This is a genomic window from Streptomyces jumonjinensis (assembly GCF_009600885.1).
Taxonomy (GTDB): Bacteria; Actinomycetota; Actinomycetes; order Streptomycetales; family Streptomycetaceae; genus Streptomyces; species Streptomyces jumonjinensis.
Map to the genome: position 1 here is coordinate 1 of NZ_VCLA01000167.1, position 42,811 is coordinate 42,811.

Sequence of the window (42,811 nt, forward strand, 5' to 3'; positions counted from 1 at the left end):
TCCCACCAGGCTCGGTCGACCGAATTCGGATCCTGGAGGTACTGCTGGTAGATCTCGTCGACGAGCCACTCATTGGGCCCGAAAGCGGCAGCAGGATCAATGCCCTGCCCGCCCTGGTCGGTCGTGGGGGCACCACCCGGCCGGAGGCTGGGCGAGCTGGAGTTACTGGGGGACTGAGACGACACGGCGGCAACCGCCCTCTTCCGCTTCACAAGGTGATGGACAGCGGGAATCAAGGCTACGCCTCCCTGGCCGAGAGGTGCAGGCCAGGCGGGGCCACAGTCGCGCAAGTCACACCGAAAGACGGGTTTCGGGGGCGGGAATGGCGGGAAATAAGCACGGTTTGCCCACGCCGCTGGTATGACACACCGCGCGGCGGCTCCCGACAGGCGTTCCAGCCCGTCGCATCGGGGCTGCCTCCGTCGGATTACGGATAGAAGGGTCGCTTCCGATTCGAACCCTACGTCAACCTCGCGGCGAGGGGAGTCCCGGCAGAGTCACCCGGATCCGGCAGCCCCGCGCCGATTCGGCCACCCCGATGCTCCCGCCGTGCAGATCGACGGCCCAGCGGGCGATGGCGAGGCCCAGCCCGGTGCCGCCGTCGCTGCCCTTGCCGTGCGGCGAGCTGACCGCACCCCGGTTGAACCGCTCGAAGACGCGGTGCCGCTCCTGCTCGGGGATGCCGGGCCCTTCGTCCACCACTTCCAGGTCGAGCGACTCGGGGTACGGGCCCCGCCGGGCCCGTACCGTCACCCGGCCGTGCGGCGGGGAGTGCTTCACCGCGTTGTCGATCAGATTGGCCATCACCTGGTGCAGCCGCTCCGCGTCCGCGTGAGCGGTCAGCTCCGGCGGCGACACATCCAGATGCAGATGCACGTCCTTACGGGTGTGATGGCCCGAGCCCGAGGCGAGCCCGCGCCGCGCGGCGGCCAGATTGGACTCCTTCAGCACCCCCGAGAGATAGGGCCACACCTCGAAGCGGCGGGCGCGCAGCGGCACCACCCCGTTGTCCAGCCGGGAGAGGTCGAGCAGGGTCTCCACCATCCGGCCCAGCCGCTCGGTCTGCCTGAGCGCGGTCCGCATGGTCTCCGGATCGGCGGCCGACACCCCGTCGACAACGTTCTCCAGGACCGCCCGGAGCGCGGCGATCGGGGTGCGCAGCTCATGCGAGACATTGGCGACCAGCTCCTTGCGGTGCCGGTCCTCGGCCTGCAGATCGTCCGCCATCCGGTTGATGGTGCTGGCGAGGGCGCCCAGCTCGTCGCGGCGGTCGGCGCCGCGCACCCGGCGGGTGAAGTCGCCGTGCGATATCCCCTTGGCCACCGTGTTCATCTCGTCCAGCGGAGCCGTCAGACCATGCGCCACGAACTGGGTGATCAGCAGCGTGGTGATCACCGAGAAGACGGTGATGAACCGCAGCTCGGTGGAGGTGTGCAGGGCGACGACCAGTAATCCGGTGGTGATGAAGACGGAGACGACGACCAGCGTGCCGAGCTTGGTCTTGATCGAGATCAGGACGGACCTCCTGCGCCCGTTCCCCGGGGACCGGGTCATGGCGCGGGGGTCTCCAGGGCGTAGCCGACGCCGTGGACCGTGCGGATCCGCTCCGCGCCGATCTTCCGGCGCAGGGCCTTGATGTGGCTGTCGACGGTCCGGGTGCCGGACGCGTCGGCCCAGTCCCACACCTCGGCGAGCAGCTGCTCCCGGGAGAGCACCGCGCGCGGGGTGTTCGCCAGACAGACCAGCAGATCGAACTCGGTGGGGGTCAGATGGACGTCGTCGCCCCGGACCCGCACCCGGCGCTGGGCGTGATCGATCTCCAGCTCGCCCAGGCGGAGGATTCCGCTGCGCGGGGTGACCGCGGCGAGCGCGGCCCGCTCGACCCGGCGCAGCAGCACATGCACCCGGGCCGCCAGCTCCCGCATGGAGAACGGTTTGGTCATGTAGTCGTCGGCGCCGACGCCGAGCCCCACGAGCATGTCGGTCTCGTCGTCCCGCGCGGTGAGCATCAGCACCGGGACGGGGCGCTGGGCCTGCACCCGGCGGCAGACCTCCAGGCCGTCGAAGCCGGGCAGCATCACGTCCAGGACCATCAGATCGGGCTGCCACGCCTCGGCCGCGTCGACGGCGGCGGGGCCGTCGGCCGCCGTCTGCACGAGGAAGCCCTCGGCCCGCAGCCGGGCGGCGATGGCGTCGACGATGGTCGTGTCGTCTTCGACGACCAGCACCCTGCGCTGGGCGCCGGCCGTGGCCGCGACGCCATTGTGGGTGGTGTGTACCTGTTCCATCGCCCGCCCCTGTAAGCGCTATCGCTCGTTGTGTGCTCGTTGTAGATCGGTGTGTAGCTCAGCAGCGTAAAGGCAGTTGGAGGGTCCGGGCTACGCGGGTTCGACGGCGAGATGGACCACGTCAGGTACGCCTCGGGCAACCTGGATCTCTTCGGTTCTTACCCCTTTGAACCCGGCATTCCGCAAGGTCTCTTCGAAAGCGGGGGACGGTTTCGCGGACCATACGGCGAGTACGCCGCCGGGCTCCAGGACCCTTCTGCACAGGGCGAGTCCCGTGGGGGAGTAGAGGTCTCCGTTGTCCTCGGTGACGGTCCAGTCGGGGCCGTTGTCGATATCCAGACAGAGGGCGTCATAGCGGTCGTCCGTGTCGCGGAGATGGGTGAGCAGATCCGTGCTCAGGATCACGCTCCTGGGGTCGGCGAGCGCGGCGGTGGAGATCGGGGCGAGCGGGCCGGAGAAATGCCAGTCGATGATGGCCTGTTCTCGCTCTACAACGGCGATATGTCGCCAGTGCGGGTTTGCGGCGGCGTGCGCGAGGGAGAAGCCGACGCCGAGGCCGCCGAGGAGGAGCGAGGGGGGTCGTCCGCCGTTGGCGGCGAGGGCCGCGTAGGCGGCGTCGACCAGATGCCGCTCGGAGCGTCCGTCGGAGGTGTCCATGAGGAAGCAGCCATTGGCGATGATCTCGTGGTGCTCGCCGCGGCGGCGGAGGACGACCTCGCCGTGGGGGCCGTGGCGGTGGTCGAGGATGACGGGTGCGTCGGATGACATATGACCTCCGGTTCGGGCAGCTCTGCCCGCTGGGCGTGGGGGTCATGGTGGTCGGCTGGGGGGCTCGGGGCGACTGGTTTTGGACTTTCGGGTGGGGGTGCTGTGGGCTGCGCGGTGGGCTGGGGTGCGAGGGCCGCTCCGGGTGCGGGGCTCCGGGGGCCTGGGCTGGGTGCGGTGTGCTGGGGTCCGTGGTCCGCTCCGGGGTGGTGCCGGGACTCATGATTTACGGCGCGTTTCCAGTCCCTGTTTGATGGCGGGCCTCCTTTGCGCCACAAAATCACGTTTTACGTCCCGGCACCACCCCTGCGCGGCCCCCTCCCATGAAGTCGAAACCGCCCCGCCCGGACCGTGTGCCGGGCCGTGCGGCCCCTCCCGCCGCGGTCACCACCGGTCCCGGTCGATGTGAAGCGGCCGGCCCAGTCGCTGGGGAGGGCAGCTCCCTCCCGCCGTCGGCGGGACTGGGCCGTGCGCGGTGCGGTGAGCTGTGCCCCGTCCGTCGTCAGGAGCGCCTTATGGGGTTCGGGGTTCTGTCAGAGGTGGTCGGGGCGGGGGCCGCGGTAGGCGTGGAGGGCTGCTCCGGCGGCGAAGAGGGCCGCCGCCGTCACCCACGCGGCCGTCGCCCGGTCCGGCTGCACCGGCCACGCCCACACCGTCGCCCCGGTGCCGCCCGCCGTCCGCGCGGCGATGAACGCCGTGCCCAGATAGGCGGTCACCGGAAGCCAGCTCAGCCGCGCCCCGACCAGTACCGCCGAGATCGCCGTCGCCCCCACCGTCCCCACGGTGTTGCGCGCCATCACCGAAGCGCCGGTGCCCGTCGTGCCCGACGCCGCCGCCAGGGCCAGGGCGGTGGCGGCGAGCGCGGTCAGGGCGAGCAGATGGGTCAGCCTCCGCGGCCACCAGGCGCGTACCGCCGTACGGTCCAGTTCATCGGCGTACGCGTACAGACTCGTCCCGATGACGGCCGCGGCCAGCATCGGGCAGATCGCCTCCATGGGCAGGCCGAAACCGGGGTCCCAGGAGCCGCCGTCCGGGCGGGAGGCGCTCCAGGCCAGGAGGAGCGCGATGGCGGGCGGTGCCGCGATCGCGCCGGGCAGTCCCCGGGAGCGGGCGTACAGCAGGGGTCCGTTCAGAGCGGTCACAGCGCGGGCACCTCGTCCATGTCGCACGTCCCGACGGTCGCGAAATAGTCGGAGAGCCACTGTCTGCGCTCCCCCTGGTCCATCGCCCGCAGCCGTCCGGAGACGGCGTCGAGCGCCTTCTGCTCGGCCTTGATCGAGGCGACCCTTTCCGTGTCGCCGACGGCTCGGGCGTGCGACAGCTCGTCGAACTCCCACGGGTCGGGGGCGAGCCACTCCTCCACCGCCGTGTCGATCCGGCTGACCCGGTTGTCCTCCAAGCGGGCGTCGCACCCGCCGTCCATCGAGGGCAACAGCGCCATGGCGGCCTCCCAGGCGTACCGCTCCGGGTCGGCCAGCCGGCCGCGGACGACGGACTGGCCGTACGGGGTCAGCGAGGGGAGATGGGCGTCGGCGGACTTCGGCCCCCAGTCCAGATCCGTGAAGCGGGCGGGCAGATTCTCCACCCCCTCCAGCCGTGCGTTGATGTCCGTGAGCGCGTTCTTGATCTGCGGCAGCAGCCCCGGGTAGTCGGCGCGCACACAGATGGCGGGCCGGACGGACTCATCGCAGATCTGCCGCTGCGTCAGCGGGTCGGGCCGGTACATCCGCTCACCGTTCTGCATCAGCAGCGCACCCGCCGTCAGCGCGACCGCCAGCGGCAGCAGCGCGGTCCACCGGCGGCGGGCCGTGTACGCGAGGACCGCGGCGGCGGCGAGACCGCCCGTCCATCCCGTCGTCGCCAGCGGCTGCCACCACACCGGGACCGACTCGGCCAGCAGATGCTCCGGCGCGACCGGGACCAGATGCCGGGCCGCCGGAGTCTCGCGGGCCGTATTGGGCAGCAGCCACAGCACGACATACGCACCGGCCGCGAACGCGGGGGCCAGCAGCCGCCAGCGCACCAAGGCCCCCGTGACATGGCCGATCAGGGTCATCGAGACGATGAACACGACGTCCGTGAGCGGGACGGTGAGCCGGGGCGTGCCCGCCGAGGTGTAGGGCCAGGTGGCGAGCAGCGCGGCGGCGGTGGCGGTCAGATAGCCGGCCGTCGCCCAGAGCGCTGTGGGCAGCGCCGCCGTCAGCAGCCGTGCGAGCGGCCCTCGGACCGCGCCCGCCAGCAGGTCGTGGGTGCGCCGCCGGTGCTCCCGCTGGCCCTGCCAGCAGCCCGCGGCGCCGGCCAGCGGACCGATGATCACGATGGCCGCCAGTTGCAGCATGGCCTGGGTCTCGCCCCAGCTGCCCTGCCAGCTGTCGGCCTCGGTCACCAGCAGGAAGGCGAGCCCTGTCAGGGCCGCGGCCCCTGCCCAGGGCGCGGATCCGCGCAGCAGCTCACCGCGGGCCGGGTGGGCGCGGCGCGGGGCGGGCGGTTCCACGGCGGGTGGGCGGGACTCGGTGCGTACGCCGCTCATCGCTGCGCCCCCGTACCCCAGCTGGAGCGGGTCCGCTGGTCCCGGCCGGTCGTGGTGCCCCGGTGGCTTCGGAGTGCGGCGGTGTACCCCCGTTCGATCGGGCTGGCGCCTTCGTCCGGGGACGCCTCGCCCAGCCGGGTCAGCTCCGCCGTCGTGCCCCGGTAGGCCACCCGGCCCGACTCGATCAGCGTCACTTGCTCGCACGCCGCGGCCACATCCTCGACCAGATGGGTGGAGACGATCACTGTGGAGGTGCGTCCCACGTCCCGGAGCAGTGCTCTGAATTCGACGCGCTGCTCCGGATCGAGACCGGCTGTCGGCTCGTCCAGCAGCAGCAGCTCCGGTTCGTTCACGATCGCCTGGGCGATGCCCACGCGGCGCACCATCCCGCCCGAGAGCGTCTTCACCTTCGCGTCGATCCGGTCCATGAGCCCCACCCGGTCCACCGCGCTCTCCACGGCGTCCGCCACCGAGGGCGCGGGCATCTCCTTCAGCCAGGCCATGTACGAGACGAACTCCCGCACCGTGAACCCGGGGTAGTAGCCGAACTCCTGCGGCAGATAGCCCAGCCGCCGGCGGATCAGGGGCCGGTCCCGGTGCGCGGAGGCGTCGTGGCCCAGCAGTTCCACCCGGCCCCCGGACGCCGGCGCCACGGTGGCCAGGACGCGGATCAGCGAGGTCTTGCCCGCGCCGTTGGGGCCGAGGAGACCGTGCACCCCGGTCCCGAAGTCCAGATCCACCGCGTCCAGCGCCACCGTCCGGCGGTGCCGGACGGTCAGCCCGGTCACCCGCACGGCCTCGGGGGCGTTCTCCGCTGTCGTCATCACACGCTCTCCAGATGGTCGAAAGATGATCGGCGTACGGCGAGCAGTCCCGCGCACACCACGGCCGCGGCGGCCCAGCCGGCCTGGGCGTCCGGCCCCGAGACCAGGCGTGCCGCCTCGGCGGCCAGCGCCGGCGGACCCGCCAGGGGCGCGAGCACGGCCATGACCCAGGCGCAGGCCAGCACGGTCGCGGCGATCCGGCAGCCGGTGTACGAGCCGAGGGCCAGCGCCGCGAGCGTCAGCGCCAGGCCCGGCAGCAGCCAGGCCGCCGCGCCCGGCGGCCCCGCCGGGTCCGGCAGCAGCGCGCTCGCCACCGCCAGCAGCGGCACGCTCACCGCCAGTACCGCCGCCGTCCGGATGAGCAGCAGCCGCAGCCCGCCGTACGGGGTCGCGGCGGTGATCTCGTGCATCGGATCGGAGTAGCGGCCGTACGACAGGGCCACCCCGGCCAGCGGCACCGCGGGCGAGAGCGCCAGCAGCAGCGGCCGGGCGCCCTCGAAGCCCACCCCGTACGCCAGGAACAGGGCGCCGCCGATCACCGCGGCGAGGGACAGCAGCCAGGCCCCGCGCACCGCGGGTCCGGCCGCCCACATCATCCGGGCGGTCCACCGCACCGGGGCCGCGGCGGGGGTTCTGCCCGCCAGGACCGTCGCGCGGATCTCGGCGATCACGAGCCCCGCGGGGGACCGCTGCACCGCCGTGGAGACCCGGACCGCGCAGGGGCCGCAGCTCTCGATGTGCTTCTCCAGCGACCATGCCTCCGGCTCGGCGGCCGAGCCGGAGGCGTACCGCTCGGCCATCGGCCCGCTCACATGCCAGGCGCTCATGCCATACCTCCCAGCGGGTGGGTGTCGGAAGCGAGCTGGGCCAGTGCGGCGCGCAGCTCGCGGCGGGCGCGCAGGGCCCGGGTCTTGACGGTGCCCTCGGGGATGCCGAGCAGCCGGGCGGCCTCGCGGGTGGTCAGCCCGTCGATGACGGTGGCGCGGAGCACCTCGCGCAGTTCGGGGGAGATACGGTCCAGGGCCGCGCCCACCTCGCCGTACTCCAGCCCGGCGAGCACCCGCTCCTCGGCGGAGGGCGCGGGATCCGGCGCGGGCTCCTCGCGCAGCGGCCGGTCCGCCCTGGCGCGGGCCCGCTGGGCGTCCACCAGCCGGCGGGCCGCGATCACCCAGAGCCAGCCGCCCGCCTCACCGCCGCGATGGGAGCGCGCGGACCGCCAGACCGTGACGAAGGTGTCCTGGAGGACCTCCCGTACGGTCTCCGGGTCCGCGCAGCGGCGGGTGAGCCGGGCGTGCAGCCAGCCCGCGTGCCGGTCGTAGAGCACGGCGAGCGCGTCGGCGTCCCCCCGGGCGACGGCCCGCAGCAGCGCGGCGTCGTCCCGTTCTCCTCTGTCCTCCCCCGTGGGAAGGTCCCCTCTCGCGGGGCGCATCCATTTCACATTCGATCTATCGAAGGGGGGCGCCTGTTCGGTTCTCGGGCCGTCCCGCACATGATCGCTGAGAGCGAACAGCGGTCGGGGAACATCTGTGGGCTCCCATGCATTGAGTCCACATAGCTCAACTTCACTGCCTAAGGGGAGATCATGGCTGCTGAGTCCCAGACGTTCACACCGCTCACCCTGCCCGTGCTGCCGCTCGACGACGAGGTCGTGCTGCCCGGAATGGTGGTGCCCCTGGACCTGACCGACACCGAGGTCCGGGCCGCGGTCGAGGCCGCCCAGGCAGACGCCCGTTCCACCGGGGCAAGCAAGCCACAGGTGCTCCTTGTTCCACGGGTGGACGGGAACTACGCGGCCATCGGCGTGCTCGGGACCATCGAACAGGTCGGCCGGCTCTCCGACGGCGACCCCGGCGCGCTGATCCGCGGCCGGGACCGGGTGCGGATCGGCGCGGGCACCACCGGCCCCGGAGCCGCCCTCTGGGTCGAGGGGACCCGCATCGAGGAGCAGATCCCCGACCCGCTGCCCGGACAGATCGCCGAGCTCGCCAAGGAGTACAAGGCGCTCGCCACCGACTGGCTCAAGAGGCGCGGAGCCTGGCAGGTCGTGGACCGCGTCCAGCAGATCGAGGACGTCTCCCAGCTCGCCGACAACGCGGGCTACTCGCCGTTCCTGACCACCGCCCAGAAGATCGAGCTCCTGGAGACCGCCGACCCCGTCGCCCGGCTGCGCCTCGCCACCGACCAGCTGCGCGAGCACCTCGCCGAGCAGGACGTCGTCGAGTCCATTGCCAAGGACGTCCAGGAGGGCGTCGACAAGCAGCAGCGCGAATTCCTGCTGCGCCGTCAGCTCGACGCCGTCCGCAAGGAGCTGCGCGAGCTCAACGGCGAGTCCGAGGGCGAGGAGTCCGACGACTACCGGGCCCGCGTCGAGGCCGCCGAGCTGCCGGAGAAGGTCCGCGAAGCCGCCCTCAAAGAGGTCGACAAGCTGGAGCGCGCCAGCGACCAGAGCCCCGAGGGCTCCTGGATCCGCACCTGGCTCGACACCGTCCTCGAACTGCCGTGGAACAAGCGATCCGCCGACGACGCGGCCGAATACGACATCCAGGGCGCGAAGACCGTCCTCGACGCCGAGCACGCGGGCCTGGAGGACGTGAAGGAACGGATCACCGAATACCTCGCGGTCCGCAAACGACGCGCCGACCGGGGACTCGGCGTGGTCGGCGGACGGCGCGGCGGCGCGGTGCTGGCGCTCGTCGGCCCGCCGGGCGTGGGAAAGACCTCGCTCGGCGAGTCCGTCGCGCACGCCATGGGCCGTGAGTTCGTCCGGGTCGCCCTCGGCGGCGTCCGCGACGAGGCCGAGATCCGCGGCCACCGGCGCACCTACGTCGGCGCGCTGCCGGGCCGGATCGTCCGGGCGATCAAGGAGGCCGGGTCCATGAACCCGGTGGTCCTGCTGGACGAGATCGACAAGGTCGGCTCCGACTTCCGGGGCGACCCGGCCGCCGCCCTGCTCGAAGTCCTCGACCCGGCGCAGAACCACACCTTCCGCGATCACTACCTGGAGGTCGAGCTCGATCTGAGCGACGTCGTCTTCCTGGCCACCGCCAATGTGCTGGAGGCCATCCCGGAGGCCCTGCTCGACCGGATGGAACTGGTCAGGCTGGACGGCTACACCGAGGACGAGAAGGTCGTCATCGCCCGGGACCATCTGCTGCCGCGCCAGCTGGAGCGGGCGGGCCTGGAGAAGTCCGAGGTCGTCCTGGAGGAGTCGGCGCTGCGCAAGCTCGCGGGCGAGTACACCCGTGAGGCGGGCGTACGGAACCTGGAGCGGTCCATCGCCAGGCTGCTGCGCAAGGTCGCGGCCCAGCACGAGCTCGGCGACCGGGAGCTGCCCTTCACCATCGGCGCGGAGCAGCTGCGCCCGCTGATCGGCCGGCCGCACCATGTGCCCGAGTCCGCCCAGGACCCGGCGGAGCGCCGGACCGCCGTGCCCGGCGTCGCCACCGGACTCGCGGTCACCGGAGCGGGCGGTGACGTCCTCTACGTGGAGGCGTCGCTCGCCGACCCGGAGACCGGCGCCTCGGGGCTGACCCTGACCGGCCAGCTCGGCGATGTGATGAAGGAGTCGGCGCAGATCGCGCTGAGCTTCCTGCGCTCGCACGGCGCGGAGACCGAGCTCCCCGTCGCCGACCTCAAGGACCGGGGTGTGCACATCCACTTCCCGGCGGGCGCGGTCCCCAAGGACGGGCCGAGCGCGGGCGTCACCATGACCACCGCGCTGGCGTCGCTGCTCTCCGGGCGGCTGGTCCGCACCGATGTGGCGATGACGGGCGAGGTGTCGCTGACCGGACGGGTGCTGCCCATCGGCGGGGTGAAGCAGAAGCTGCTCGCCGCGCACCGGGCGGGCATCACCACCGTGGTGATCCCCAAGCGGAACGAGCCCGATCTGGACGATGTCCCGGCGGAGATCCTCGACAAGCTGGAGGTCCACCCGGTGACGGATGTCCGCCAGGTGCTGGAGATCGCCCTCGCCCCGGCGGAGGTGGCGGTTCCGGCCGCCGCGTGAGCCTCGCATGACGGCCGTCGCGTGGGCCTCCCGTGACGGCCGTCGCGTGAGCCTCGCATGACGGCCGTCGCGTGAGCTGCTCCCTGTGAAGACGGACCCCCGGTGTTCCCCGCGCCGGGGGTCCGTCGCGTCCCGCCGTACGGAACCGCGGGCATGGGCTCCGTAACGGCCGTACGGAACCGCGGGCGTGGGCTCCGTAACCGCCGTACGGAACCGCGGGCGTGCGCTTCGTAACGGCCGTACGGAACCGCGCTGATCACCCGTCCGCCACAATGGGCCCATGGACACCAACGCCCGGTCGGCCGGGGGCCGGCCGCTGCGCGGCGACTGCGGGAACTGCTTCGGGCTGTGCTGCGCCGCTCTCCCCTTCACCGCGTCGGCGGACTTCGCCGTCACCAAGAAGGCGGGGGAGCCCTGCCGCAATCTGGACGACGGCTTCCGCTGCGGCATCCACACCCGGCTGCGGCAGAGCGGTTTCCCCGGCTGCACCGTCTACGACTGCTTCGGCGCGGGCCAGCAGGTCTCCCAGATCACCTTCGGCGGCACGGACTGGCGGCAGGCCCCCGAGAGCGCCGCGTCGATGTTCGCGGTCTTCCCCGTCGTACGCCAGCTCCATGAACTGCTCTGGTATCTCGACGAGGCGCTCACCCTGGCCCCCGCCCGCCCGCTGTACGGCGGGCTGAGGGAGCTGCTGACCCAGACCGAGGAACTGACCCTGCTCGGGCCCGAAGACCTGGCCGGTCTCGATATGGGCGCGCACCGGGAGCGGGTCAACGCGCTGCTGCTGCGGACCAGCGAGCTGGTGCGGTCCGGGCGCGGCAAGCGGGGGAGGAAGGACCGCAGGGGAGCCGATCTCATCGGGGCCCGGCTCAGGGGCGCGGATCTGCGGGGGGCGAGCCTGCGCGGCGCCTATCTGATCGCCGCCGATCTGACCGGCGCCGATCTCCGCGACGCCGACCTCATCGGGGCCGATCTGCGGGACGCCGATCTGTCGGGCGCCGATCTGACCGGCGCGTTCTTCCTCACCCAGCCGCAGCTGAACGCGGCCAGAGGCGATGCGGCGGCCAGACTGCCCACGGCGCTGGAACGCCCCGCGCACTGGTCCTGACCGGGGGGCCGGTCCTGATCCGAGGTCAGCGCGGGGCGGTCCTGGCGCGGGTCCGCCGGTGATCAGCCGTTCGCGAGGGCCACGACCCGGTCGTGCGCCCCGTTGAACTTGTCGTGATCGCCGACGATCGGCCCGGACGAGGTGTACTGCCACATGGTGTGGAAGTCCCAGCCCGCCGGGAGCGTCCCCGGCGTGGTGTTGTAGCGGGCGATCCACAGCGGGGTGTTCGCCGCGAAGCCCGAATAGTTGCCGGTGCACTGCGTCCACCAGCTGGTGGCGGTGTAGATCACCGCGTCCCGCCCGGTGCGGGCCTTGTACCGGTTCAGAAAGTCCCGGATCCAGGTCACCATGCCGGACTGCGACTTGCCGTAGCAGGCGTCGCCGTACGGATTCCACTCGATGTCCAGCGCCCCCGGCAGGGTCTTGCCGTCCTTCGACCAGCCGCCGCCGTTGTCGGCGAAGTAGTCCGCCTGAGCGGTGCCGCTCGCCGTGTCGGGGGTCGCGAAGTGGTAGGCGCCCCGGATCATGCCGATGGTGTAGGAGCCGGTGTACTGCTGGGAGAAGTAGGGATTCTTGTAGTAGGTGCCCTCGGTGGCCTTCACATAGGCCCACTTCACACCGCTGTTCCACAGGGCGGACCAGTCGACGCTGCCCTGATGGCTGGAGACGTCGACGCCTTCGGTCTGGGCCGCGCGGTCGGCGGGCGGCAGACCTCCCTGTCCGTCGTGTGCGATCACGCCCATGCCCAGATAGGCGGAACCGCGTGGGGGGATGTCGGATGCGCCGGCGGCGCCAGGGAGGGTGAAGAGGAGGGAGAGGACTGCGAGGAGAGTTCCGGCCGCTGCCATCAACGAGCGGCGGGGTCTCCCCGGCAAGGTGAAGGGAATGTTCGTTCCGGATCTGTGCACGGTCATAGCGTGCCTCCGAAGCCCCCCGGCGGGGGGATGCGACGAGGTGACGGCATGCCCTGATGGAGCAATATGGTGTGAACATGCCACACATGACGCTACGCGCGGAGAAACCGCACTGGAAGGGCAGCGGGATGCCGCCGTTGGTCTATGCCTGCGAAATACTGAGCGAGCTGCGGCAATGAGTGCCGGTGGCGAAAACTTTCACGGTTCCGGAAAGCGCACAAGGGGTGCTGACGTGCACAGAAGCAGTACGGGGAGTGAGGCCGCCCCCCGGCGTGAGAATGGTGTGGACCACGTATTCCTCGCGCTGGAAAGGGAGTTGGCGGTCTTCCACCGCCGGGCCAGGGCGTCGTCCGGTGAGATGGCCCGCCAGCTCCACCCCGATCTGGAGGCCGCCGCCTACGGATTGCTCGTACGGCTGGAGGAGTCCGGAGCGCTGCGCGCCACCGATCTCGCGGGGTATTTCGGCGTCGGCAAGGCGACGATGAGCCGTCAGCTGCGGGCGCTGGAAGAGCTGGGTCTGGTGGTGCGGGAACCCGATCCGGCGGACGGCAGAGCATCACTCGTACGGCTGACCGAAGAAGGTCTGACCCGATTCCGCCGAGTGAGGGACGCGCGCCGCGAACGCTATGTCGCCAAGCTCGCCGGGTGGGACCGCGGGGAGATCGCGGAGCTGGCCCGGCTGCTCCACCAGCTGAACCGCCGCGCCGAGGACTGATCCAACGGCACCCTGGCCCCGGCCCCGGCCCCGGCCCCGGGGCCAGGGGGCGTGATGGCCGTGGACGCGAAGCCCTGGGCGCCCCGGCGCTCGGGGCATCGCGCCCCCCTGAGTGCTACAGCTCCGCGAACACCGCCGTCGCGTCGTCGTGGAGCTTCCAGCGGATCGCCTCCGCACGCTCCCGCGCCGCCGCCGACTCCCTCTCCCGCACCCGGTCGATCAGCCCCTGCGCCCCCTCCTTGCGCAGCACCCCCACGGTCTCCGTCCAGTCGCCCGCCCCGAACATGTCCACCCAGCGCGAGGCGCCGTCCGTCAGCGCGGCCACCGCGCGGACCCCGGCGCGCGGGGTGCGCCCGGTCACCGCGCGGGCGGCGACCGACGGGTCCGCCGCCGCCGTGAAGAAGCCGCCCTCCGCGTTGCGCAGCGCGTCCGCCGAGGCATGGGTGCGCAGCGCCTCCCTCGGCAGCCGGTCGAGCCGGTCGTCGAGCACCGCCCGCACCCCGCCGTCCGGGGATTCGATCAGCAGCGCCGAGTCCGAGAGCACCAGATGCTCCACCTCGTCCGCGGGGCCGCCCCAGCGGACCACGACCACCGTTGCCTGCGGAGTTCGAACGTGAGAAAGGTCACAGCTTCCGCGATGCGCGTCGGCGGTGCGCCGGATTGCCGCGGAGAGAATCCCGGCCAGTGACATATCCGGCCGAGAAGCGGACAGTTCGACCAGTGCACCCCCAAGCCGGGCGGTGAACCAGGGGACCGGGTGCTCACAGCCGTAGTCCCCCTCCGGTGGAGTCACCCCGTCCAGCACCACCAGTGTTCCCCCCTGACCCGACGCGGGCAGGGCAACGGATGCCCAGTCCTCGTTGGGCCGTTCGGGTGAACCGGGAGAAGTGGCGAGATCCATGCGCATGGACTCCAGTCTGCATGACACGTTCACGCCGTCTGCACAGATTCGGAATCACTCCGTAGGGCCAGGTCAGGGGGTATTCATAAACCCTGACGGACCATCGGACGGAGCTGCGGGCGCGCATCCTGCCAAAGCCCGGCCGGAAGATCCAGTCAGCCTCCCCGGAAAGGCCCCGTTGGCAACCGAGAGGAGTTGTTTGCCAACTCCCCAGTGATGTTCACTCGTTCAGGTGGCGGAGCGGCCGATGCGCGCCCCCCTCCCAAAAGCACTGGAATGGTCTTATGTCGTGCCAGGGGTGGGATCACGTGTGTGACCGGTCGTCATCTCTGCTTCACGGTTCAAAGGGTGGACGAGTCAAGCAGGATTGCGAGCACCGGTGCAGAAGAAGCGGCCTCAGGCCCCTCAGGTCCCTGAGACGTATCCGGCACAGGGCCCCTCGCCGGTCCCTGTCCCTGTCGCGGGCGGCCGTGCCAAGCGCGTACGGAACCGGCTGGTCATAGGAGTCGCCGTCGTCAGCCTGGTCGTCATCGGCGCGGGCGCCCCCGGGATGCTGGCCCACTCCAGGGAGCTGAGCGAGTCCCAGCGCCTGGTCACCCTCGCCGAGCTCAACCGGCAGGCCGTCACCCTCGCCCACTCGCTCTCCGACGAGCGCGACGAGGTCACCGCGTACATAGCCGCCGGGCGGGACGGACAGAGCGGCGCGAAGAAGGACCGGCGCGAGCTCACCGAGGCCCGCAGCGCCCGGGTCGACCGGCAGATAGACGAGATACGCGGCTCCCTCCCCGGCGACCGGGCCGAGCTGCGCCGTGAACTCGCCGCCGTGCCCTCCCTCCGCCGTGCCGCGCTGACCGGCAAGGGCTCGGCGATGGACGCCCACCGGGCGTACAGCGACGTCGTCGCCTCGCTGCACGCGCTCGCCGACGAACTGGCCGACAAGACCCCGCCGCGCGCCCCGGGCGCCACCCGGGCCACCCGCGCCACCGCCGAGCTGAGCCTCGCCGTGGAGCAGGCGTCGGCCGCCCGGGGGCTGCTGCTCGCCGCGCTCGCCGTGCCCGTCCCGCCGGCCGAGCAGACCCATGACCAGGTCACCGGGCTCCCCGTCGAGGAGGAGAGCGAGGAGGGCAAGGCCGCGGCGGAGACGCGCGACACCCTCAGCGCCGCCGCCCAGCAGGCCCGGGTGCGCGAGCTCGCCGCCCTCGCCGACTTCGACCAGGCGGCCGGCAAAGAGGCCCGTGACTCCCTGGCCGCCACCGTCACCGGGGGCGAGGTCAAGTCCGCCGAGGGCTATCTCGCCAGGCTCACCGACCAGCCCGCTCTCTCCGAGGACGAGCTCGGCACCGGCCCGGAGAAGCTGGAGGCCGCGCTCACCGCCCGGATCGAGCAGATGCGCGGCGTCGAGTCCTCGCTCGCCTCCGAGCGGATCAACGCCCTCGAAGCACTCCGTGACGACGATGTCACCGCGCTGGAACTCCAGTTCGCGCTGGTCGGCGGATTGGTGCTGCTCTCCATCGGGATCTCCGCCGCCGTCGCCCGTACGCTCACCCGGCCGCTGGCCGTCCTCCGGATCGGCGCGGCCCGTCTCGCGGGTGCGCCCGAGTCCGGGGAGCCGGTGGGCTTCACCGGCCGCAACGATGAGTTCGCCCAGGTCGTACGGTCCCTCAACACCCTCCAGGGCAGGGTTCGCGAGCTCGCGCTGCGGGCCGAGACCCTGGAGAGCGAGCGGGCCGAGGCGACCGGCTCGCGCGACACCCTGGCCGCCAAGCTCTCCGCCGCCCGCGCCGAACTGCGCGAGAACACCGCCGGGCTGACCGCCGAGCTCGACCGGCTGCGGCACACCGTCGACCACACCTTCGTCAATCTCTCCCTCCGCACCCTCGGCCTGGTCGAGCGCCAGCTCGGGGTCATCGAGCGGCTGGAGGAGCGCGAGCAGGACCCGGAGCGGCTCGCCACCCTCTTCAAGCTCGACCACATGGCCACTGTCATGCGCCGCCACAGCGAGAATCTGCTGGTGCTCGCCGGAGCGGAGCATGGTCATGGACATGTGGGCCCGGTTCCGCTGGTGGACGTGTTGCGCGCGGCCGTCAGCGAGATCGAGCGGTACGAGCGGGTCGTCATCCAGTCGCTGCCGCCGCATGCCCAGGTCGCCGGGTTCGCCGCGGACGACCTCAGCCATCTGATCGCCGAGCTGCTGGAGAACGCGACGTCGTTCTCGCCGCCGGACGCCCAGGTGGAGCTGTCGGGCTGGCTGCTGGAGAACGGCGAGGTGATGCTCTCCGTCCAGGACGCCGGCATCGGGATGACCGCCGGGCGGCTCGAAGAGCTCAACGCCCGGCTGGAGGACCCCCAGGCATACGAGGCGGCTCCCGCCGCCCGGGACGCCGAGGGGCTCGGACTGCGGGTCGCCGGACTGCTGGCGGCGCGGCACGGGGTACGCGTACAGCTGCGCGAGCAGAAGCAGGGCGGGGTCGCGGCGGTCGTGGTGCTGCCGCAGGGGCTGCTGCCCAAGGAGCAGCCGGCCGACGGCGGGCACTCCATGTCGGACAGCTCCACCCAGGTCCAGCTGCCGGGGTCGGTCGCCGAGGTCAACTCCAACGCGCTGCCGAGCAGCCCCCGCCAGCCGCTGCCCGCCCGCGAGAACGCCGCACTCGTCCCGGACGGTGCGTCCGATGAGCCCGCCGGGTCCGCCGATCCGCTGGTGGCCGCGGCCGAGGCCGCCGTACACGCGGCGGAGGCGGAGGCCGAGGCGGCCGACGCTTCGCAGGCCGACGCTTCCGAGGCCGACGAGCAGGCGGCCGACGTTTCCGAGGCGCACGAGCAGACCGCCGACGCTCCGGCCGCCGGGACCGCCGCCGGGACCGACACTGGGACCGCCGCCGGGATCGACGCCGGGATCGACGCCGGGATCGACGAGCCCACCTTCGAGATGCGGCTGCCCGAGCCGCCCCTCCCCGAGCGGGCCCGGCGGGAGCCCGCCTCCTCTGACACACACGACGCACACGCCGCACATGACGCACACGCCGCACCCGGCGTACCGGACGCGCCGGATCCGTCCGGCGCGACCGAGCACCACACCACCGCGGGCCATCGGCCCGAGGAGGAGTCCGCCCGGGCCGGGGAACCCGAGCGGGCCGCGCGGTCCGAGCCGGCGGCGGGAGCCGCCCCCGTCTGGGACCGCGTGACCGACAAGGGCCTGCCCAAGCGCACGCCCAAGGTCGTCAAGCCCGCCGCCGCGCCTGGGGAGCGGTCCGGCAGCATCGACGCCGACGCCCTGCGCCGCAGGCTGGGCGGTTTCCAGCGGGCCGCCGAGAAAGGCCGCGCCGAAGCCGAGGCGGAGATCGCGCGCACGCCAACCGAAGAAGCGGGGGACACAGTCGAGGAGGCACGCAGTTGACCGCGACCGGCACGTTCGGCCTGAGCAGTGAGGCCCGCAATCTGCACTGGTTGCTGAGCAATCTGGTCGAGGAGGTGCCTGGCCTGCGCTCGGTCGCCGTCGTCTCGTCCGATGGACTGCTGCTGCTGTCCTCCGACCCGGCTCAGAACATCGCCCCGGCCAGCACCCCTCAGGAGGGGCCCAAGGGCTCCAGCGCCGATCTCGCCACCATCGTCTCGGGCATCGGCAGCCTCACCATAGGCGCCGCCCGGCTGATGGACGGCGGCGGCGTCAAACAGACGATGGTCGCGATGGAGGACGCCTGCGTGTTCATCATGTCGATCAGCGACGGCTCGCTCCTCGGAGTGCAGGCCCAGGCGGACTGCGACATGTCCGTCGTCGCGTACCACATGGGACTGTTCGTGGGCCGCGCCGGCCATGTGCTCACCCCCGAACTCCGCAGCGAGCTGCGCCAGTCGCTGGAGGGCGCGCAGTGACCCCCGAACCGATCCCCCCGAACTCCAACTCCACCACCCCCGCCGGGCTGCCGGTGCGCGGCGAGAACCGCCGCCCCGCCCGGGTGCGTCCGTACTCGCTCACCGGCGGGCGTACCCGCTTCGGGCATGTGCTGCTGGTGGAGACCTTCGTCGCGGCGCTGGAGGCCCCTGCCGAGCGCAGAGAGCTGCCCCAGGGTGATCTCTCCAGCCGGGTCATGCCCGAGTTGCGGGCGATCGTGGAGCTGTGCCGCAGAATGCGTACGGTCGCCGAGATCTCGGCGATCCTCAAGATGCCACTGGGCGTCGTCAGGGTGCTGCTCAGCGACCTCGCCGACCAGGGAAAGATCCGTGTATACGGCACCGGGCACGCCCCGGGACGCCCCGAACGCGCACTGCTGGAAAGGGTGCTGAGTGGACTCCGCCGCCTCTGACACGCTCGCCTCTGACATGTCCGCCTCCGATCAGTCGGCCGCCGACCGGTCGACCTCCGACCGGTCGACCTCCGATCGGTCGGCCGCCGACCGATCCCGGCGGGATCTGCCCGAACAGAGGCACAGCCCCGCCGATGAGGGACTGCGGGCCTGGCAGCTGGATCACACCCGGGCCCCCACCGCCGCCAAGGTCGTGGTCGCGGGCGGCTTCGGCGTGGGGAAGACGACCTTCGTCGGCTCGGTCTCGGAGATCACCCCGCTCCAGACCGAGGCGCTGATGACCCAGGCGAGCGAGGAGACCGACGATCTCTCCTCGACGCCCGAGAAGCTCACCACGACCGTGGCCATGGACTTCGGCCGGATCACGCTCGACGAGGATCTGGTGCTGTACGTCTTCGGCACGCCGGGACAGCAGCGCTTCTGGTTCATGTGGGACGACCTGGCGCGCGGCGCGATCGGGGCCGTCGTGCTCGCCGACACCCGGCGGCTGTCGGACTGCTTCCCCGCGCTCGACTACTTCGAGAGCAGCGGGCTGCCGTATGTCGTCGCCGTCAACCACTTCGACGGATCGGAGCTCTTCGAGACGGAGGACGTGCGGGAGGCCTTGACCATACCGGCGCATGTGCCCATCGTGATCATGGACGCGCGCAAGCGGATCACTGTGGTCGAGTCACTGCTCGAACTGGTGGCCCACGCGCTCGAAGCCACCCCCGAATAGCCGCCCCCCACGGTCCCCAACGCTTCGTCCAGACGAAAGAGACTCCCCGGATGCGGAAGATACTCATTGTCGGAGCCGGTCAATCCGGTCTTCAGCTCGCCCTCGGCCTCCAGTCGAAGGGCTACGAGGTCACCCTGATGTCCAACCGCACGGCTGACGAGATCCGCACCGGGCGGGTCATGTCGACGCAGTGCATGTTCCACACCGCCCTCCAGCACGAGCGCGACCTCGGCATCAACTTCTGGGAGTCCCAGGCGCCGAGGATCGAGGGCGTCGGGGTCTCCGTCGCCGCGCCCGACGCGAGCAGGGCGATCGACTGGGTCGGCAAGCTGGACGGCTACGCCCAGTCCGTCGACCAGCGGGTGAAGATGGCCGGCTGGATGGAGACCTTCGCCCAGCGCGGCGGACAGCTCGTCATCCACGGCGCGGCCGTCGGCGACCTGGACTACTTCTCGCGCACCTACGACCTGGTCATGGTCTCGGCGGGCAAGGGCGAACTGGTCTCCATGTTCGCCCGGGACGCCGCCCGCTCCCCGTACGACGCCCCGCAGCGCGCGCTCGCGGTCGCCTATGTGCACGGCCTCGGGCCGCGCCCGGAGCACCCCGAGTTCGACGCGGTCCGCTGCAATCTGGTCCCCGGCGTCGGCGAGCTCTTCGTCATGCCGACCTTCACCAACTCCGGCCGCGCGGACATCCTCTTCTGGGAGGGCGTCCCCGGCGGTCCCCTGGACGCCTTCCAGGGGATCAAGGACCCCCAGGAGCATCTCGCGCTCACTCTGGAGCTGCTGAAGCGTTTCCTCCCCTGGGAGTACGACCGGACCGCCAAGGTCGAGCTGACCGACGCGGGCGGCACCCTGGCCGGGCGGTACGCCCCGACCGTGCGCAAGCCCATCGGCCGGCTGCCCAGCGGCGGGCTGGTCCTCGGGGTCGCCGATGTGGTCGTCGCCAACGACCCGATCACCGGCCAGGGCTCGAACTCCGCCTCCAAGTGCGCGGCCTCGTATCTCGCCTCGATCGAGGCGCACGGGGACAAGCCGTTCGACGGGGAGTGGATGCAGTCGGCCTTCGACCGCTACTGGGAGACGGCCCAGCACGTCACCAAGTGGACCAACGCGATGCTCGCGCCGCCGCCGGGGCATGTGCTGAACGTGCTGGGCGCGGCGGGACAGCTCCAGCCGGTGGCGGATCGTTTCGCCAATGGTTTCAACGACCCCTCGGACTTCGAGAACTTCTTCTACGACCCTGAGCTCGCCGACGCCTATCTCGCCGAGGTGAGCGCCGCGTCCGGGCCCTCGGAGGACTCCCCGGCCTCCTGATCGCCCGGCTCCGCCGCTCGTGACCAGCCGGCGTCCGAACCCGCCGTGGCCCCTTCGGGGAGCTGCGGCGGGATATAGCCGTCCGCGCGCAGCGGGCTGCTCTCCGGGTCCGGGCGGACCGCGCCGAGCAGGGGATTGGCCGCGATGGGGGAGACCTTGACGGTGGTCCCCGGGCGCGGGGCCTGCACCACCATCCCGCCGCCCAGATAGATCGCCACATGGGTGGCCCCGGGGAAGTACACGACCAGATCGCCCGGCCGCAGTGAGCGCAGCGGCACCCTCGGCAGCTGCGCCCACTGCTCCTGGCTGGTGCGCGGGATCGCCCGGCCGGCCGCCGCCCACGCCTGGGAGGTCAGCCCCGAGCAGTCGTAGGAACCCGGCCCCTCCGCGCCCCAGAGATACGGCTTGCCGATCTGCTCCACCGCGTACCGCAGGGCCGTCGCGCCCTGCGCGGTCGGGGTCCGCTCGCCGGCGGGGGCTCCGTGCGCGATCACGCTGTCGCGTACTCCGGGCGAGGTCAGCGCCGCGATCTGGGCGGGGGTGAGCGACGCGAGCAGCTCCTCGACGGCCTTGAGCCGCTCGGTGGCGGCATCCCGCGCCCGCCGCTGTCCGGCGGCGAGCGACTGCTCCCGGTCGAGGGCTTTGCGGGAGGCGCGCGCCAGGTCTGTGGCGTGGTGGGTGTCCTTCTTCAGCCGGGCCGTGGTGGAGAGCCGGTGGGCCGCCGCGCGCTCCATGAGACGGCCTTCGTCCAGCGCCCGCCGGGGGTCGGGGGAGAGCAGCAGCCGCAGCAGGGAGGAGAGCTCGGAGTGGCCCCGGTACTGCTCGCGCGCGAGCTGCCCGGCCGCCGCCCGGCTCTCGTCGAGCGCGCCCCGCGCCCGGGTCAGCTCCCGGCCGAGCCGCGCGGTCTCGGCACGCTGGGCCGTGAGGCGGCGCTCGGCGGCGAGATGGGTCTCGCCCGCGTCCTCGGCCTGGCGGTAGAGGGTGCGCAGCCGGGTGAGAGCTTCGACGACGGTGGTGCCGGCACCGGCACCGGCACCGGTCCCGTACGGCCCGGTCCCGTACGGGACGGACGGCGCGGCACCGCTCTCCGCCGCCGTGTCCTCGCGGTCGAGGAGGGCCGCCATCCGCCCCACCGGCGCCAGCGCGAGCCCATGTGCCGCTGCTGGGGCCGTCCCCGCGCTGCCCGGCACGGCTGCCATCACCGTGACCGTCACCAGCGCCGCCGTACACACCGTACGCGGCAGTGCGCCTGACACCTCATCACCTCCGGCCGGACGGCGGCCCGTCCGGCCGGGCCGCCCCTCGCGCAGATCGTGAGGGTGCGCGACCCGGGCCGCCCCCTGGGTGGCCGAAACGGCGCAATAAAGTCACCCATGCCGGGAGAGCCCGGCGGGCTACGGCGTGTCGGCTCGCCCTCCCGGCTTCGACCACGGCCACTTCAGCTCGCGGCGCTCCCGGCCCTCGGAGACGTAGACGTACTTCCAGCCGCGCTGGAGATGGAGCCGCTTGGTGTGGCCGTGGGGCTCGCGCCGATAGGCATGGACGGTGGGCGGAGCGCCGTCGTCGCCCGGCACGGGGATCTCGTACCACTTCGGCGGATGCCCGGTGGGCCCGACGAGCACGGGCAGTACCTGTCCGTCCAGCGGGCCGCCGGTGAAGGGGGTGTTCTCGCTTCTCACACAGGCCAGTGTCACCCAGCCCGCACGGTGCGGCAGCCGCCTGACTGCGGGAGGGGGCCGGGTGGCCCGGCATCCGGGATGGGCGAGCGTTCGATTCTCATGGGAGTGGTCCGTGCTCCCCAGCGACTGGGCCCGCTTCGTACGGCCGGGATCGGCGGCGGGCGGTTTCGACCTGCATGGGAGGGGGCCGCGCAGGGGTGGTGCCGGGACGTAAAGCGTGATTGTGGCGCGAAGGAGGCCCGCCATCAGACAAGAGCTGGAAACGCGCCCGTAAATCATGAGTCCCGGCACCACCCCGGAGCGGACCCCGGTCCCAGCACACCGCGCCCAGCCCCACCCCGAAGCCCCCGGAGCGGACCCCGGACCCCAGCACACCGCACCCAGCCCACACCGCACCCAGCCTAAGGAACGTCGCTGCGCCTTCCGGTGAATCCGGCGCGGTGGACAGGCGGTGGGACTGTCGGGAGCGGGATCGAACCACCGACAAGGGTGCACGATCGGTTTCATCACGCCAGGGATGTCTTACGTGGTCAGACCCGTGCGTTTCGCCATGACCAAGAGGTCCGGCCTGGCACGCTGATGCAAAACGAAGAGGACCCTCAGGACTTCTCGGCTCATAGGATGAATCTCCGCCATCTGTGGAGAAATCGCGAATGCTTCCTTGAGTGCCGCCTCTGCACCGGTAAGGTCATTTATGGCTAGATGGGCCCGAGCCCTGTCGATATGAAAGCGGCCGACCCTGCCGCGCGCTAGACCGACAGGCATCTTCTTGACCATGGGTGTAGCCATCTCCACGGCCTTGCCGGGTTGTTTCATCTCTACATGGGCGGCCAGCTCATATAGTGCCGTGTTACCAGGGCCAAATGTCAGATTGTGCAGGAGCATGTCTTGGGGCATCTGCTCTGCCAGAACCTTAGCCCCACGCAAATGCGCTTGAGTGGCATTCTTGTCCTTGTGTCTGGATGCAAGAACGACGCCACGAAGATGGAGTGCGCCAAGTACCACCACAGCTTCGCACCCCATAGGCTGTGCGCGCTCGTACTGGCTGATGGCCCGGTCGACGATAGCCAGACCGTCAGCGTATGCCCCCGCGCTCTGATGTGTTCCCGCCTCATTCCATGAGGCGGCAGCCTCTGCTCCCGGATTCCATGTCCGTACTGCGGCCCACTGCTGGCGAGACACGATCATGTCCGCCAGGTCCGGTTCTGCGAAGCGGTGGGCCACCGTGTATGCGCACCCGTACAGGTCCGCGACTTGTCCCCACGCGACAGCGTCGCCTCCCGAATCCATAGCCGTTGCCGTCGCCTGCCCCAACAGCTTGGGAAGCTTGTTGAGAAGCTCTAGATATCGCGTGCCTGCGCGCAACTCAGCTGCTTCTCTGAGTCCCGCCGCGAGTTCATCAGGGGAGGGGGTGGCTTCTGAGGGAAGAGTGTGCCTTCGAACTGCCCCGCGCAAGTCGGTAATCAGATCGGATTGTTCAGATGGATCAGAGAAGGGTGCGCCGTGGACACGTGCCGTAGTAACGCGCAACGCTTTAGCCGCTGACGCAACTATCGGGGGTGTGGCAGGCCGGAGGCCGGTCTCAATCTTGCTCAGGTACGAGACGGTGATACCCATCTCCTGTGAGAGCCGGGCCTGACCGACCCCTCTTGCTTTCCGTAGAACCGCGATGTTCTCCCCTGCTGTGGGCTTCTTCTCCATAGCGTCACCCTTCCACGCTCAGGGCATGACCACACCGCAACTGGTCGGAGGCCAAGCAGCGTTGTGCAAGTTCTGTGTCCTGGGCCGCCGACCCGGGCGGTACCGGGTACCCGGTACCGCCCGGGGAGTGGTCCCGTCGTCGTCCCGGCATGATCGGCCGGGGGCGGGGGGAGGGCTGCGTACATGGTCACGCTGCCCGATGGACGCCTCGTCCCGCCCCCGCACTCCGATGAACGCACCCAGCTCGAATCCTGGCTGGACTTCCACCGCGAGACCCTGGCGCTCAAATGCTCCGGACTCGACGACCGGCAGCTCCGTGAGACCTCCGTGGAGCCGTCGCCCCTGACGCTGCTGGGGCTGCTCCAGCACATGACCCATGTCGAACGGAACTGGTTCCAGATCGTCCTCGCCGGCCGTGACATCCCGCCGGTGTACACACCTGAGCAGCGCGGCGGCTTTCTGCTCGACGCGGACCGGGACTCCGGCCAGGTCATCGCCGACTGGCGGGCGGAGGTGGCCCGCGCCCGCGAGGCGACCGCCGCCGCCTCGCTGGACGACTGCGGCAAGCTCACCGAGGCGCAGGCCCGGTTCGCCGGTGAGTCGACGGCGTCGCTCCGCTGGATCCTGGTGCACATGATCGAGGAGTACGCGCGCCACAACGGCCACGCGGATCTGATCAGGGAGCGGATCGACGGCGTCACCGGCATGTGACACCGGGCGCACCGCTCTCAGGGGCGGCCCACGCCGGGGCTACGCAGCCGGGACGCCTCTTCCGTCAGCGGGGCCAGCGCGCGGGCCAGCCGCCCCACCCGCCCGTCGCCGTGCTCCAGCGCCAGCAGTCCCCGTACCGCGCGGGCGGTCTCCGCGTCACCGGCGGCCGACGCGGCCAGCAGGGCGATCAGATGGTCCACCAGCCAGTCCCGCAGCTCCGGAACCGATGGCCGCTTCTCCTCGTCCAGCCAGATCAGGGACGCCGCCTCCACCGCCGCGATCCAGGTCCGCACCAGCATCCGCAGCCGTGCGCCGTGCGGCTCCGGGCCGAGATGGGCGAGGATCTCATCGGCCGCCGCCCGGCGCACCCCGTCGACGATCGTCGTCGTACGGGAGGTCACCGCCACGCTTCCGCCGCGCAGCAGCGCGCTGAACCCGGCGTCGTGCCCGTCCACGAAGGCGAGATAGCGGTCGAGCACCCGGGCCAGCCGTTCGGTCGGCGGTCCGCTGGGCGGTTCGTTGAAGCAGCGTTCCAGCTCGTCCGCCGCCGAGCGCAGCGCCGTCTCGTACAGCTGCTGTTTGCCGCCGGGGAAGTAGCGGTAGACCAGGGGCCGGGAGACCCCCGCGGCTTCCGCCACATCGTCGAGCGAGACGTCTTCCGGCGGCTGGTGCGCGAAGAGCCTCAGCGCCGCCGCCAGAAGTTGCGTACGCCGTTCCTCGACGCTCAGCCGTCGGTAGGCACGGGCCGCTGGAGCGGGAGTGGTCATGCCCGCAGCGTAACGGCACGGGCGCGGAACCGGCCCGGACGAGCGGGGTGTTCACCCCGCCCCGCGCCGCGCCTTCGGCCGGCGGTGGTCCGCGCTGGGCGGCGGCGCGGCACCGTCAGGCGATCAGGCGATCAGGCCGGAGCTCCGCCACAGTCTGCGGCCGGGCCCCCTCAGCACCCCGATGTCGTCCAGGAAGTCGGTCAGCCGCTTCGCCCCCGAACGCATCACCTCCCGGCGGTGTCCGCTGGCGCGCACCTGGGCCATGGCCTCGCGGCGGTCCAGGCCCACCCGGGTGTACACCTCCGGGCTGATGAAGCAGATCGAGAACACCCGGGCCGCCTGCCCGGAGCTGATCCGGGTGAGCTCCCGCTCCCAGCGCGGCGCGGTCACCATCTGGCGGCGCAGCTCCTCGCGGGCGTAGCGCACATGGCGGGCCTCCTCCACCACATGGATCCGGGTCGCTCCGCGGATCAGGGGCTGGACCCGCTCGTCGGGGAAGGTCAGCCGCTGCATCCAGTCGAGGATCTCCTCGCCGAGGAGGGTGGCGGCGAAGGAGCCCGGTGTGGTGGAGACGGTCTTCAGGATCCGGGCGAGATTGTGGTGGACCCGGGGCACGGGGTAGGCCGGGGTGCCGCCCTTCTCGATCAGCCGGGCGAACATCATCGAGTGGCGGCACTCATCGGCGATCTCCGTCAGTGCGTAACGGACGTGATGGCTGGTCACGGGCTTGTCATAGATGTGCCGGGCCAGCAGCTGCATCAGGATGATCTCGAACCAGATGCCGAGCGTGGCGAGCGAGGCGGCCTCATGGCGGGCCAGCTCCATCCGCCGCTCCTCGGACATCCGGTTCCAGAGCGGGGTGTCGTAGAGGGAGACCAGCTCCGGCGGCCAGAACCACTTCCCCTCCGCATAGGGGGCGTCCCAGTCCAGCTCCCGGTCGGGGTCGAAGGAGTGGCGGGCCGAGGACTCCAGCAGCCGCTGGGCGACCTGCTCACGGTCCCGGAGCGGGCCGAGGGCGTCCCGCAGAAGCCGTATGTCAGGGTCGGGCACTGTGGTCATGGCGGAGTACACCTCAGTCGCGGTCGTGTGGACACCCCTGATAAGACCCTCCTTATGAGACTCTCCGTCAGTAGACTCGTCAACACCTCGAACGCGACTTGTTGACTCCGCGTCTATCGAGTGTGAACCTGCCGTCGGTACGCTCAACATGCCCTGCGTTCACGGGATATGAGGCGAAGGAGTCGACCGTTGTCGACCTACGAGCGCTATACGAGAGCCCCCGAAACCCTCGACTGGCAGGTGCCCGCATCGGGCAGCGCCCGCTTCAGCTGGGAGTACGACGAAGGCCGTGACCAGCTCCTCGCCCTCTACCAGAAGGGCAAGGACAAGCAGTGGGACGGCGCCAAGCGCATCGACTGGGAGCTGGAGGTCGATCCGTACGACGCCCTCGGCACCCCTGACGAGGCCCTCAGCATCTACGGCTCCCGCTACTGGGCGAAGATGAACGCCCGGGACCGGGCGGAGTTCCGGCGGCACGCGTCGTCCTGGCAGTTCAGCCAGTTCCTCCACGGCGAGCAGGGCGCGATGGTGTGCGCGGCGCGGATCGTGGAGTCCGCGCCCGATCTGGACGCCAAGTTCTACTCCGCGACCCAGACCATGGACGAGGCGCGGCACGCCGAGATCTACGCCCGGTTCCTGCACGAGAAGATGGAGATGCTCTACCCCGTCAACGACAGCCTTCAGGAGCTGCTCGGCGACACCCTGCGAGACTCCCGCTGGGACATGCCCTATCTCGGGATGCAGGTCCTCATCGAAGGGCTCGCGCTCGCGGCGTTCGGAATCATCCGGGACCTCACCGACAAACCGCTGCCCAAGCAGATCCTCGCGTACGTCATGCAGGACGAGGCCCGCCATGTCGCCTTCGGGCGGATGGCGCTGCGCGACTACTACAAGGAGCTCACCGACGCGGAGCTGCGCGAACGCGAGGAGTTCGTCATCGAGGGCTGCCATCTGATGCGCCACCGGCTCAACGGGGTGGAGGTCCTGGAGAACTTCGGCGTCCCGCGCGCCGAGGGGCAGGAGATGTCCGAGCGCTCGGAGTATCTCCAGCTCTTCCGCAGAATGCTGTTCAGCCGGATAGTGCCCTGTGTGAAGGACATCGGGCTGTGGGGCGAGCGGCTCCAGAAGGCCTATGTCGACATGGGCGTCTTCGAGCTCGGCGACGCCAATCTCGATCTGCTGATGGCGCAGGACGAGGAGATCGCCGAGCAGCTCGACCGGGAGCGGTTCGCGGCCGAGGAGCGGGCCAGGGTCGCCGAGGTGACGCAGGCGATCGCGGAGGGGGCCGAGGCCGCCGGATCCCCCTGATCCGCCGGGCGGGCCCGCCCTCACGGGTTCGGCCGGGCCGGCCTCAGCCGAACCCGTGGGGGCGTCACATGTGCGAGCAGTGCTCACCCGAATAGGGGGCTTTGGTTTATTTCTCCTGGGTACGCTGGCCGTGTCGGACAGACTCCATCGCATGGGAGTGATCATGACCGCCGCCCGCGAACCAGCGCAGGACGAGTCCTTCTCGTTGCCCCGCCCGCCGGCCGGGGGCTGGACGGCGGACGACCTCGACGAGCTTCCGGACCTTCCGCCGCATACGGAGCTGATCGACGGGGGCCTCGTCTTCATGAGTCCGCAGACTCGCTTTCACACGCGCACCATCCACCATTTGGTGGGCGCGCTGACGGCTCAGGCTCCGGAGGAGTGGGAAGCGATCGGGGAGATGACCGTCAGGCTGGACAGGAGGAATCGTCCTGAGCCGGATGTGATGGTCGTTTCGGTGGAGGCGGATACCGGAGCCCGGCAGACCATGTTCGAACCCGAGGACGTCCTCCTCGCCGTCGAGGTGGTCTCCGCCGACTCCGAGGAGCGCGACCGTGAGGTCAAGCCGTACAAGTTCGCCAGGGCGGGCATTCCCCACTTCTGGCGCGTCGAGGAGAGCGAGGGGCTTCCGGTCGTCCACGTCTTCGAACTCGACCCCGCCACCCGGTCGTATGGTCTGACCGGTATCCACCGCAAGCAGCTCACGGTGGACCGTCCCTTCCCTCTGGACATCGATCTCACGGCCGTGTATCCGCGCGGCCGGCGCGGCAGCGGCTGATCCCGGCTCGCCGCCCGGGGCCGCCGCTCCGGGCCGTTGGCCGTTACGCCCCCGGCGGCGGGAAGCCCGTCCGCAGGGTGAACGCCTCCGGGGTCGGGCCCTTCTCGCGGACCAGTAGCAGCTTCTCCTCGGCCTCGCGGACGGTCGGCCGGTGCCCCAGCGGGACCCACCACATCGTGGACATGACCTCCTGGACCCGCTCGAAGAACTCATAGCGGCGGCTCAGCAGCTCCCGGTGGAGCCCCTGGTACATAAACGCGGTCAGCGCGTCGGCGTTCCGCCACACCGACAGATTGACGAGCAGCCACTCGTCGCCGAATATCCGCTGGTCCGTCGCGTCGCCCCGGTCGTCGTCCTGGAGCCGCCAGCGGAAGCCGTCGGCGGCCTCCGCCACCGCGTTCACCGGGTCGAGACCATCGGCGAAGTCCTTCATCTCCGGCGCGTCCAAGGGGTATTTCATCCGGGCGATGTTCACCTGTGCGAGTTCATAGGAGGTCATGTCCGCACGGTAATCGGACGGTGTCCGGAAGCTCCTCCTGTTTTCACCGAAGGGGCCGGGACGGGACGCGGGCGGCGCGGGACGCGGGCGGGACGTGGGCGGATCCGGACTCGGGCGGCGCGGCCTCACTTCCGCAGGGCCGCCGCCATCACGCTCCGGGCGATCGGGGCCGCGCTGCCGCCCCCGCTGACCCGGCTGTCCTCCGCTTCCGCGTCCTCCACCACCACCGCGACCGCGACCGCGGGCTGCGCCGCGCCGTCCGCCTGGGCCCAGGAGATGAACCAGGCGTACGGGGTCCCCGAGTTGTCCAGGCCGTGCTGGGCGGTCCCCGTCTTGCCGCCGACCGTCGCGCCCTTGATGGCCGCCTTGGCGCCGGTGCCGTCCTCGACCGCCCGCACCATCAGCCGCTGCAACTGCTGCGCCGTCGAGGGGCTCATCGCCTGCCGGTACGGACGGACATACGTCTGGGCGACCGTGCGGGCGCCGCCCCGCGCCGTCGTCCGCTCCACCAGATACGGCTGCTTCAGCTCCCCGCCGCCCGCCACCGCCGCCGACACCATCGCCATCTGGAGCGGGGTCGCCGCCGTGTCGAACTGGCCGATCGCGGAGAGCGCCAGCTGGTCCGGCGACATCCGGGTGTCGAAGTTCGACGGCGCGACCCAGGAGGGGATCCTCAGCCCATGGTCGTTGAAGCCGAACCGGCTCACCGCGTCCACCATCCTCCGCAGCCCGATCCGCACCCCCAGATCGGCCATCACCGTATTGCAGGACCACTGGACGGCGTACGCCAGCGAGGCGTTTCCGCAGCCCTTCGCCGTGTCGGGGAGCGAGGTGCGGGTGCCGGGCAGCACATAGGGATCCGGGGTCCCGGCCGGTGCGTCCACATCGGTGACCACCCCCGAGTCCAGCGCCGCCGCCGCTGTCACGATCTTGAAGGCGGAGCCCGGCGGATAGGTCTGCCGGATCGCCCGGTTCAGCATCGGCTGGGTGGGCGACGCATTGAGCCTCGCCCACGCCGACTTCACCTCGCGGCCGGTCCCCGACAGCACCCCCGGATCGTAGGAAGGGCTGCTGACCAGTGCCAGCACCCGGCCGGTCGAGGGTTCGAGCGCGGCCACCGCCCCCCGCCGCCCGCCGAGTCCCTTATACGCCGCACGCTGCATCGCGGGCTCGATGGTGGTGCTGACGTCGCCGCCCGCCGGTCTGCCGCGGCTCAGCTCATGCCAGAAGGGGAACGCCCGCAGCAGCGGATCACGGCCGGACAGCACCGGGTCCTCGGCGTCCTCCACCAGCGTGGTGCCGTACGTCTGCGAGGAGAACCCGGTCACCGGCGCGTACAGCGGGCCCTGGGCGTAGGTGCGTTCGTAGCGCAGCTGCTGGCCGCTGTCCCGGGAGCCGGTGACCGTGCGGCCCGCGACCAGGATGTCGCCGCGCGGCTCGCCGTAACGGGCGATCGCCGTACGCCGGTTGGCCGGATTGCCGTCCAGTGACCCCGCGTCCACGATCTGCACCCGTGCCGCGTTGACCAGCAGCGCGGCCAGCAGCAGCAGACAGAGCGCGGCGGCCCGCCGGATGCAGCGGATCACCGGCCCTCCCCGGCGGCGAGACCCTTCCCGGCGGCGAGGCCCTCCCCTGCGGCGAGGCCGTCTCCGGCGGCGAGCACCAGGGGCCCGGTGGGCTCGGGGTGTGGACGCCGGGCCGAGTCGCTGACCCGGATCAGCAGCGCCACGATGATCCAGTTGGTGACGACGGAGGAGCCGCCCTGCGCCAGGAACGGCATCGCCATGCCGGTCAGCGGGATCAGCCCCGTCACCCCGCCGGTGATGACGAACACCTGGAGCGCGATGATCGAGGCCAGTCCCACCGCGAGCAGCCGCCCGAAGGGGTCGCGCAGACAGAGCGCGGATCTGTAGCCCCGGGCCACCAGCAGCGCGTACAGCACCAGGATCGCGGTCAGGCCCGCCAGCCCCAGCTCCTCCCCGGCGGTGGCGAGGACGAAGTCGGACTTGGCGGCGAAGCCGATCAGGGCCGAGTGGCCGAGTCCCAGACCGGTCCCCAGGAGTCCCCCGGCGCCGAACGCGAACAGCGCCTGCGCCACCTGGTTCGGGCCCTGGCCCGCCGCGATGCTGCCGAAGGGGTCGAGCCAGTCGGTGACCCGCCCGTGCACATGGGGCTCCAGAGCGCCGACCGCGAACGCCCCCGCCGCCGCGAGCGTGAGCCCCACCGCGATCCAGCCGGTCCGGCCGGTGGCGACATAGAGCATGATTACGAAGAGGCCGAAGAAGAGCAGTGAGGTGCCGAGGTCCCGCTCCAGCACCAGCACCCCCACGCTGATCAGCCAGATCGCCACGACCGGTCCCAGTACCCGGCCGGTCGGCAGTTGCAGCCGCCAGATCCGGCGGCCGGTGACGGCGAGGGTGTGGTGATTGGCCGCCAGATACGCGGCGAAGAACACGGCCAGCAGGATCTTCGCGAACTCGCCCGGCTGGAAGGAGAGCCCTGCGGCCCTGATCCAGATCCGTGCGCCGTTCACGGCGGGGAAGAAGATGGGCACGGTCATCAGGACCAGGGCGGCGGCGACCGAGAGATACGCGTACCGCTGGAGCACCCGGTGGTCGCGGATGAGCAGGACGACGACGGTGAACAGCCCGACCCCCAGCGTGGACCAGACGAGCTGGGCGGGGGCGGCGGCCTCACCCGGGGTCGCCAGGTCGAGCCGGTGGATCAGCACCAGGCCCAGCCCGTTGAGCAGGACCGCGATCGGCAGCAGCAGCGGGTCGGCGCAGGGGGCGCGCAGCCGTACGGCGAGATGGGCGAGGAGGGCGAGCGCGCCCAGGCCCGCTCCGTAGCGGGGCATATCGCTCGGGACGGTGTGCTCCCCGGCGAGCCCGGCGACGGTGTAGCCGAGGACGGAGATGAGGACGGCGCCGGCGAGAAGACAGAGCTCGACCCCGCGCCGCCGGGCGGTGCGGGGGGCGGGCGGGGGAGCGTCCGCCGTCCTCGTCGTTGCGGTCATGCCACGCAACGTAGCAAGAGCTAAGTCTTATGTCCCTTATGCTCCTTGCGTTCCCGTGTCGGGGTGTGGGGTCCGGGGTGGCCTCGCCGGGGGTGCGCGGTCCGGGCGGGATCCCGCCGGGGCACCGGCCCTTTACTGGCCGGATCCCCCGCCGGGGCGTCGGGCTTTGCCGGGGCGGATTCCCGCCGGGGCCGGTAGGCGCCTGCGGCCCCGCCGGGGTGTGCGGTCCCGACCGGATCTCCGCTGGGGCGTCGGGCCTGCCGGGGCCGGATTCCCGCCGGTGACCTCGCTGGGGCGTCGAGCCCGTGCCGGGGTGTACCTGCCCGCGACCCCGCCGGGGCGTCGGCCCCGGCCCGAGCCGGATCCCCCCGGCGACCCCGCCCGGGTGGCAAGCCCCCGCCGGGGTCGCCTCCGCGCCGTCACGCCTGAGGGCATCCGGGCGGCGGCGGGGACGCCGGAAGCTCCAGCCGGGCCACCGCACCGCCGCCCGCCGGACCGTCCGCCGGATTGCTGAAGCGCAGCACCGCCCCGATCACCGCCGACTGCCCCGCCGCGATCGTCAGCCCCAGACCGTGCCCCTTGCTGCCGCCCTCGGTGCGGAACCGCGCCGGACCGTGCTCCAGCAGATACGCCGGATAGCCCGGCCCCGCGTCCGCGACCGTCACCACCCGCCCGTCCACCGTCAGTACCACCGGCGCCCGCCCGTGCTGGTGCGCGTTGGCGATCAGATTGCCGAGCACCCGCTCCAGCCGCCGCCGGTCCGTCTCGACGCAGGTGTCCCGGACGATCCGCACCTCCGTGTCCGTGCCCGACGCCCGCACCACCCGCCCGGCCAGCGGCCCCAGCTCGTGCACATCCAGATCGACCCGTTCGCTGCCCGCGTCCAGCCGGGAGATCTCCAGCAGATCCTCGGTCAGCGACCGCATCGTCCGCACCCGGTCCCGGACCAGCTCCGCCGGCCGGCCCTCCGGCAGCAGCTCGGCGGCGGCCGTCAGCCCGGTCAGCGGAGTGCGCAGCTCATGCGCCACATCGGCGGTGAAACGCTGCTCGCTCAGCAGTTTGCGCTGCAACGACGACGCCATGGTGTCCAGCGCGGCGGAGACCGTGGCTACCTCGTCCTGCGGGCGCGTGGGGTCCTCGGTGCGCGGATCGCGCACCCGGGCGTCGAGATCGCCCGCGCTGATCCGCCGCGCCACCTGCGCGGTCAGATGCAGCCGCCGGGTGACCCGGGTGACGGCGAACGCGCCCACCAGCAGCGTCGCGCCGATCGCCAGCACCGACGAGCCGACGATCGCCCGGTCGAGACCGGTGATGGTGCGGACGCTGAGGGAGTAGTCGATGTACACGGCCAGCGCCCGGCCGTCCGCCGGGCCCGCCGCCCACATGATGGGGCGGTCCTGGAAGGTGCTCACCATGGTGCCGCGCTCGCCGCCGACCGCGAGCTCCCGCAGCGAACCGGGCAGCCCCGGCGGATCCACCCCCGCGTACGGCGGCAGCGGCTCGCCCGCCTCATACGCCTCGGTGACCTCCGTCAGCTTGCCGAGCGCCTTCTCCCGCGACTGGCTCACCGTCTGCGCGGTCACCGCCGCGTGCACCAGCGCGCCCAGCAGCGCGGCCAGCGCGCAGCACATCACCGTGATGAAGAGGGCCGCCTTCCAGGTGAGGGTGGCGGTCCAGCGCGGCAGTCGCAGCCAGCCGGGTCTGCGGCGGCGGGGACGGGGGGCCCTCACCGGTCGTCCCCGGGCCGCGGGAGCTCGGCGGCCCGGGGCCGCACCCGTACGATCTCGTCGCTGGTCGGCAGCATCGCCCGGTGCCGGCCGTCCCACGACCAGGTCGTGCGGTACTCGTACCCGGGGATGCCCGCCGAGACCGAGCGCAGAATGATGTCCCGGCCCGCCAGGTCCACGCTCACCAGCTGGTCGGAGGTGGCCATGATCCGTGTCAGCCGGCCGTCCTTCTCCGGCATGTAGCAGCGCACCGCCGTCTGCTGCTCGGGCATGGTGACCCCGATGATCAGCTCCTCGCGGCCGTCGCCGGTCACATCGCGGTGGTACGGCGTCAGCACCGGGCAGGTCTTCGGCTTCTCCTCGCAGGTGCGGAGCTTGGCGGTGGTCTCCTGGTAGAGACCCTCGATCCCGGACCGGCCGTCGGGCCCCGCGCTCTTCTCCGCGTTCAGCACCGCGACCGGATCGAGCCCGCGCACCCCGGACGCGGGCACCTTCACCCCCGGGACCAGCGCGGTGTCCGCCTCGCCGTAGTCGTACGGGGGAGAGGTGACGGGCGGCAGATCGGGCCACAGCCGCACCGGGCCGGTGGCCGTGGCGGTGGGGCCCGCGCTCTGCACCATGCCCGCGTCGCCGCAGCCCGCCAGCAGCACGGAGGCGGCAGCCGCCAGCGGAAGGGCGTACAGCAGTCGGTGGGAACGCGAGTGCAAGGTTCTCCTCGCCGGGCGGGTGGGTCTTGCCCGCCACCCTATGCGCCGGGGCCGGGTGAGCGCCGCCGCCTCAGCGCTGGTACGGATTGCCCCCCGGCTGCTGCCCCTGCTGTCCGTACGGGCCTTGCTGTCCGTACGGGCCCTGCTGTCCCTGCTGTCCGTACGGCCCCGGCTGCCCGGAGCCGCCGAGCCCCGGCACGCCCGCCGCGCCCGCCGCGCCTGAGCTCTGCGCCAGCAGCTGATCGGACTGCTGCTGGGTCAGCTTCTGCTCCGCCCCGCAGAAGGTGCACTGGGTCCCGTACTTCGTCGAGACGGGGAAGAGCGGCACGAAGAACAGCGTGAACTTGGTGACCCGCTTCCGGAGCGCATGCGCCGAGGGGTTGCCGCAGCTTCCGCAGACGAGGGTCAGTATCGCCAGCTGATGGAGGTACCCCTTGGTACCGAAAATGATCATGTATTCGGTCTCTCCCTGGTCAGCGCCCGCCGGCACAGGGCCAGCAGCCTCTCGTCCCTCACGATGTCATGGCTGCCGTATCCGCCGTCGATGGCATTGTGCCGCCGCACCCGGGACAGCTCCGCGCAGAGCGTCCGCTCCGCGCCCTCGGCGTACGCGGCCACCGGCCGCCCGCCGTCGCCCGATGGCTCCGCCAGCCGCTCGGCGACCGGCGCCCGGGTGAACGGCAGCGTCTCCCAGGCCGCCATCAGCAGCGGCCACCCGGGATCCGCCGCGCCGGTCACCCGCCAGAGCGCGAGCGCCGCGTCCACCCGGGTCCACGGGTCGGAGGAGCGCAGCAGCAGCCGCAGCTCCGGCGCGGCCTCCACCGCGGCGGGCCCCATCGTGCCCAGCGCCGAGGCCGCCGAGCGCCGGGCCCCGGAGTCCAGCGCGGCGAGCGCGGTCCGCAGCGCCGGGAGCACGGCCCCCGCATCGCCCTCCACCGCCCACAGGGCCGCCGCCGTCCGCGCCCCGAACGCCCCCGACAGCGAGCCCGAGCGGGCCGCCCCCGCCAGCAGCCCCCGCAGATCGGGTATCGCCGCACGGGCGGCGGGACCGAACGCGGTGAGCGTCCGCAGCACCAGCTCCACCACCCACTCCCTGCGGTACTCGGGCGCGCCCCGCAGCACCCGCAGCACCTCCGGGAGCGCTTCCACCGCGCGCACCGCCGACAGCCCGGACAGCAGCGGCCCGGCGACGTCGTAGAGCCGGTCGTCCAGCTCGATGCGGGCCAGCCTCCCACGCAGCGCGGGAGCCAGCGGGGCCGCCGCCGTGCCCAGCCGGTCCAGCGCGTAGCCGAGATCCTGGGGGGCGTCGGGCAGCTCCAGCAGCCGGGCGAGCACGGGCACCGCCCGTACGTCCCCCGTACGCGCCAGGGCCGCCACCGGGTTGCCCAGCATCCGGGGGCCGCCGGCCCACTCCCGCACCCAGCAGCCGGGCTCCGCGGTCACCAGATCCGCCAGCGCGTCCGCGGCGGGCGCGGCCAGCCCGAACAGCTCGCCGAGCGCCACCGCCGCCGCGTCCGCCAGCCGGGGCTCGGGGTCGGCGAGCTGCTCCCCGATGAGGGCGACCAGCTCGCCGTACTCCCCGCGCCAGGTCCGCAGCAGCCCGCTGCTCATCCGCACGGCGTCGATCCGCTGCCCGCAGTCGGGGCTGCACAGCTGATCGGCGAGGAGCGCGGTCCGGTCCGCGACCCGGTCCCCGAGACCGGAGTGGAGCGTCCGCAGCAGATCGCCGGTCCAGGGGGTGGGCCGTGCGGCCCCGGGGCAGCCGGGCGGCGGTCCCGGCCGGGTGCTCACCGGCCCGGCCCGCAGCTCGCGCAGCAGCCCTATCACCTCCGGCACCACATCCACGGGCAGCGCCTGCGGCGAGCAGCGGGCGAGCTGGGCGAGCGCCGAGAGCCGCAGCCCCGCGTCGTACGAGCGGCTGCCGGGGCACTCCTGCGCGGTCGCCGCGGAGCCGCCCGGGCCGCCCGGGCCGCCCGGTCCGCCCGGTCCACCCGGTCCGTCCGGTCCACCCGGTCCGTCCGGGGGCGCGGGCCCCCGGTGGCCGCGCGGGGCGGGGTCCTGCGGCCGGGGGTCCACGCCGTGCGTGCCCGGGGGCCCGGAGGCCGCGCCCTCCGGCGGCGGGCCCGGCTCATAGGGCATCCGGGCCAGCTCGATCAGCCACTCCACCACCTCGGACGCCAGCGAGCGGTGCCGGAGCGCTATCCGGCCCGCGGCCTCCACACAGGCGAAGCGCACCTCCGGGTCCTGCTCTATCTTCAGCCGCTCGCGCAACAGCCCGAGGACCAGCTCCGGTTCGTTGTGCAGCGTGGCCAGGGCGAGCGGCACGGCGAGCCGCACCCCGCGATCGTCGCAGTCGATCAGCGCGAGGAAGACGTCCGCGCCCGCGGTGACCGCCGACGCCGCCATCGCGTAGTTCGCCGCGTACTCGAACTCCTCGTCGTCCGGGTCGAGCTCGTCGTCGCCGTCCAGATCGATGCCGCCGATGCTGGTGAGCAGCTCGACGATGCCGCCGCGATCCTGCACGGCGGGATCGGCCGCCAGCTCGACCAGAAACGGTATGCAGGCGAGCGTCGCGTCATAGACGTCCCCCTGGTGGTGCACCGTCCCGTACATCCCGTCGAGCGCGGCCTCACGCTCCGCCGCGTCCTCGGACGCCAGCCCGCGCAGCATCTGAGGCACATCGTCCGCCGGGCCGTAGGCATGCTCCAGCGCGGCCCAGTCGACCTCGTCCATTCCCCCGAACACGCCGCCCCCTCCCAGAACCGTGCGCATCCTCTCCGCGCCTGAACCATGCGTCGGAACCGTGCGCTTGGGATGAGTCTGCACCACACCCCGGACATCGCGGGGTTATTGCCCGCAAGGCCCCGCGCCTGTTCCCATGGGCGGTGGTTTCCGCGCGAGATCGGGGGGTGAGGGCATGACCCGTTTACGGGTCGCACCGGCCTATGGACAGGGCCGCTGCCGGCTGTACGTCAGCCTGCCGGACGGCCGGCATGTCGCCTGGTACGACCGGTCGGCCGCAGGGGACTTCGGCCCGCCGGGCGGCGGCGGTGGCGGCGACGACGGAGCGGATCACGGCCCGCCCGCCGGGGACGCCCTCCCCGACGGCGGGCGCGTCTGTCTGGTGTACGAGCGGCACCGGGAGGCCGTGCTCGCCGCTCTCGCGCCCTATCTCACCGGGGACTTCACCATCGGCCCCCCACCCGTCCCCACCGCCGCCGAACTCGCCGGGCTCACCCTCCACCCCGACGACGACCTCGCCCCCAACCGCCCCGGCGAGGCCCTGCACGGATCGCTCGGCCGCGCCGCCCCCGCAGGCCGGCTCCGCCGTGACCCGCTGCGCGTCCAGCGGGCGCAGCTCGCCGCCGAGGAGCTGCTGGGGGCGGGGCTCGATCTGCTCGTGGACGCGGGCTGGCGGATTCTGCACTCGGTGCCCCTCCCCGGGGCCGACCGCGTCGACCATCTGGCCATCGGCCCCGGCGGGGTCCTGGCCGTGCACACCCTCGCCGCCCGTCGCCTGCGGGTCCGCGTCCAGGGCTCCGCCGTCCGGGTGGGCCGCGCCGACCCCGTTCCCCTGCTGCGGCTGACCCGCCGCCGCGCCGAACGGGCGTCCCTGGCCCTCGCGACCGCCGTACGCCCCGTGCTCGCCGTGGTCGGCGCGGCCAGGCTGGAGACGTACGCCGCACCGTCCGACGTACGCCTTCTGCGGGAGACCGGGACGCCCGCGCTGGCCCGGCTGGGCGGGGTGCACAAACCCGCTGACATCGAAGCGCTGTACACGGTGGCCCGCGACCGCCGCACCTGGCTGCGGGCATGAGGGCGCGGGCCCCTGCGCGCCGGTGATCCGCCGTTCCGCCGTTCCGCCGTTCCGCCGTTCCGCCGTTCCGCCGTTCCGCCGTTCCGCCGGGCGACCGGGCGCCGTCATGGCAGCGGCCGGGCGCGGGCCGGGTCGGTCAGCGGGGCCAGGAGATCCCCGTGGCGGTCGAGCCGGGCCGCGATGTCGCCCAGTTCGAAGGCGAGATCCCGGCCTTCCGCGATCTCCTCCCAGGTGACGGGCGTCGATACGGTCGGCCGGGCGCGGGCCCGCAGGGTGTAGGGGGCCGCGGTGGTCTTCGCGGCGGCGTTCTGGCTGTGGTCGACGAAGACCTTCCCGGGCCGCAGCGCGCGGGGCATCCGGTGCACCACCAGCCGGGGCAGCGCGGCCTCCCCCTCCACGGCCAGCCCCCTGGCGTACGCGGAGACCTCGCCGGACGGCGTCGGCTCGATCGGCACCAGCACATGCAGCCCCTTGGACCCCGAGGTCTTGGCGTAGGCGCCGAGCCCGTCGGCGGCGAGCCGCTCGCGCAGCCAGAGGGCGACGGTGCGGCATTCGGCGATGCCCGCCGGGGCTCCCGGGTCGAGATCGAAGACCATCCGGTCCGCGACGCCGGGCGCGTCCGCCGTCCACTGCGGGGTGTGGAACTCCACCACCAGATTGGCCGCCCACATCAGCGACGGCAGATCGTCCACCACGATCTGCCGCGCTCCCGGGTCGTCGGAGTGCGGGACCGGGGCGGTCCGCACCCATGACGGCGTGCCGGGCGGCGGGTTCTTGGTGAAGAACAGCTGTCCGCCGGGCCCGTCCGGATAGCGGAGGAAGGAGACGGGCCGGTTGCGCAGATGGGGGAGCAGGGCGTCCGCCGTGATGGCGTAGTAGTGCAGGATCTCGCCCTTGGCGGTCCCGGTGGCGGGGTGGATGACCTTGTCGAGATTGCTGAGCGGCAGCCGCCGCCCCGCCACCTCTGTGATCGGCGTCATACGATGAGAATCCCACGAATGCCGAAATCCCGGACGAGAGGGATCAAAGGTGCGATCCATTTGGAACGGCGCTATCTCCTTCGGTTTGGTCAGCATCCCGATCAAGCTGGTGAACGCCACCGAGAGCCACTCCGTCTCCTTCCGGCAGATCCACACCGCGGACGGTGGCCGGATCCGCTACCGCAAGGTCTGTGAGCTGGAGGAGAAGGAGGTGCCGACGGCGGAGATCGGCAAGGCGTACGAGGAGGCGGACGGCTCCGTCATCCCGATCACCGACGCGGATCTGGCCGCGCTGCCGCTGCCCACGGCGAAGACGATCGAGATCGTGGCGTTCGTGCCCGCCGCGTCCATCGACCCCCTCCAGATGGACGCCGCGTACTACCTCTCGGCCAACGGGGTTCCGGCAGCCAAGCCCTACACCCTGCTCCGGGAGGCCCTCAAGCGGAGCCAGAAGGTGGCGCTGGCCAAGTTCGCGCTGCGCGGGCGGGAGCGGCTGGGGATGCTGCGGGTGGTCGGCGATGTGATCGCCATGCACGGGCTGCTCTGGCCCGATGAGATCCGCAGCCCGGAGGGGGCCGCCCCGGAGATCGAGGTGTCGGTGCGGGAGGCGGAGCTGGATCTGGCGGACGCGTTGATGGACACCCTGGGGGAGGTCGACATGGACTCCCTCCACGACGATTACCGGGAGGCGGTCGAAGCGATGATCGCCGCCAAGGCGGAGGGCGGCGCGGCCGTCTCCGGGACGGCCCCGGCGGAGGGGGCGGGCGGCCAGGTCATCGATCTGATGGCCGCGCTGGAGAGCAGTGTGAAGGCGGCGAAGGAGGCCCGTGGGAGCGGCGGACCCCGTGAGAGCGGCGGACCCCGCGGGGGCGGCGGACCTCGCGAGGGCCGGGTCGCCGAGGTGACCTCGATCGGGGCCCGGAAGGCGGCGCCCGCGAAGAAGACGGCCTCGGCGAGAAAGGCGACCGGCGCCGGCGCGGGGGGCGCGAAGAAGACGACGGCCCGGACCGCCGGACGGAGCGCCAAGGCCACAGCGAAGAAGGCGACGACGGCGACGGCGACGGCGACGGCGACGGCGAAGACCGCGAAGAAGACCGCGAAGTCCTCCTCCCGTAAGCACGTCTCCTAGCTGTACCGCCCCGGGCGGCGCGGGTTCCCCTACGGTGCGTACTCCCGTACGGAGGGACCGCCCGGCGGCGCGCTCCGGAGAGGGGCCAAGAAAATTGCAGTCTCCGCATTCTTGCAGGGACTGCAAGCATGCGGTTACCGTCGATCATGTGACGACGACACGCCGAACCGGCGCAGCCCAGCCCGCCGGGCTGCGGGAGCGCAAGCGCAGAGAGACCCACCGGCTGCTGGCCGCCACCGCGCTGCGGCTGGTCGCCGAGCGCGGGCTCGACCGGGTGACCGTGGAGGACATCAGCGGCAGCGCGGGCGTCTCGCCGCGCACCTTCTTCAACTACTTCGCCTCGAAGGAGGACGCCCTTCTGCTGCCCTACCCGGATCACGCCGAGCGCTCCGCGCTCAGCGTGGCGCGGGTCGTGTCAGCGCCACCGTCGCTCAGCCCGCTCCAGGCCGTCGTCCGGGCCTGGCGGGAGGACCTTGAGTGCATCGACGCCGACCGGGAGGAGTGGGTGACCCGGCTGACGGTGATGACCGACCATGTCTCCCTGCTCTCCCGGCTGATCGCCCTGGAGGCCGACGACGAACGGCGGATGATCGAGGCGCTCACCCGGCGCACCGGACTGCCCCCGGAGGACCCCTACCCGGCGCTGGTGTACTGCGTCGCCGAAGGAGCGGTCCGCTCCTGCCTCGCCCACTGGCACCGGATCGGCGGAGCCCGTTCGGTGGTCCGGCTCGTCGAAGAGGCGGTCGACGCCGTCGCCGAGGGCCTCCCCGTACCCGATTGACACCCGACCGGCGCCACGGGCGCACGGAGCGGCGCCCGGCCGCTGCCGCAGGCGGCGCCAGAGCCTCCGCAGCGGCACCCGGCCGGCGTGCCAAGCCCCCGACAGGACAGCGAGGAGAGACCAACCATGGACACGGCCATAGTCATCGGCGGCGGCCAGGGCGGGCTGGGAGCGGCCTACGCCTTACGCAACCAGGGGTTCAGACCCGTCATCCTGGAGGCCGGCGCGGAGCCCGTGGGCTCCTGGCCCCGCTACTACGACAGTCTCATCGTCTTCACCCCCCTCCGGTTCTTCGCCCTCCCCGGAATGCCCCCGGCGGGGGACCCCCGCCACTTCCCGTCCCGTGACGAGGTGGTCGCCTATCTGCGCCGCTACGCCGCCCACCTCGACTGCGAGATCCGCACCGGGCAGCGCGTCTCCTCCGTCGTCGCCGACCGCGACGGCTATACGGTCGCCACGGAGGACGGCTCGCTCTTCCACGGCAGCGTGGTCGTGGCCGCCACCGGGACCTTCGCCAACCCCCACCGGCCCGAGCTGCCGGGGCTCGCCGGGTACACCGGGAAGGTGCTGCACTCCGCCGAGTACCGTTCGCCCGCCCCGTTCGACGGGCAGCGGGTCGTGGTCGTCGGCTCGGCCAACTCGGCGGTGCAGATCGCCTATGAGCTCGCCGACCGCGCGCGGACCACCCTCGCCAGCCGCAGACCCGTCAGATTCACCCGGAGCAGGCTCTACCCCGGTGACGGCGCTCCGGTGTGGAAGCTGCTGGAGGCGATCGGCCGGCTCCCCGTGGGCCCGCTGCTGCCGCCCCACGGCTCATCGTTCAATGTCGTACCCGACTACGACGGGAAGTACCGCACGGCCATCGAGGAGGGCAGACCGGACCGCCGGGAGATGTTCACCGGCGCGGACGGCACCGAGCTGCGCTGGGCCGACGGCCGCAGCGAGCATGTCGACACCGTCGTTCTGGCCACGGGATACCGCCCGGCGCTGGAGTATCTGCGCCCGCTGGGGGCCCTGGACCGCCGGGGGACGCCCCGGCAGCGGCATGGACTCTCCACCAGCCACCCCGGGCTCGCCTTCATGGGCCTCGAAGGGCAGCACACCATTCTGTCGACCGCTCTGCACGGTGTGGGAGCGGACGCGGAGCATGTCGCGCGCACCCTGCGGCGGCAGGTGGCCAGGAGTACGCCCGCGCTGCTGGCCCGCCCTCGCGCCCGCGCCCGGGCCGAAGTGACCGTCTGAGCCCCCCCGGGGCGTACCGCGCGGCGGCCCCCCGGACCGTGAGATCCGGGGGGCCGCCTTCACTGCGTACGGCGAGCGGTCTACTTGCCGAAGTAGGCGTCGTAGACGGTCACCGATCCGGTGTTGCCCTTCTTGTCGGTGACCTTGGCGCGCAGGGCCAGGGACTTGCCCTTGGCCGGGTTCTTGACGCTGACCTCGCCCTTGGCGACGGTCAGCTTCTTCCAGCTCTTGCCCGCGTCGTACGAGACGTGGACGGACAGGGACTTGAGGCCCTTGCCCGCCGCCGGGCCCTGGACGGTCACCGGCACGGACTGCGTCCTGCCCGCCGGGGCGGTGCTGTCCAGGCCGACCTTCGCGCCGAAGCGGGCCGTGGAGACCGGCAGCTTCGCCAGCTTGCCCTCGGCCGCCCTCTTGGACCGGAAGGTCCACTCGGCGTCGATCCGGCTGGCGGCCTTCGACACGTCCGCACTCCGCCTGACCGAGGTCGCCAGCGTGTATCCGGCGTCGCCCGAGCCGACCGTGAA

Annotated in this window: 39 protein-coding genes and 1 pseudogene; 15 read left to right on the forward strand and 25 right to left on the reverse strand. The window is 72.1% G+C overall.

Annotated features, from left to right (window positions below; all coding sequences use genetic code 11):
- From FF041_RS24280 to FF041_RS24320, 9 genes are all read right to left on the reverse strand, one after another.
- Window positions 1-185, reverse strand: a 185-nt coding sequence (locus tag FF041_RS24280; protein WP_323392571.1) for a 2-oxoglutarate dehydrogenase E1 subunit family protein, incomplete at its 3' end; no start/stop codon positions are given.
- Window positions 186-465: 280 nt separating this feature from the next.
- Window positions 466-1,554 carry a HAMP domain-containing sensor histidine kinase gene (locus tag FF041_RS24285; RefSeq protein ID WP_153524796.1) on the reverse strand — a complete coding sequence of 363 codons (1,089 nt, stop codon included), beginning with the start codon at window positions 1,552-1,554 and terminating at the stop codon, window positions 466-468.
- Window positions 1,551-2,288, reverse strand: coding sequence for a response regulator transcription factor (locus FF041_RS24290; protein WP_153483078.1), 738 nt, complete (start codon window positions 2,286-2,288; stop codon window positions 1,551-1,553). Before FF041_RS24290 ends, FF041_RS24285 begins: the two co-directional genes overlap by 4 nt.
- A 90-nt stretch (window positions 2,289-2,378) precedes the next feature.
- Window positions 2,379-3,056, reverse strand: coding sequence for a spermidine synthase family protein (locus FF041_RS24295; RefSeq protein WP_153524797.1), 678 nt, complete (start codon window positions 3,054-3,056; stop codon window positions 2,379-2,381).
- Window positions 3,057-3,586: 530 nt separating this feature from the next.
- Window positions 3,587-4,195 (reverse strand): hypothetical protein, encoded by a 609-nt coding sequence (locus tag FF041_RS24300; RefSeq protein WP_323392573.1) that lies wholly within the window; start codon window positions 4,193-4,195, stop codon window positions 3,587-3,589.
- Window positions 4,192-5,583 carry a hypothetical protein gene (locus tag FF041_RS24305; RefSeq protein WP_153524798.1) on the reverse strand — a complete coding sequence of 464 codons (1,392 nt, stop codon included), beginning with the start codon at window positions 5,581-5,583 and terminating at the stop codon, window positions 4,192-4,194. Before FF041_RS24305 ends, FF041_RS24300 begins: the two co-directional genes overlap by 4 nt.
- Window positions 5,580-6,407: an ABC transporter ATP-binding protein gene (locus FF041_RS24310; protein ID WP_153486142.1), complete on the reverse strand. Its 828-nt coding sequence runs from the start codon at window positions 6,405-6,407 to the stop codon at window positions 5,580-5,582. Before FF041_RS24310 ends, FF041_RS24305 begins: the two co-directional genes overlap by 4 nt.
- Entirely contained in the window at window positions 6,407-7,234 is an 828-nt protein-coding gene (locus FF041_RS24315) for a zf-HC2 domain-containing protein (RefSeq protein WP_153524799.1), read from the reverse strand. Before FF041_RS24315 ends, FF041_RS24310 begins: the two co-directional genes overlap by 1 nt.
- The gene (locus FF041_RS24320; RefSeq protein WP_153524800.1) at window positions 7,231-7,836 is read right to left on the reverse strand and encodes an RNA polymerase sigma factor; all 606 of its coding nucleotides are present in this window, start codon (window positions 7,834-7,836) and stop codon (window positions 7,231-7,233) included. Before FF041_RS24320 ends, FF041_RS24315 begins: the two co-directional genes overlap by 4 nt.
- A 153-nt stretch (window positions 7,837-7,989) precedes the next feature.
- On the opposite strand from FF041_RS24320, the gene lon reads away from it, so the two are divergent.
- Entirely contained in the window at window positions 7,990-10,413 is a 2,424-nt protein-coding gene (gene lon, locus FF041_RS24325) for an endopeptidase La (RefSeq protein WP_153524801.1), read from the forward strand.
- A 280-nt stretch (window positions 10,414-10,693) separates the two neighbouring features.
- The gene (locus FF041_RS24330) at window positions 10,694-11,521 is read left to right on the forward strand and encodes a pentapeptide repeat-containing protein (protein WP_153524802.1); all 828 of its coding nucleotides are present in this window, start codon (window positions 10,694-10,696) and stop codon (window positions 11,519-11,521) included.
- Window positions 11,522-11,583: 62 nt separating this feature from the next.
- Here FF041_RS24330 and FF041_RS24335 read toward each other — a convergent pair whose 3' ends face one another.
- Window positions 11,584-12,435 (reverse strand): lysozyme, encoded by an 852-nt coding sequence (locus tag FF041_RS24335; protein ID WP_153524803.1) that lies wholly within the window; start codon window positions 12,433-12,435, stop codon window positions 11,584-11,586.
- A gap of 175 nt (window positions 12,436-12,610) precedes the next feature.
- Here FF041_RS24335 and FF041_RS24340 point away from each other — a divergent pair, with 175 nt between their 5' ends.
- Window positions 12,611-13,150 carry a MarR family winged helix-turn-helix transcriptional regulator gene (locus FF041_RS24340; protein ID WP_153486137.1) on the forward strand — a complete coding sequence of 180 codons (540 nt, stop codon included), beginning with the start codon at window positions 12,611-12,613 and terminating at the stop codon, window positions 13,148-13,150.
- Window positions 13,151-13,265: 115 nt separating this feature from the next.
- Here the strand turns inward: FF041_RS24340 and FF041_RS24345 are convergent, their stop codons facing one another.
- A complete protein-coding gene (locus FF041_RS24345) occupies window positions 13,266-14,057 on the reverse strand; it encodes a hypothetical protein (protein WP_153524804.1) in 792 nt (263 codons plus the stop codon).
- Window positions 14,058-14,430: 373 nt separating this feature from the next.
- On the opposite strand from FF041_RS24345, the gene FF041_RS24350 reads away from it, so the two are divergent.
- The 5 genes from FF041_RS24350 to FF041_RS24370 are packed head-to-tail and all read left to right on the forward strand — an operon-like array spanning window position 14,431 to window position 20,386.
- Window positions 14,431-17,445: a sensor histidine kinase gene (locus tag FF041_RS24350; RefSeq protein ID WP_323392575.1), complete on the forward strand. Its 3,015-nt coding sequence runs from the start codon at window positions 14,431-14,433 to the stop codon at window positions 17,443-17,445.
- Window positions 17,442-17,921, forward strand: a complete 480-nt coding sequence (locus FF041_RS24355) for a roadblock/LC7 domain-containing protein (RefSeq protein WP_153524806.1) — start codon at window positions 17,442-17,444, stop codon at window positions 17,919-17,921. Before FF041_RS24350 ends, FF041_RS24355 begins: the two co-directional genes overlap by 4 nt.
- On the forward strand, window positions 17,918-18,352 hold the full coding sequence (locus FF041_RS24360) for a DUF742 domain-containing protein (RefSeq protein WP_323392577.1): 435 nt from the start codon (window positions 17,918-17,920) through the stop codon (window positions 18,350-18,352). The genes FF041_RS24355 and FF041_RS24360 overlap by 4 nt, the downstream gene beginning before the upstream one ends.
- Before the next feature lie 16 nt (window positions 18,353-18,368).
- Window positions 18,369-19,070: a GTP-binding protein gene (locus tag FF041_RS24365; protein WP_228388590.1), complete on the forward strand. Its 702-nt coding sequence runs from the start codon at window positions 18,369-18,371 to the stop codon at window positions 19,068-19,070.
- 50 nt (window positions 19,071-19,120) lie between these two features.
- The gene (locus tag FF041_RS24370; RefSeq protein ID WP_153524807.1) at window positions 19,121-20,386 is read left to right on the forward strand and encodes a styrene monooxygenase/indole monooxygenase family protein; all 1,266 of its coding nucleotides are present in this window, start codon (window positions 19,121-19,123) and stop codon (window positions 20,384-20,386) included.
- On the opposite strand, the gene FF041_RS24375 is transcribed toward FF041_RS24370, so the two are convergent.
- The 3 genes from FF041_RS24375 to FF041_RS24385 form a co-directional block, all read right to left on the reverse strand.
- The gene (locus FF041_RS24375) at window positions 20,329-21,642 is read right to left on the reverse strand and encodes a C40 family peptidase (protein ID WP_323392581.1); all 1,314 of its coding nucleotides are present in this window, start codon (window positions 21,640-21,642) and stop codon (window positions 20,329-20,331) included. The two genes, FF041_RS24370 and FF041_RS24375, sit on opposite strands and share 58 nt — an antisense overlap.
- Before the next feature lie 138 nt (window positions 21,643-21,780).
- A complete protein-coding gene (locus FF041_RS24380; protein ID WP_323372218.1) occupies window positions 21,781-22,065 on the reverse strand; it encodes a hypothetical protein in 285 nt (94 codons plus the stop codon).
- 522 nt (window positions 22,066-22,587) lie between these two features.
- Window positions 22,588-23,766 carry a helix-turn-helix domain-containing protein gene (locus FF041_RS24385; protein WP_153524808.1) on the reverse strand — a complete coding sequence of 393 codons (1,179 nt, stop codon included), beginning with the start codon at window positions 23,764-23,766 and terminating at the stop codon, window positions 22,588-22,590.
- A 183-nt stretch (window positions 23,767-23,949) separates the two neighbouring features.
- On the opposite strand from FF041_RS24385, the gene FF041_RS24390 reads away from it, so the two are divergent.
- Window positions 23,950-24,477 carry a DinB family protein gene (locus FF041_RS24390; RefSeq protein ID WP_153524809.1) on the forward strand — a complete coding sequence of 176 codons (528 nt, stop codon included), beginning with the start codon at window positions 23,950-23,952 and terminating at the stop codon, window positions 24,475-24,477.
- 17 nt (window positions 24,478-24,494) lie between these two features.
- Here FF041_RS24390 and FF041_RS24395 read toward each other — a convergent pair whose 3' ends face one another.
- Together FF041_RS24395 and FF041_RS24400 are read right to left on the reverse strand one after the other, a co-directional pair.
- Complete coding sequence (locus tag FF041_RS24395) at window positions 24,495-25,244, reverse strand: TetR/AcrR family transcriptional regulator (protein ID WP_153524810.1); 750 nt, start codon at window positions 25,242-25,244, stop codon at window positions 24,495-24,497.
- 123 nt (window positions 25,245-25,367) lie between these two features.
- The gene (locus FF041_RS24400) at window positions 25,368-26,303 is read right to left on the reverse strand and encodes an AurF N-oxygenase family protein (RefSeq protein ID WP_153524811.1); all 936 of its coding nucleotides are present in this window, start codon (window positions 26,301-26,303) and stop codon (window positions 25,368-25,370) included.
- A 189-nt stretch (window positions 26,304-26,492) separates the two neighbouring features.
- Here FF041_RS24400 and FF041_RS24405 point away from each other — a divergent pair, with 189 nt between their 5' ends.
- Together FF041_RS24405 and FF041_RS24410 are read left to right on the forward strand one after the other, a co-directional pair.
- Window positions 26,493-27,611: a ferritin-like domain-containing protein gene (locus FF041_RS24405; protein ID WP_153524812.1), complete on the forward strand. Its 1,119-nt coding sequence runs from the start codon at window positions 26,493-26,495 to the stop codon at window positions 27,609-27,611.
- A 151-nt stretch (window positions 27,612-27,762) separates the two neighbouring features.
- Entirely contained in the window at window positions 27,763-28,389 is a 627-nt protein-coding gene (locus FF041_RS24410) for a Uma2 family endonuclease (RefSeq protein ID WP_398704163.1), read from the forward strand.
- A 43-nt stretch (window positions 28,390-28,432) separates the two neighbouring features.
- Here the strand turns inward: FF041_RS24410 and FF041_RS24415 are convergent, their stop codons facing one another.
- The 7 genes from FF041_RS24415 to FF041_RS24445 all read right to left on the reverse strand — a co-directional run bounded on the left by FF041_RS24415 (window position 28,433) and on the right by FF041_RS24445 (window position 37,083).
- Window positions 28,433-28,888 carry a DUF3291 domain-containing protein gene (locus FF041_RS24415; RefSeq protein ID WP_153524813.1) on the reverse strand — a complete coding sequence of 152 codons (456 nt, stop codon included), beginning with the start codon at window positions 28,886-28,888 and terminating at the stop codon, window positions 28,433-28,435.
- 125 nt (window positions 28,889-29,013) lie between these two features.
- Window positions 29,014-30,474, reverse strand: a complete 1,461-nt coding sequence (locus FF041_RS24420; protein WP_323392585.1) for a penicillin-binding transpeptidase domain-containing protein — start codon at window positions 30,472-30,474, stop codon at window positions 29,014-29,016.
- On the reverse strand, window positions 30,471-31,904 hold the full coding sequence (locus FF041_RS24425) for an FtsW/RodA/SpoVE family cell cycle protein (RefSeq protein ID WP_153524814.1): 1,434 nt from the start codon (window positions 31,902-31,904) through the stop codon (window positions 30,471-30,473). Before FF041_RS24425 ends, FF041_RS24420 begins: the two co-directional genes overlap by 4 nt.
- A gap of 419 nt (window positions 31,905-32,323) precedes the next feature.
- Complete coding sequence (locus FF041_RS24430; protein WP_323392611.1) at window positions 32,324-33,535, reverse strand: HAMP domain-containing sensor histidine kinase; 1,212 nt, start codon at window positions 33,533-33,535, stop codon at window positions 32,324-32,326.
- Window positions 33,536-33,630: 95 nt separating this feature from the next.
- Entirely contained in the window at window positions 33,631-34,338 is a 708-nt protein-coding gene (locus tag FF041_RS24435) for a hypothetical protein (RefSeq protein ID WP_153483693.1), read from the reverse strand.
- A 70-nt stretch (window positions 34,339-34,408) separates the two neighbouring features.
- Entirely contained in the window at window positions 34,409-34,792 is a 384-nt protein-coding gene (locus FF041_RS24440; protein WP_153524815.1) for a zinc-ribbon domain-containing protein, read from the reverse strand.
- Window positions 34,789-37,083 (reverse strand): PBS lyase, encoded by a 2,295-nt coding sequence (locus FF041_RS24445; protein ID WP_323392587.1) that lies wholly within the window; start codon window positions 37,081-37,083, stop codon window positions 34,789-34,791. Before FF041_RS24445 ends, FF041_RS24440 begins: the two co-directional genes overlap by 4 nt.
- A gap of 172 nt (window positions 37,084-37,255) precedes the next feature.
- Here FF041_RS24445 and FF041_RS24450 point away from each other — a divergent pair, with 172 nt between their 5' ends.
- Window positions 37,256-38,155 (forward strand): nuclease-related domain-containing protein, encoded by a 900-nt coding sequence (locus FF041_RS24450; protein WP_153524817.1) that lies wholly within the window; start codon window positions 37,256-37,258, stop codon window positions 38,153-38,155.
- Between the two features lie 104 nt (window positions 38,156-38,259).
- On the opposite strand, the gene ligD is transcribed toward FF041_RS24450, so the two are convergent.
- Window positions 38,260-39,135, reverse strand: a complete 876-nt coding sequence (gene ligD / locus FF041_RS24455) for a non-homologous end-joining DNA ligase (RefSeq protein WP_153524818.1) — start codon at window positions 39,133-39,135, stop codon at window positions 38,260-38,262.
- Between the two features lie 49 nt (window positions 39,136-39,184).
- Between ligD and ku the strand changes: the two genes are divergently transcribed.
- The 3 genes from ku (at window position 39,185) to FF041_RS24470 (ending at window position 42,287) form a co-directional block, all read left to right on the forward strand.
- The gene (gene ku / locus FF041_RS24460) at window positions 39,185-40,264 is read left to right on the forward strand and encodes a non-homologous end joining protein Ku (RefSeq protein WP_323392589.1); all 1,080 of its coding nucleotides are present in this window, start codon (window positions 39,185-39,187) and stop codon (window positions 40,262-40,264) included.
- Between the two features lie 148 nt (window positions 40,265-40,412).
- Complete coding sequence (locus tag FF041_RS24465) at window positions 40,413-41,045, forward strand: TetR/AcrR family transcriptional regulator (RefSeq protein ID WP_323392591.1); 633 nt, start codon at window positions 40,413-40,415, stop codon at window positions 41,043-41,045.
- Window positions 41,046-41,171: 126 nt separating this feature from the next.
- Window positions 41,172-42,287 carry a flavin-containing monooxygenase gene (locus tag FF041_RS24470; protein ID WP_153524821.1) on the forward strand — a complete coding sequence of 372 codons (1,116 nt, stop codon included), beginning with the start codon at window positions 41,172-41,174 and terminating at the stop codon, window positions 42,285-42,287.
- 80 nt (window positions 42,288-42,367) lie between these two features.
- Here the strand turns inward: FF041_RS24470 and FF041_RS24475 are convergent.
- Window positions 42,368-42,811, reverse strand: a pseudogene (locus FF041_RS24475) (peptidase S8); the annotation flags it as partial.

What these genes read in the sequence shown, in the direction of transcription:
- FF041_RS24385 (WP_153524808.1), bottom strand. Translation starts at nt 23,766, where the DNA reads ATGGAGAAGAAGCCCACAGCAGGGGAGAACATCGCGGTTCTACGGAAA.
- FF041_RS24395 (WP_153524810.1), bottom strand. Translation starts at nt 25,244, where the DNA reads ATGACCACTCCCGCTCCAGCGGCCCGTGCCTACCGACGGCTGAGCGTC.
- FF041_RS24340 (WP_153486137.1), top strand. Translation starts at nt 12,611, where the DNA reads ATGAGTGCCGGTGGCGAAAACTTTCACGGTTCCGGAAAGCGCACAAGG.
- FF041_RS24365 (WP_228388590.1), top strand. Translation starts at nt 18,369, where the DNA reads ATGTCCGCCTCCGATCAGTCGGCCGCCGACCGGTCGACCTCCGACCGG.
- FF041_RS24285 (WP_153524796.1), bottom strand. Translation starts at nt 1,554, where the DNA reads ATGACCCGGTCCCCGGGGAACGGGCGCAGGAGGTCCGTCCTGATCTCG.
- FF041_RS24305 (WP_153524798.1), bottom strand. Translation starts at nt 5,583, where the DNA reads ATGAGCGGCGTACGCACCGAGTCCCGCCCACCCGCCGTGGAACCGCCC.
- FF041_RS24425 (WP_153524814.1), bottom strand. Translation starts at nt 31,904, where the DNA reads ATGACCGCAACGACGAGGACGGCGGACGCTCCCCCGCCCGCCCCCCGC.
- FF041_RS24290 (WP_153483078.1), bottom strand. Translation starts at nt 2,288, where the DNA reads ATGGAACAGGTACACACCACCCACAATGGCGTCGCGGCCACGGCCGGC.
- FF041_RS24410 (WP_398704163.1), top strand. Translation starts at nt 27,763, where the DNA reads ATGGGAGTGATCATGACCGCCGCCCGCGAACCAGCGCAGGACGAGTCC.
- FF041_RS24330 (WP_153524802.1), top strand. Translation starts at nt 10,694, where the DNA reads ATGGACACCAACGCCCGGTCGGCCGGGGGCCGGCCGCTGCGCGGCGAC.
- FF041_RS24370 (WP_153524807.1), top strand. Translation starts at nt 19,121, where the DNA reads ATGCGGAAGATACTCATTGTCGGAGCCGGTCAATCCGGTCTTCAGCTC.
- FF041_RS24440 (WP_153524815.1), bottom strand. Translation starts at nt 34,792, where the DNA reads ATGATCATTTTCGGTACCAAGGGGTACCTCCATCAGCTGGCGATACTG.
- FF041_RS24470 (WP_153524821.1), top strand. Translation starts at nt 41,172, where the DNA reads ATGGACACGGCCATAGTCATCGGCGGCGGCCAGGGCGGGCTGGGAGCG.
- FF041_RS24295 (WP_153524797.1), bottom strand. Translation starts at nt 3,056, where the DNA reads ATGTCATCCGACGCACCCGTCATCCTCGACCACCGCCACGGCCCCCAC.
- FF041_RS24315 (WP_153524799.1), bottom strand. Translation starts at nt 7,234, where the DNA reads ATGAGCGCCTGGCATGTGAGCGGGCCGATGGCCGAGCGGTACGCCTCC.
- lon (WP_153524801.1), top strand. Translation starts at nt 7,990, where the DNA reads ATGGCTGCTGAGTCCCAGACGTTCACACCGCTCACCCTGCCCGTGCTG.
- FF041_RS24430 (WP_323392611.1), bottom strand. Translation starts at nt 33,535, where the DNA reads ATGTGCTGCGCGCTGGCCGCGCTGCTGGGCGCGCTGGTGCACGCGGCG.
- ligD (WP_153524818.1), bottom strand. Translation starts at nt 39,135, where the DNA reads ATGACGCCGATCACAGAGGTGGCGGGGCGGCGGCTGCCGCTCAGCAAT.
- FF041_RS24450 (WP_153524817.1), top strand. Translation starts at nt 37,256, where the DNA reads ATGACCCGTTTACGGGTCGCACCGGCCTATGGACAGGGCCGCTGCCGG.
- FF041_RS24320 (WP_153524800.1), bottom strand. Translation starts at nt 7,836, where the DNA reads ATGCGCCCCGCGAGAGGGGACCTTCCCACGGGGGAGGACAGAGGAGAA.
- FF041_RS24400 (WP_153524811.1), bottom strand. Translation starts at nt 26,303, where the DNA reads ATGACCACAGTGCCCGACCCTGACATACGGCTTCTGCGGGACGCCCTC.
- FF041_RS24335 (WP_153524803.1), bottom strand. Translation starts at nt 12,435, where the DNA reads ATGACCGTGCACAGATCCGGAACGAACATTCCCTTCACCTTGCCGGGG.
- FF041_RS24415 (WP_153524813.1), bottom strand. Translation starts at nt 28,888, where the DNA reads ATGACCTCCTATGAACTCGCACAGGTGAACATCGCCCGGATGAAATAC.
- FF041_RS24310 (WP_153486142.1), bottom strand. Translation starts at nt 6,407, where the DNA reads ATGACGACAGCGGAGAACGCCCCCGAGGCCGTGCGGGTGACCGGGCTG.
- FF041_RS24390 (WP_153524809.1), top strand. Translation starts at nt 23,950, where the DNA reads ATGGTCACGCTGCCCGATGGACGCCTCGTCCCGCCCCCGCACTCCGAT.
- FF041_RS24345 (WP_153524804.1), bottom strand. Translation starts at nt 14,057, where the DNA reads ATGCGCATGGATCTCGCCACTTCTCCCGGTTCACCCGAACGGCCCAAC.